Annotated in this window: 50 protein-coding genes and 1 tRNA gene (1 of these 51 running past the window's edge); 40 read left to right on the top strand and 11 right to left on the bottom strand. The window is 72.1% G+C overall.

What is annotated here, in order from left to right; all coding sequences use genetic code 11:
* The 4 genes in view from OXR63_RS05235 to OXR63_RS05220 are tightly spaced (at most 4 nt apart) and all read left to right on the top strand, a layout consistent with a single transcriptional unit that may run on beyond the window.
* A protein-coding gene (locus tag OXR63_RS05235; RefSeq protein ID WP_267420566.1) for a glycoside hydrolase family 172 protein crosses the window boundary here: on the top strand, positions 1-550 show its 3' end. Its footprint begins 551 nt before the window's first position; only the last 550 of its 1,101 coding nucleotides appear in the window; the start codon falls outside the window, past its left edge; its stop codon occupies positions 548-550.
* A complete protein-coding gene (locus tag OXR63_RS05230) occupies positions 547-2,004 on the top strand; it encodes a glycoside hydrolase family 32 protein (RefSeq protein WP_267420565.1) in 1,458 nt (485 codons plus the stop codon). The genes OXR63_RS05235 and OXR63_RS05230 overlap by 4 nt, the downstream gene beginning before the upstream one ends.
* Complete coding sequence (locus tag OXR63_RS05225) at positions 2,001-2,957, top strand: carbohydrate kinase family protein (RefSeq protein ID WP_267420564.1); 957 nt, start codon at positions 2,001-2,003, stop codon at positions 2,955-2,957. The genes OXR63_RS05230 and OXR63_RS05225 overlap by 4 nt, the downstream gene beginning before the upstream one ends.
* Before the next feature lie 4 nt (positions 2,958-2,961).
* Positions 2,962-3,531: a GrpB family protein gene (locus OXR63_RS05220; protein WP_267420562.1), complete on the top strand. Its 570-nt coding sequence runs from the start codon at positions 2,962-2,964 to the stop codon at positions 3,529-3,531.
* 2 nt (positions 3,532-3,533) lie between these two features.
* On the opposite strand, the gene OXR63_RS05215 is transcribed toward OXR63_RS05220, so the two are convergent.
* The 4 genes from OXR63_RS05215 to xylA all read right to left on the bottom strand — a co-directional run bounded on the left by OXR63_RS05215 (position 3,534) and on the right by xylA (position 8,084).
* On the bottom strand, positions 3,534-4,256 hold the full coding sequence (locus OXR63_RS05215) for a VIT1/CCC1 transporter family protein (protein ID WP_267420560.1): 723 nt from the start codon (positions 4,254-4,256) through the stop codon (positions 3,534-3,536).
* Between the two features lie 97 nt (positions 4,257-4,353).
* Complete coding sequence (locus OXR63_RS05210; protein ID WP_267420558.1) at positions 4,354-5,346, bottom strand: acetylxylan esterase; 993 nt, start codon at positions 5,344-5,346, stop codon at positions 4,354-4,356.
* Between the two features lie 85 nt (positions 5,347-5,431).
* A complete protein-coding gene (gene xylB, locus OXR63_RS05205) occupies positions 5,432-6,898 on the bottom strand; it encodes a xylulokinase (RefSeq protein WP_267420556.1) in 1,467 nt (488 codons plus the stop codon).
* Positions 6,891-8,084 (bottom strand): xylose isomerase, encoded by a 1,194-nt coding sequence (gene xylA, locus OXR63_RS05200; RefSeq protein WP_194661248.1) that lies wholly within the window; start codon positions 8,082-8,084, stop codon positions 6,891-6,893. The genes xylB and xylA overlap by 8 nt, the downstream gene beginning before the upstream one ends.
* Before the next feature lie 97 nt (positions 8,085-8,181).
* Here xylA and OXR63_RS05195 point away from each other — a divergent pair, with 97 nt between their 5' ends.
* The 10 genes from OXR63_RS05195 (at position 8,182) to OXR63_RS05150 (ending at position 19,704) form a co-directional block, all read left to right on the top strand.
* Positions 8,182-9,378: a Gfo/Idh/MocA family protein gene (locus OXR63_RS05195; protein WP_267420553.1), complete on the top strand. Its 1,197-nt coding sequence runs from the start codon at positions 8,182-8,184 to the stop codon at positions 9,376-9,378.
* Positions 9,379-9,431: 53 nt separating this feature from the next.
* Positions 9,432-10,124: a ThuA domain-containing protein gene (locus OXR63_RS05190; RefSeq protein ID WP_267420551.1), complete on the top strand. Its 693-nt coding sequence runs from the start codon at positions 9,432-9,434 to the stop codon at positions 10,122-10,124.
* Positions 10,109-11,206, top strand: coding sequence for a Gfo/Idh/MocA family protein (locus OXR63_RS05185; RefSeq protein ID WP_267420550.1), 1,098 nt, complete (start codon positions 10,109-10,111; stop codon positions 11,204-11,206). Before OXR63_RS05190 ends, OXR63_RS05185 begins: the two co-directional genes overlap by 16 nt.
* Positions 11,203-12,237 carry a sugar phosphate isomerase/epimerase family protein gene (locus OXR63_RS05180; RefSeq protein ID WP_267420549.1) on the top strand — a complete coding sequence of 345 codons (1,035 nt, stop codon included), beginning with the start codon at positions 11,203-11,205 and terminating at the stop codon, positions 12,235-12,237. Before OXR63_RS05185 ends, OXR63_RS05180 begins: the two co-directional genes overlap by 4 nt.
* 7 nt (positions 12,238-12,244) lie before the next feature.
* Complete coding sequence (locus OXR63_RS05175; protein ID WP_267420547.1) at positions 12,245-13,585, top strand: ROK family transcriptional regulator; 1,341 nt, start codon at positions 12,245-12,247, stop codon at positions 13,583-13,585.
* Complete coding sequence (locus OXR63_RS05170) at positions 13,582-14,622, top strand: NAD(P)-dependent alcohol dehydrogenase (protein WP_267420546.1); 1,041 nt, start codon at positions 13,582-13,584, stop codon at positions 14,620-14,622. The genes OXR63_RS05175 and OXR63_RS05170 overlap by 4 nt, the downstream gene beginning before the upstream one ends.
* 134 nt (positions 14,623-14,756) lie before the next feature.
* The gene (locus tag OXR63_RS05165; RefSeq protein ID WP_267420545.1) at positions 14,757-16,133 is read left to right on the top strand and encodes an MFS transporter; all 1,377 of its coding nucleotides are present in this window, start codon (positions 14,757-14,759) and stop codon (positions 16,131-16,133) included.
* 235 nt (positions 16,134-16,368) lie between these two features.
* The gene (glmU, locus tag OXR63_RS05160; RefSeq protein ID WP_267420543.1) at positions 16,369-17,796 is read left to right on the top strand and encodes a bifunctional UDP-N-acetylglucosamine diphosphorylase/glucosamine-1-phosphate N-acetyltransferase GlmU; all 1,428 of its coding nucleotides are present in this window, start codon (positions 16,369-16,371) and stop codon (positions 17,794-17,796) included.
* An 88-nt stretch (positions 17,797-17,884) separates the two neighbouring features.
* Positions 17,885-18,862 carry a ribose-phosphate diphosphokinase gene (locus OXR63_RS05155; RefSeq protein ID WP_071279358.1) on the top strand — a complete coding sequence of 326 codons (978 nt, stop codon included), beginning with the start codon at positions 17,885-17,887 and terminating at the stop codon, positions 18,860-18,862.
* Positions 18,859-19,704 carry a putative protein N(5)-glutamine methyltransferase gene (locus OXR63_RS05150; RefSeq protein WP_276584865.1) on the top strand — a complete coding sequence of 282 codons (846 nt, stop codon included), beginning with the start codon at positions 18,859-18,861 and terminating at the stop codon, positions 19,702-19,704. The genes OXR63_RS05155 and OXR63_RS05150 overlap by 4 nt, the downstream gene beginning before the upstream one ends.
* On the opposite strand, the gene OXR63_RS05145 is transcribed toward OXR63_RS05150, so the two are convergent.
* On the bottom strand, positions 19,685-21,247 hold the full coding sequence (locus OXR63_RS05145; protein ID WP_267420542.1) for a molybdopterin-dependent oxidoreductase: 1,563 nt from the start codon (positions 21,245-21,247) through the stop codon (positions 19,685-19,687). The two genes, OXR63_RS05150 and OXR63_RS05145, sit on opposite strands and share 20 nt — an antisense overlap.
* Positions 21,248-21,370: 123 nt before the next feature.
* Here OXR63_RS05145 and OXR63_RS05140 point away from each other — a divergent pair, with 123 nt between their 5' ends.
* Positions 21,371-22,054 (top strand): hypothetical protein, encoded by a 684-nt coding sequence (locus OXR63_RS05140; protein WP_267420541.1) that lies wholly within the window; start codon positions 21,371-21,373, stop codon positions 22,052-22,054.
* Between the two features lie 17 nt (positions 22,055-22,071).
* Here OXR63_RS05140 and OXR63_RS05135 read toward each other — a convergent pair whose 3' ends face one another.
* On the bottom strand, positions 22,072-22,542 hold the full coding sequence (locus tag OXR63_RS05135) for a BLUF domain-containing protein (RefSeq protein ID WP_267420540.1): 471 nt from the start codon (positions 22,540-22,542) through the stop codon (positions 22,072-22,074).
* 169 nt (positions 22,543-22,711) lie between these two features.
* A complete protein-coding gene (gene gndA / locus OXR63_RS05130; protein ID WP_267420539.1) occupies positions 22,712-24,169 on the bottom strand; it encodes an NADP-dependent phosphogluconate dehydrogenase in 1,458 nt (485 codons plus the stop codon).
* 112 nt (positions 24,170-24,281) lie between these two features.
* Between gndA and OXR63_RS05125 the strand changes: the two genes are divergently transcribed.
* Positions 24,282-24,809: a gluconokinase gene (locus tag OXR63_RS05125; RefSeq protein WP_267420537.1), complete on the top strand. Its 528-nt coding sequence runs from the start codon at positions 24,282-24,284 to the stop codon at positions 24,807-24,809.
* 142 nt (positions 24,810-24,951) lie between these two features.
* Here the strand turns inward: OXR63_RS05125 and uxaC are convergent, their stop codons facing one another.
* Positions 24,952-26,391, bottom strand: a complete 1,440-nt coding sequence (gene uxaC / locus OXR63_RS05120) for a glucuronate isomerase (RefSeq protein WP_267420536.1) — start codon at positions 26,389-26,391, stop codon at positions 24,952-24,954.
* Entirely contained in the window at positions 26,388-27,482 is a 1,095-nt protein-coding gene (locus OXR63_RS05115; protein WP_374116067.1) for a LacI family DNA-binding transcriptional regulator, read from the bottom strand. Before OXR63_RS05115 ends, uxaC begins: the two co-directional genes overlap by 4 nt.
* A gap of 235 nt (positions 27,483-27,717) precedes the next feature.
* Between OXR63_RS05115 and OXR63_RS05110 the strand changes: the two genes are divergently transcribed.
* From OXR63_RS05110 to mfd, 15 genes are all read left to right on the top strand, one after another.
* The gene (locus OXR63_RS05110; RefSeq protein ID WP_267420532.1) at positions 27,718-29,058 is read left to right on the top strand and encodes an ABC transporter substrate-binding protein; all 1,341 of its coding nucleotides are present in this window, start codon (positions 27,718-27,720) and stop codon (positions 29,056-29,058) included.
* Complete coding sequence (locus tag OXR63_RS05105; protein ID WP_267420530.1) at positions 29,058-30,080, top strand: carbohydrate ABC transporter permease; 1,023 nt, start codon at positions 29,058-29,060, stop codon at positions 30,078-30,080. Before OXR63_RS05110 ends, OXR63_RS05105 begins: the two co-directional genes overlap by 1 nt.
* Positions 30,077-31,027, top strand: coding sequence for a carbohydrate ABC transporter permease (locus OXR63_RS05100; protein WP_267420529.1), 951 nt, complete (start codon positions 30,077-30,079; stop codon positions 31,025-31,027). Before OXR63_RS05105 ends, OXR63_RS05100 begins: the two co-directional genes overlap by 4 nt.
* A gap of 89 nt (positions 31,028-31,116) precedes the next feature.
* A complete protein-coding gene (locus OXR63_RS05095; RefSeq protein ID WP_267420528.1) occupies positions 31,117-31,953 on the top strand; it encodes a sugar phosphate isomerase/epimerase family protein in 837 nt (278 codons plus the stop codon).
* The gene (locus OXR63_RS05090) at positions 31,950-33,170 is read left to right on the top strand and encodes a Gfo/Idh/MocA family protein (RefSeq protein WP_267420527.1); all 1,221 of its coding nucleotides are present in this window, start codon (positions 31,950-31,952) and stop codon (positions 33,168-33,170) included. Before OXR63_RS05095 ends, OXR63_RS05090 begins: the two co-directional genes overlap by 4 nt.
* Positions 33,167-34,054, top strand: coding sequence for a sugar phosphate isomerase/epimerase family protein (locus OXR63_RS05085; protein ID WP_267420526.1), 888 nt, complete (start codon positions 33,167-33,169; stop codon positions 34,052-34,054). The genes OXR63_RS05090 and OXR63_RS05085 overlap by 4 nt, the downstream gene beginning before the upstream one ends.
* A complete protein-coding gene (locus OXR63_RS05080; protein ID WP_267420524.1) occupies positions 34,051-35,328 on the top strand; it encodes a mannitol dehydrogenase family protein in 1,278 nt (425 codons plus the stop codon). Before OXR63_RS05085 ends, OXR63_RS05080 begins: the two co-directional genes overlap by 4 nt.
* Entirely contained in the window at positions 35,325-36,710 is a 1,386-nt protein-coding gene (gene manD / locus OXR63_RS05075) for a D-mannonate dehydratase ManD (RefSeq protein WP_267420522.1), read from the top strand. Before OXR63_RS05080 ends, manD begins: the two co-directional genes overlap by 4 nt.
* A gap of 25 nt (positions 36,711-36,735) precedes the next feature.
* Positions 36,736-37,644, top strand: coding sequence for a hypothetical protein (locus OXR63_RS05070; protein WP_267420521.1), 909 nt, complete (start codon positions 36,736-36,738; stop codon positions 37,642-37,644).
* A 78-nt stretch (positions 37,645-37,722) separates the two neighbouring features.
* Positions 37,723-38,994, top strand: coding sequence for a sensor histidine kinase (locus OXR63_RS05065; protein ID WP_267420519.1), 1,272 nt, complete (start codon positions 37,723-37,725; stop codon positions 38,992-38,994).
* Positions 38,991-39,647 carry a response regulator transcription factor gene (locus OXR63_RS05060; protein WP_267420517.1) on the top strand — a complete coding sequence of 219 codons (657 nt, stop codon included), beginning with the start codon at positions 38,991-38,993 and terminating at the stop codon, positions 39,645-39,647. Before OXR63_RS05065 ends, OXR63_RS05060 begins: the two co-directional genes overlap by 4 nt.
* Positions 39,648-39,655: 8 nt before the next feature.
* Positions 39,656-40,621 (top strand): hypothetical protein, encoded by a 966-nt coding sequence (locus OXR63_RS05055; RefSeq protein WP_267420515.1) that lies wholly within the window; start codon positions 39,656-39,658, stop codon positions 40,619-40,621.
* A gap of 381 nt (positions 40,622-41,002) precedes the next feature.
* Positions 41,003-41,635 carry a 50S ribosomal protein L25/general stress protein Ctc gene (locus OXR63_RS05050; protein WP_267420513.1) on the top strand — a complete coding sequence of 211 codons (633 nt, stop codon included), beginning with the start codon at positions 41,003-41,005 and terminating at the stop codon, positions 41,633-41,635.
* A 34-nt stretch (positions 41,636-41,669) separates the two neighbouring features.
* Complete coding sequence (gene pth / locus OXR63_RS05045; protein ID WP_267420511.1) at positions 41,670-42,254, top strand: aminoacyl-tRNA hydrolase; 585 nt, start codon at positions 41,670-41,672, stop codon at positions 42,252-42,254.
* A 126-nt stretch (positions 42,255-42,380) separates the two neighbouring features.
* On the top strand, positions 42,381-45,980 hold the full coding sequence (gene mfd, locus OXR63_RS05040) for a transcription-repair coupling factor (RefSeq protein ID WP_267420509.1): 3,600 nt from the start codon (positions 42,381-42,383) through the stop codon (positions 45,978-45,980).
* 288 nt (positions 45,981-46,268) lie between these two features.
* On the opposite strand, the gene nhaA is transcribed toward mfd, so the two are convergent.
* Positions 46,269-47,447: a Na+/H+ antiporter NhaA gene (nhaA, locus tag OXR63_RS05035; RefSeq protein WP_267420508.1), complete on the bottom strand. Its 1,179-nt coding sequence runs from the start codon at positions 47,445-47,447 to the stop codon at positions 46,269-46,271.
* 111 nt (positions 47,448-47,558) lie between these two features.
* Here nhaA and OXR63_RS05030 point away from each other — a divergent pair, with 111 nt between their 5' ends.
* The 7 genes from OXR63_RS05030 to OXR63_RS05000 all read left to right on the top strand — a co-directional run bounded on the left by OXR63_RS05030 (position 47,559) and on the right by OXR63_RS05000 (position 54,599).
* Positions 47,559-48,272, top strand: a complete 714-nt coding sequence (locus tag OXR63_RS05030) for a MazG family protein (protein ID WP_267420507.1) — start codon at positions 47,559-47,561, stop codon at positions 48,270-48,272.
* 387 nt (positions 48,273-48,659) lie between these two features.
* Positions 48,660-49,913, top strand: coding sequence for a histidine--tRNA ligase (hisS, locus tag OXR63_RS05025; RefSeq protein ID WP_267420506.1), 1,254 nt, complete (start codon positions 48,660-48,662; stop codon positions 49,911-49,913).
* Positions 49,914-50,011: 98 nt separating this feature from the next.
* Positions 50,012-51,295, top strand: coding sequence for a phosphopyruvate hydratase (gene eno, locus OXR63_RS05020; RefSeq protein ID WP_267420505.1), 1,284 nt, complete (start codon positions 50,012-50,014; stop codon positions 51,293-51,295).
* A 470-nt stretch (positions 51,296-51,765) separates the two neighbouring features.
* Complete coding sequence (locus OXR63_RS05015) at positions 51,766-52,311, top strand: FtsB family cell division protein (protein WP_267420504.1); 546 nt, start codon at positions 51,766-51,768, stop codon at positions 52,309-52,311.
* A gap of 53 nt (positions 52,312-52,364) precedes the next feature.
* Positions 52,365-52,913: a DUF501 domain-containing protein gene (locus OXR63_RS05010; protein WP_267420503.1), complete on the top strand. Its 549-nt coding sequence runs from the start codon at positions 52,365-52,367 to the stop codon at positions 52,911-52,913.
* Between the two features lie 42 nt (positions 52,914-52,955).
* Positions 52,956-54,440, top strand: coding sequence for an NAD(P)/FAD-dependent oxidoreductase (locus tag OXR63_RS05005; RefSeq protein WP_267420502.1), 1,485 nt, complete (start codon positions 52,956-52,958; stop codon positions 54,438-54,440).
* Positions 54,441-54,522: 82 nt separating this feature from the next.
* Positions 54,523-54,599: transfer RNA gene (locus OXR63_RS05000), tRNA-Leu, on the top strand.
* Between the two features lie 163 nt (positions 54,600-54,762).
* On the opposite strand, the gene OXR63_RS04995 is transcribed toward OXR63_RS05000, so the two are convergent.
* On the bottom strand, positions 54,763-55,863 hold the full coding sequence (locus OXR63_RS04995) for a fatty acid desaturase family protein (RefSeq protein WP_267420501.1): 1,101 nt from the start codon (positions 55,861-55,863) through the stop codon (positions 54,763-54,765).
* A gap of 171 nt (positions 55,864-56,034) precedes the next feature.
* Between OXR63_RS04995 and OXR63_RS04990 the strand changes: the two genes are divergently transcribed.
* Positions 56,035-56,316, top strand: coding sequence for a hypothetical protein (locus OXR63_RS04990; RefSeq protein ID WP_194661212.1), 282 nt, complete (start codon positions 56,035-56,037; stop codon positions 56,314-56,316).
* A 28-nt stretch (positions 56,317-56,344) separates the two neighbouring features.
* Positions 56,345-57,667, top strand: a complete 1,323-nt coding sequence (locus tag OXR63_RS04985; RefSeq protein WP_267420499.1) for a threonine/serine exporter family protein — start codon at positions 56,345-56,347, stop codon at positions 57,665-57,667.
* Positions 57,668-57,671 lie beyond the last annotated feature (4 nt).

Genomic DNA, 57,671 nt, shown 5'->3' with positions numbered 1-57,671 from the left:
GCGACGCAGCAACGCGACCGCCGGCCACGGCAACGACCACGTCGTCCTCGACGGCGTGACCGGCGCCGGCCGGTACCTCGGCACGTTCATCGGCCTGACGTCGCTCGAGCGGTACTGGTGGGGTGAGGGCGAGGTGAAGTTCTTCCTGGACGACGACACCACCCACCCGACCCAGTGCAGCACCGGCCTCGAGGACTACGCGGGTGGTGCGTGGGCGTTCCAGGACGCCCTCCGTGCCAGCCCGGAGCCGCAGCCGATCACGTACAGCGCCCCGTACTTCGGCTACCCGCAGCGCACCATCACCGACACCACCGCGGCGTCGCCCTTCGCGACCGCCATGGCTCCGAGTCACGGCATGTACCGCTGGCACCTGCCGGACCCGATCCTGTTCGACTCGGCCCTCCGCGTCACGCTGCAGCAGATCGGGGCATGGGACGGCGGGCTCTTCGAGCGCAACGACGACGTCTGCTCCACCGCGTACTGGTACCAGACGGGTGCGACCACTCCGTTCCCCGCGTTCCCGGACGCCCGCGCACGGCAGCCCCGATGAGCACGGTCCAGGCCACGAGCGGTGACCTGCTCCGGCCCCGGCAGCACTTCACCCCGCGGCAGGGGTGGATGAACGACCCGAACGGACTCGTCGTCCACGGGGGCCGGTGGCACCTCTTCTTCCAGCACAACCCCCACGGCACGGACTGGGGCACCATGTCCTGGGGGCACGCCTGGTCGACCGACCTGCGCACCTGGCACGAGGAGCCCGTCGCGATCCTGCACGACGCCGACGAGGACGTGTTCTCCGGCAGCGTCGTCGTCGCACGGCCGTCGGACCGGGACGACGCACCCCGGGCTGGCGACCTCGTCGCGATCTACACCAGCGTCGGCACGGCGAGTTCGGACCGCGCCGGGTCCCAGGCGCAGGCGCTCGCCACGAGTGCCGATGGCGGTCGGACGTGGTCCAAGCGTGCCGGCGGTCCGGTCCTCGACCGCGGGTCCACGGACTTCCGGGACCCGCACGTCTTCCGGTGGTCCGACGGCGTCGACGAGCGGTGGGTGATGGTCGCCGTCGAAGCCGTGGAGCGGGCGGTGCTGGTCTACGGGTCGGACGACCTGGTCGAGTGGCGCCAGCTCAGCCGGTTCGACCCGGTCATCGCGGTCGACGGGATCTGGGAGTGTCCCGACCTGTTCCCCCTGACGGACCCCGACAGCGGAGACGTCCGGTGGGTCCTGCTGCTGAGCCTCGGCGACGGACACCCCGCCGGCGGGTCGGGCATGGTCGCGTTCATCGGTGACTTCGACGGTGAGACCTACACCGCGGACACCGAGCCCGGATGGGTCGACCAGGGACGCGACTGCTACGCCGGCGTCACGTTCACCGACGCGCTCGACGGCCGACGCGTCATGGTCGCCTGGATGTCGAACTGGCAGTACGCGCACGTCCTCCCGGAGCACGGGTGGCGCGGCGCGATGACGCTGCCCCGGGAACTCTCCCTCCGGACGGTCGACGGTCGGCCACGTCTGGTGCAGCACGTGGCCGACGAGCTCGCCGTCCCCGGCACACCGGCCACGTCGCAGCCGCTCGAGGTCATGGCCGGCGCGACCGTCCGCGTCACGAGTCCCGACGGCGACCCCATCGGCCTCCGCCTGCGGCTCGAGCGCGAGCAGACCTCCGGCGACCTGCTCGTCGACGGCCCGGGGTGCACGCTGTCCTGGTCGCTCCGTGACCGCGAGCTGGTCCTCGACCGCCGAGTGGTCAACGGGTACGGCTCGGGGTCACCGTTCCCGTCCACGACGCGGGTCCCGCTCGCCGGCGACACCGACAGCGTCGAGCTCTACGTCGACAACGGGTCGGTCGAGGTCGTCACCGACGACGGCGCGACGCTGCTCACGGCGCTCCTGCCGCCGAGTGCCACCGCCCCGTCGCTGACCCTGCGCGCTGTGGGCGGCAGCGTCGTCGGACACGTCGAGACGTCAGCCCGCATCGACCAGACGCCGGTCCCCGGATGACCGCCCCTGCTGCCGACGCGAGGTCCCGGCCCGCACTGGTCATCGGCGAGACGCTCGTCGATGCCGTGCGTCGTGCGGACGGCACCACGAGTCGGCACCCGGGCGGTGCGGGAGCGAACGTCGCACTCGGCCTCGCCCGCCTGGGCCACCCGGTCGTCCTCGGCACCCACACCGGGCGCGATGACGACGGCCGGACGCTGCGCGCCCCGCTCGAGGCGGCGGGGGTCACGATCGACGAGGTCCACCGGTCCCCGTCGCGGCCGAGCCACGTCGCACACGCCGAGCTCGACGCCGACGGCGCAGCGACCTACGCCTTCGACGTGGACTGGGACGTCCGCCCGACCCTGGACCCACTCCGCCCGCCGGTGCTCGTGCACACGGGGTGTCTCGGGACCCTGCTGCTCCCCGGAGCGGAGGCCGTGCTGGAGACCGTCCGACGAGCACGGGAGACGTCCTTCGTCAGCTACGACGTCAACATGCGCCCCGCCGCGGTCGCGGACACTCCCGCCACCGTGGCCCGGGTGGAGGCGTTCGTGGCGGCGAGCCACCTCGTGAAGGCATCGGACGAGGACCTCGCCTGGTTGTACCCGTCCGTCGAACCGGCCGAGGTCGCAACGGCGTGGAGCAGGAGCGGACCAGCCGTCGTCCTCACACGTGGCTCGGAGGGCGCGACGCTCTTCACGGACGGGCACACCGAGCACGCCCCGGCACGCCGGGTACCGGTCGCGGACACCATCGGTGCCGGCGACGCCTTCTGTGCGGCGTTCCTCTCCTCTCTCTGGCACCAGGACGCCTTCGAGCGCGGGCCACGAGACGTGCCGACGTGGCGTGCGGCACTGCACCACGCCGTCGCGGCGGCGGCGTGGACGGTCTCCCGGCCGGGAGCCGACCCTCCCACGTCCGAGGACCTCGACCGCTTCCGCAGGTCCGCGCCGGAACGCCTGCGAGGATGACCACGTGCAGCACAGCGACGACGACGGCCGCCGCCCCGACGTGACGACGGTCGAGGTCATCGGCGGACCCGAAGCAGTCCACGTCGACCTGCTCCCGTACGACGAGCGCTGGCCCGCGGTGTTCGCCGAGCACCGGGACCGGATCCGGCAGGCACTCGGCGCGGGTGGGTCGACCGTCGGCATCGAGCACATCGGCTCCACGGCCGTGCCCGGGCTGGCGGCGAAGCCGATCATCGACGTCCTGGTGACGGTGGACGACATCACCGCCGAGGAGGACCACGTCGAGCTGCTGCTCGCTGCCGGGTACGTGCTGCGCGTCCGCGAGCCGGGCCATCGTCTGGTGCGAACGCCGGAGCGCACCGTCCACGTGCACCTCTACGAGCACGGTGCCCGTGCGGTCGAGGACTACCTGCTGTTCCGTGACCGTCTGCGCTCGGACGCGGAGGACCGGGCGCTCTACGAGGCCACCAAGCGCGAGCTGTTCCGCCGGCAGTGGGACGACATGAACGACTACGCGGACGCCAAGACCGACGTGATCGAGGCCATCAGGGCCCGAGCGCGCGCGGCCCGCTGACCCTAGAGGGCGTGCGCCCCGAGCAGCATCCCGGCGATCCACGTCGCAGCCAGAGCGAGTGCGCCGCCGACGACCACCCGGGTGGCCGCGCGGCCACGTCGTGCGCCGCCGAGGACAGCGCCGGTGATGCCCGTCGCGGCCAGGGCGAGCAGCACGGCGACGACGACCACGGCGATGCGGCTCGACGGCGGCGCGAGGAGGGTCGCGACGAACGGCAGGAGACCACCGACGAGGAACGTCGCTGCGGACACCCAGGCGGCACGCCACGGGCTGACGACCTCCTCGGCCGCGGCACGCTCCTCCGCTGCGACCCAGGCGTCGCGGACCTCGGGCCGTGCGAGCTCGTCGGCGACCGACGACGCGACGGCCGCTGACACCCCGAGCGACCGGTAGGCGGCGGCGACGTCGTCGTGCTGCTGGGCGGCCGCCGCACGTCGAGCGGCGGCGGCGGTCTGCCCGGTCCGCTGGGCGTCCCGGGCGCCGCTCACCGAGACGTACTCGCCGAGGGCCATCGACACGGCCCCACCGACGAGGGCGGCCCCGCCTGCCGCGAGCACGGGACCGATCGCGACCCCGGCGCCCGCGACACCCACGACGACCGCGGCCACGGACACGATGCCGTCGTTCGCGCCGAGCAGGCCGGCACGGAGCCAGTTGAGCCGCGCGGCACTCGTCGACTCCGCCGGTGACAGGTCGGGCAGTGCGGGGACGGTCGTGGTTGCCATGTGGACGAGCAAACACCCGGACGGCGCGGCTGTCCAGCCAGGCAAGGCTGTCCTGACCTGGGGTTTCCAGGTCAGGCAAGCCTCACCTACCCCAGCGTCACCGACCCCCGTCGCGGGACCGGAGGAACGCCACCTGGCGCTCCCAGTGCCGGAAGCCGCCGCCCTCGTGCCCGTTGTACGCGTAGACCTCGATCTCCCGGTCCGCGGAGCCGAGCGCGTTGTACGCCGCGAAGGTGGTGCGCGGCGGCACGACCTCGTCCATGAGCGCGACGGAGAACAGTGCGGGAGCGGTGATCCCGGCCGCGAAGTTCACCCCGTCGAGGTAGGACGTGGTCGTCCAGACCGTCTCGGCCGCGTCGCGGTGCACGGCGAGGTAGCGGACCAGCTCCTGGTATGGGTCGCTCACCGCGACGAGGGCTCCGTGCTCCCAGTCGCACAGGAACGCGACGTCGGGCATGACGGCGACGAGCGGTCCGACGTGGGCCTCGACGAGCGCCGCCGCGGCGATCGCGATCCCGCCGCCCTGGCTGCCACCCGTGAGTGCGATGCGGGCCGGGTCGACACCCGGGAGCGTCCGGACCGCATCCACCAGTCGGATGGCATCGGTGAAGACCCTCCGGTAGTAGTGGTCCTCGGGACGCTCGATGCCGCTCGTCATCCAGCCACCGATGTGCGGGCCGGCACCGTGCGGGTCGGGGGTGTCCCCGCCGCCCCACCCGCTGCCCTGCCCGCGGGTGTCCATCACGACGTGGACGTACCCGGCGAGGGCCCAGGCCACCCGTTCCCCGGGACGACCGCGTCCGCCGTTGTAGCCGAGGTACTCGACGACGACGGGCAGGTCGCCCGCGGCGTCCACCGGTCGGGTGACCCAGGCGCGCACGGGGTCACCCGCGAAGCCCGGGAAGGTCAGGTCCTCGACCAGGAGCCCGGTGACGGGGGTGTCCGCGGGCACCAGGGTCGGGGTGGTGTCGGCTCCGGCGGCTCGGGCTTCGGCGATGGTGTCAGCCCAGAACCGGTCGAAGTCGTCCGGTCGGCGGATGGTGGGTCGGTGGGTGCGGAGTTCTTCGAGGGGCAGGTCGGTCAGCGGCATGGTGGTGTCCTCCGGGGACGATCATGCCCCCGGTGCCGTCGAGACGGCACCGGGGGCACGGTGATCAGGTGAGTCGGTGCGTCGGTCAGCGCACCGCGTCGCGGTAGCGCTCGAGCACCTCGGGGCGCGGGTCCGCCGGCACCGTCGTCGTGGCGATGTCCCACGACGGCAGCGTGCCCGACAGTGCCCAGGCCGCCTGGCGTGCGGCACCGGCGGCGACGTACTCGCCGGGTTCGGGCAGCTCGACGTCACGGCCGAACACCTGCGCCGCGATGGTGCGGACGGCCTCGTTGCGCGCGGCCCCGCCGATGAGCAGGAGCCGCTCGACGGTGACGCCGGTCGCCTCGACGGCGGCCAGGCCGTCCGCGAGCGCGCAGAGCATGCCCTCGAACGCCGCCCGGGCCAGGTGCTCCCGGTCGGTGGTCGCCGGGGTCATCCCGAGCAGGGACGCGGTGGCGTCCGGACGGTTCGGCGTGCGCTCACCGACGAAGTACGGCACCAGGACGAGGCCGTCGGCCCCGGCAGGCGCCGCCAGCGCCAGGCGACCCAGCTCGCCGTGGTCGACGCCGAGGAGGCCGCCGATCACCTCGAGCACGCGGGCCGCGTTGAGCGTCGTGACGATCGGGAGGCGCGCCCCCGTCGCGTCCGCGAAGCCCGCCACGGTCCCGCTCGGGTCCGCCAGCTCGGTGTCGGTGACGCCGAAGACGGTCCCGCTGGTCCCGAGGGACACCGCGACGTCGCCCGGGCCGAGCCCGAGTCCGAGCGCGGCACCGGCGTTGTCGCCGGTGCCGGCGCCGACCAGGAGCCCCGCTCGTGCGACGGCGCCGCCCGGCAGGGTGACGTCGGCGTCGAGCGTGCCCATCGCGGCGTCGGGCGCGACGACGCGGGGCACGACGACGGCGTCCGCGGACCCGTCACCGGCGACGCGCATCGGCCGGCCGAGCGCGAGCTCGAACAGCTCGGCGTCGTACGCCTTGCGTGCCGGGTCCCAGTACGCGGTGCCGCTGGCGTCGGAGCCGTCGGTCGCGAGCGCGTCGAGGTCCGGTCCGTTCGGGCTCTCGTCCGCGGGACCGAAGCCGCGCAGCCGCCACGACAACCAGTCGTGGGGGAGTGCGACCGCAGCCACGCGGGCTGCGTTCTCCGGCTCCGCGTCGCGGAGCCAGCGCAGCTTCGTGCCGGTGAACGAGGCCACCGGGACGAGTCCGGTGCGGGTGACCCAGGCCTCCCGGCCGAGTTCCTCGACCATCTGCGCGGCCGCGTCGGCGCTGCGGACGTCGTTCCAGAGGAGGGCGTCGCGGACGACGCGACCCTCGGCGTCGAGCGCGACCATGCCGTGCTGCTGGCCGGCGACCGCGGCGGCGGCGACGTCGTCGAACCCGCCGGCGTCCGCGATCGCGGCGCCGAGGGCGTCCCACCAGTGGCGGGGGTCGACCGACGTGCCGTCCGGGTGGGACGCACGACCCTCACGGACCACGGCGCCGGTGTCGGCGTCGCGGATCGTGACCTTGCAGGACTGGGTCGAGGAGTCGACCCCCGCCACCAGGTCAGCCACGAGCGCCCATCAGGTGCTCCATCGCGAGCTGCTGGAGCCGGACGAAGCCGAAGCCCTTGCCGCCGAAGTACGCGTCGGCGTCGAAGTCCTCGTACGCGGAACGGTCGGCGAGGAACGCGTCGTAGGTCTCGCCCTCGTTGAGCGTCGGGGTGGAGAGCTCGGGGACCTTGGAGGCCTCGAGGGCTGCCTGGACCTCGGGGTCGGCGCGGAAGGCCTGCGCGCGCTCCTTGAGGAGCAGGTACATGCGCATGTTCGCGGCCGCGGAGTCCCAGACACCGGAGAAGTCCTCGGTGCGGCTCGGCTTGTAGTCGAAGTGGCGCGGGCCGTCGTACGCGACACCGCCCTGGGGCGAGCCGTGCTCGAGCAGGTCGACGAGCGAGAACGCGTTCTGCAGGTCGCCGTGCCCGAAGACGAGGTCCTGGTCGTACTTGATGCCGCGCTGGCCGTTGAGGTCGATGTGGAAGAGCTTGCCCGAGTAGAGCGCCTGGGCGATGCCGGCCGTGAAGTTCAGGCCCGCCATCTGCTCGTGGCCGACCTCGGGGTTCACGCCGAAGAGCTCGGGGCGCTCGAGCGTGTCGATGAAGGCGATCGCGTGGCCGAGGGTCGGCAGCAGGATGTCGCCGCGGGGCTCGTTCGGCTTCGGCTCGATCGCGAACCGGATGTCGTAGCCCTTGTCGGTGACGTACTGCGCGAGCAGGTCGACGGACTCCTTGTAGCGGGAGAGCGCGGCCTGCACGTCCTTGGCGCTGTCGTACTCGGCGCCCTCGCGGCCACCCCACATGACGAACGTCTTCGCGCCGAGCTCGGCGGCGAGGTCGACGTTGCGGAAGACCTTGCGGAGCGCGAACCGGCGGACCTGACGGTCGTTCGAGGTGAAGCCGCCGTCCTTGAAGACCGGGGCGGAGAAGAGGTTCGTCGTGACCATCGGCACGATGATGCCGGTGGACTCGAGCGCACCCTTGAGGCGGTCGATCTGCTTCTGCCGTTCGGCGTCGGTCGAACCGAACGCGAACAGGTCGTCGTCGTGGAAGGTGAGGCCGTAGGCCCCGAGCTCGTCGAGCTTCTCGACCCCCTCGACCACGTCGAGCGGGGGTCGTGTCGGACCGCCGAAGGGGTCCGAGCCGTTGTATCCGATGGTCCAGAGACCGAAGGAGAACTTGTCTTCGCGGGTGGGCGTCGTCGCCATGGTGTGTCACCGTTCGTCGTCGAACAAAATGTTGCCGCGCCCAACATAAGCGGTAGGGTGGATCGTGGCAAGGACGTGATCGCAAAGGAGCGAGCGGATGGCACAGGAACGACAGGCGCAGCAACGGCTGCGGGTCGCGATGGTCGGGCACGGGTTCATGGGCGCTGCCCACTCGCAGGCGTGGCGGACCGTCGCGCGGTTCTTCCCGCTCGCGGTGGAGCCCGAGATGTCCGTCATCGTCGGCCGTGACCCCGAACGCACCGAAGCCGCGCGGGCCCACTACGGCTGGGAGCGCGCGGCCACCGACTGGCGCGCCGTCGTGGCCGACCCGGACATCGACGTGGTCGACATCTGCTCGCCGGGGTCCTCCCACGTCGAGGTCGCGATCGCCGCGCTCGAAGCCGGCAAGCACGTCCTCTGCGAGAAGCCCCTCGCCAACACCGTCGCCGAGGCCGAGGCGATGGCCGCGGCCGCCACGGCAGCGGCAGCGCGGGGCGTCCGCGCGATGGTCGGGTTCAGCTACCGCCGGGTGCCCGCGATCGCCCAGGCCCGTGCCCTCGTGCAGGCCGGCCGCATCGGCACCGTGCGGCAGGTCCGTGCGCTCTACCTGCAGGACTGGCTCGCGGACGAGGACGGCCCGATGACCTGGCGCCTCGACAAGGAGCAGGCCGGCTCCGGGTCCCTCGGGGACATCGGCGCGCACGCCATCGACCTCGTCGAGCACGTCACCGGGTCCTCGCTGACGAGCGTCTCCGGTACCCTCGCCACCTTCGTCGAGGAGCGCCCGCTGCTCGCCGACGGCGTCGGGCTGTCCGGCACCGCGTCCACCGAGCGTGGCCGGGTCACGGTCGACGACGCCGCCTGGTTCCTCGGACGGCTCGCGGGTGGAGCCGCCGACGGTGCGGTCGGGTCCTTCGAGGCCACCCGCTACGCCACCGGCCGGAAGAACGGCCTGACGATCGAGCTGAGCGGCTCCACCGGCGCGATCCAGTTCGACCTCGAGTCGATGAACGAACTCCGCGTGTACGACGCCACCGCCCCCGCCGGGGAGCAGGGCTTCACCCGCGTGCTCGTCACCGAGCCCGAGCACCCGTACATGGACAAGTGGTGGCCGACCGGACACCTCATCGGGTACGAGCACACCTTCACGCACGAGGTCGCCGACCTCGTGACCGCGATCACCGAGGGCACCGACCCCGAGCCCTCGTTCGCCGAGGGCCTGCACGTGCAGCGCGTGCTCGACGCCGTCGAACGCAGCGCCGCCGACGGCAGCAGCTGGACGGCGATCCCGTGACCGATGACCCGACCGCGACCGACCGCACGACCACAGCCCACCAGGAGGGCACCATGGCACGCCACGCACTCGTCGTCCGCGGGGGATGGGACGGACACCAGCCCGTCGAGACCACGGCCGTCTTCATCCCGTTCCTCCGCGACAACGGCTTCGACGTCCGGGTCGAGGACTCCACCGCCGTGTACGCCGACGACGCCGTGATGGCCGAGACCGACCTCGTCGTGCAGGTCAACACCATGACGACCATCGCCGACGACGAGTTCGCCGGCCTGCAGCGGGCGGTCCTCGCGGGCACCGGGCTCGCCGGCTGGCACGGCGGCATCGCGGACGCCTACCGCGACAACGCGGACTACCTGCACATGATCGGCGGCCAGTTCGCCCACCACGCGGGCAAGCACCCCGACGAGCGCATCGGCGAGCAGTCGGACAACTACGTGCCGTACACCGTGCACATGACGGACCTCGGCCACGAGCACCCGATCACCCAGGGCATCGACGACTTCGACCTGGTCACCGAGCAGTACTGGGTGCTCAGCGACGAGTACAACGACGTCCTCGCGACCACGACGCAGGACGCCCGCCCGTGGGACGCCTGGAACCGCCCGGTCACCGCGCCGGCGATCTGGACCCGCCAGTGGGGCAAGGGCCGCGTGTTCGTGTCCGCACCCGGGCACCGGGTCGAGATCGTCGAGTCCCAGCCCGTCCGCACCATCATCGAGAGGGGACTCCTGTGGGCAGCACGATGAACGTCGGCATGGTCGGCGTCGGGAACATCAGCAAGCAGTACCTCGAGCACTTCCCGAGCCTGCCGAACCTCCGCCTGACCGCGGTCGCCGACCTCGACACCGAGCGTGCCGCGGCCGTCGCCGCCGAGCAGGGCGTCCTGGCGCTCGGCGTCGACGAGCTCCTCGCCCACGACGACGTCGACGTCGTCCTCAACCTCACGATCCCGGCCGCGCACGCCGACGTCGCCGCCCGGGCGCTCGCCGCGGGCAAGCACGTCTACGGCGAGAAGCCCCTCGCGCTCTCGACGGCCGAGGCCACCCCGGTGCTCGAGCAGGCACGCGTCGCCGGGCTTCGCGTCGGCAGCGCGCCCGACACCGTCCTCGGCACGGGGATCCAGACCGCCAGGGCCGCGCTCGACGACGGCCTGATCGGCACCCCGCTCGGCGCCGCGGTGTCGTGGAGCGCCCCGGGGCACGAGCTCTGGCACCCGGCACCCGGCTTCTACTACCAGCCGGGCGGCGGTCCGCTCCTCGACATGGGCCCGTACTACCTGACCAGCCTCGTCACGTTCTTCGGCCCGGTCGTCCGCGTCAGCGGCAGCACGACCCGGTCCACCCGTGAGCGCACGATCGCCACCGGTCCTGCCGCCGGCACGGTGCTGCCGGTGGACATCGACACCCACGTCGTCGCCATCCTGGAGCACGAGGGCGGCGTGGTCTCCACCGTGACGCTGTCGTTCGAGGTCTGGGCCACGCAGAGCCCGCTCTTCGAGGTCTACGGCACCGCCGGCACCCTCGGCGTCGCTGACCCGAACCGCTTCTCCGACCCCGTGCGCATCGCCACCGCGGACGACCGCGACTGGCGCGAGCTGCCCGTCGGCGCCGGGTACCAGGACGCCGGGCGCGGGTACGGGCTGTCCGACCTGGCCCGCGCCGTCGAGACCGACCGCGAGCACCGCGCCTCCGGCGACCTCGCGTTCCACGTCCTCGACGTGATGGAGGCGATCACCACCGCCGGCCGCGACCACACCGTCGTCACCGTCGGGTCGCGTGTCGACCGACCGGCACCGGTGGCCGCCGGGACCCGACCGGAGTCCTGGTGAGCGCCGTGGCGGACGCGGGGCGAGCCTCCCGTCCGGTCACGCTGTTCACCGGACAGTGGGCCGACCTGCCGTTCGAGGAGGTCGCACGCCTGGCCGGGGAGTGGGGCTACGACGGCCTGGAGATCGCCTGCTGGGGCGACCACCTCGACGTCCGGCGCGCCGCGACGGACCCGGAGTACGTCGCCGACCGGCAGCGGATCCTGCGGGAGAACGGCCTCGGCGTCTGGACGATCGCGAACCACCTGGTCGGACAGGCCGTGTGCGACGACCCGATCGACGCCAGGCACGAGGACATCCTGCCGCCGCACGTGTGGGGCGACGGCGACCCCGAGGGCGTCCGACAGCGCGCCGCCGAGGAGCTGCAGTGGACCGCCCGCGCGGCCGCCGCGCTCGGTGTCGACACCGTCACCGGATTCTCCGGGTCCTCGATCTGGAAGACCGTCGCCGGGTTCCCGCCCGTGCCGCCCGCGATGATCGACGCCGGGTACCAGGACTTCCACGACCGCTGGTCGCCGATCCTCGACGTCTTCGAGGAGGTCGGGGTGCGGTACGCGCTCGAGGTGCACCCGTCCGAGATCGCCTACGACTACTGGACCGCGAAGCGCACGCTGGAGGTCTTCGCCGACCGCCCCGCGTTCGGCTTCAACTTCGACCCGTCGCACTTCGTCTGGCAGGACCTCGACCCCGCCGCCTTCCTGCTCGACTTCGCCGACCGGGTGTACCACGTGCACTGCAAGGAGTCGGTGAAGCAGCTCGACGGCCGCAACGGACGCCTCGGCAGCCACCTGCCGTGGGGCGACCCCCGGCGCGGGTGGGACTTCGTCACCGCCGGCCACGGGGACGTGCCCTGGGAGCGGGTCTTCCGCGTGCTGAACCACATCGGGTACACCGGCCCGACCAGCGTCGAGTGGGAGGACGCCGGCATGGACCGGCTCGTCGGCGGGCCGGAGGCGCTGGCGTTCGTGCGGCGGCTCGGCACCATCGCGCCGCCCGACGCCTCGTTCGACGCCGCGTTCTCGCGGTCACGCTGAGGTCCGCGTGCCGACCGACGTCCCCCGGCGGAACACCGCCCGCGTGCTCCGCATCGTCCACGAGGGCGGCCCGCTCACCCGGGCCGACCTCACCCGACTGACCGGGCTGAACCGCTCGACCACCCTGGCGCTGGTCGGGGAGCTCGTCGACCTCGGGCTGGTGGGGGAGGACCTGGACGGCGGGATGGCCGCGGGTGCAGCCGCCGGAGTGGCCGCGGGCGGGGCCGGAGGTGCGGGGGCGCCTGCGCCCGGCACCGGCAACGCCCCCGGCACCGGCCGCGGTCGCCCGAGCCCGACCGTCCGCGCGTCCGCCGACGTCGTCGCGGCCGCGGTCACCGTGGAGATCGACGCCGTCACCGTGGCGCTCGTCGGGCTCGACGGCTCCATCCGCGTGCGCGTCACCGAGCACACCGCCGAGCGGCCCACCGCCGCCGAGGCCGTCCGCCTCGTCGCCGCCCTGCTCGACGGCCTGCACGAGGAGCTCGTCGGTCTCCGCCTGGTCGGCATCGGTGTCGCCATCCCCGGCACGGTCCGCGTCGAGGACGGCCTGGTCCGGTACGCGCCGCACCTCGGCTGGCGCGACGAGCCCTTCGCGGAACCCCTCGCCGCCGCCACCGGGCAGCGGGTCCGGGTCGCGAACGACGCCAACCTCGGCGCCCGGGCCGAGCACCTCTATGGCAGCGGCCGAGGCGTCCGCGACCTCATCTACCTCAACGGTGGCGCGAGCGGCATCGGTGGCGGCGTCATCAGCGCCGGTCGGCCCCTCAACGGCGCCGACGGGTACGCGGGCGAGATGGGCCACACCTTCGTCGCCGCGAACGGCATCCGCTGCCACTGCGGCGCGATCGGGTGCCTGGAGACCGAGGCCTCCCGGGCAGCGCTCGTCGCCGTCACCGGGGTCCCGGCCGACGACCTGCAGGCGCTCGCGGCGGCGCTGGCCGACTCCGTGGCGCAGGCCGGCGCCGGCGCGCCCGCGGACGGTCCCTCCGCAGTCGCGCGGGTCGTCGACCGGCAGGTGGCTGCGCTGGCCACCGCGCTCCGCAACGCCATCCACACCGTGAACCCCGCGGTCGTCGTCCTCGGTGGGTTCCTCGGCGTGCTGCTCGGGCACGTGGGGGACCGCATCGTCACCGCTGTGCGGGAGCAGTCGATGGCCGCCATGGCCGACCGCGTCCGCATCGTCCCCGCCGCCCTCGGCCGGGACGTCCTGCTCCGCGGAGCCGCCGAGATCGGCTTCCGCGACCTCCTCGACGACCCCACCCGGGTCGCCACCACCGACCCCGGCCGGGTCGCCGACACCGACCCCACCCGGGTCGCCACCACGCACCAGAGAGCGAGCACCGCATGAGCACCACCGACACCCAGCGCGTCAGCGTCCTGCAGGGCCAGGACGCCCTCACGATCGAGGACCGCCCCGTCCCCGCCGTCGACCCCGGCGACGTGCTCGTCCAGGTCGCCGCCGTGGGCGTCTGCGGCTCCGACGTGCACTACTTCCGCCACGGCCGCATCGGTGACTTCGTCGTCGAGGAGCCCCTCGTCCTCGGCCACGAGCTCTCCGGCACGATCACCGCCGTCGGCGAGGGCGTCGACACCGCCCGCATCGGGGAGCGCGTCGCCGTCGAGCCGCAGCGCCCGTGCCACCGCTGCGCCCAGTGCCTGGCCGGCCGCTACAACCTGTGCCCGCACATGCGCTTCTACGCGACGCCGCCGGTCGACGGTGCCTTCGCCGAGTACGTCACCATCGAGGCCGAGTTCGCGCACCCGCTGCCCGACTCCGTGTCGTTCGAGGCCGGTGCCCTCCTCGAACCCCTCTCCGTCGCGATCGCCGCGGTCCGCAAGGCCCGCATCGTCCCCGGCTCGTCGGTCCTCATCGCCGGCGCCGGTCCGATCGGCATCATCTGCGCCCAGACCGCCAAGGCGTTCGGCGCCAGCCGCATCGTCGTCAGCGACCTCGTCGCCGAGCGCCGTGAGCGGGCCCTGTCCTACGGCGCCACCGAGGTCGTCGACCCCACCGTCGTGTCCGTCGCGTCCGACATCGTCCCCGTCGACGCCTTCATCGACGCCAGCGGCGCACCCCGCGCGGTCTCGGACGGCATCAAGGCCGTGGGACCCGCCGGTGCCGCCGTGCTGGTCGGCCTCGGCAACTCGGAGATGACCCTGCCCGTCGAGCACATCCAGAACCTCGAGGTCACGGTCACCGGCATCTTCCGCTACACCGGCACGTGGCCGGTCGCGATCGAGCTGGTCGCCTCCGGCCAGATCGACCTCGACTCGCTCGTCACCGGGCGCTTCGGCCTCGACGACGTGCGCGAGGCCCTCGAGAGCGACACCGACCCCGAGTCCCTGAAGTCCGTGGTCTACCCCGGCGGCGTGCCCGCAGCCTGACGCGCGGCCACCACCCACCGGACTGGAGGCTCGGTGCCAGCTGGCACCGAGCCTCCCGTCCGCACGTGCCCGGCCCGCCACGCGCCCCGGACCGGGGCCACCTCCGCGCCACCGGGACGCGCTACGGTTCGCGCATGACCGTCGCTCCACCGCCGCAGCGCACCGATCGTCGCGCCCTCGTCTCCTGGGCGCTCTGGGACTGGGGATCGGCGGCGTTCAACGCCGTCGTGACGACCTTCGTGTTCAGCACCTACCTGGCGAGCCGTGCGTTCGTCGACCCGGCGCTCGTCGCGGCCGAGGACACCTCCGCCACCGCGAAGCAGGCCGTCCAGGACCAGCTCGCCCACAACGCCACCGTCGTCTCCACGGCGTTGACGATCGCCGGCATCGTCGTCGCCCTGGTCGCTCCCGCGGTCGGCCGGCTCGCGGACTCCTCTGGGCACCGTCGTCGCTCGGTGCTCGTCGCCACGATCGGCGTGGCCCTGTCGATCGGCGCGATGGTCTTCGTCGCCCCGAGCCAGCCGTTCCTGGTGCTCGGCGCCGCGCTCATCGGCATCGGGACCGTGGCGTACGAGATCGCCTGCGTCGGCTACAACGCGATGCTCGGGCAGGTCGCCCCCGGGCGCTCGACCGGCCGCGTGTCGGCGATCGGCTGGGCTGCCGGGTACTTCGGCGGCATCGTGCTGCTCGTCGTGCTCCTGGTCCTCTGCATCCAGGACTTCGGTGCCGGCGACACCGCGGGCCTGTTGGACCTGCCCGCGACCGTCGCCTCGGGGCAGTGGGACGTCCGCGTGGCCATCGGCATCGCCGCCGTCTGGCTGGCCGTGAGCTCCATCCCGCTGTTCCTCGTCGTGCCCGAGGCCGCGCGCGACGACGCCCGCGCCGGCACGCTGCTGTCCGCCTACCGGGACCTCGGCCGGGACATCGCCCGGCTCTGGCGCGAACGGCGCAACGTCCTGGCGTTCCTCGTCGCCAGCGCGGTGTTCCGTGACGGCGTCGGTGCGGTCTTCATCTTCGGCGGGATCATCGCCGCCCAGGTCTTCGGGTTCAGCGCGTCGCAGGTGATCCTGTTCGCCATCGTCGCGAACGTCGTCGCCGGCATCGCCACCTTCGCCTCCGGCAGGCTGGACGACCGCTTCGGTTCCCGCGCGCTCATCATGGTGTCGCTCGTCGGACTTGCCGTGTGCGGGACGGCGGTGCTCTTCGTCGGCAGCGCGCCCGCCGGGTTCTGGGTGCTCGGGCTCGCGCTGTGCGTTTTCGTCGGGCCGGTGCAGGCGTCCTCGCGCTCGTACCTCACGCGGCTCGCGACGCCCGGCCGCGAGGGTGAGCTCTTCGGCCTCTACGCCACCACCGGTCGTGCGGCGTCGTTCATCGCCCCCGCCATGTTCGGCCTCGCCGTGACTGTGGGGGGCTCGACGCGCTTCGGGATCATCGGCGTGGTGGTGGTCCTGGTCGCGGGCCTGGTGCTGATGGCTTTCGTCAAGCCCGAGCCCCGGGTCCCCGCCGCCTGACCCACCCTTCCCGACTCGGAACGACAAGGTCGCTGTCGTACGACCTCGGCGTTGTCGCGCGCGTCTGGGGAGCGGGCGCGGCGCGACAACCTCGCTGTCGTGCGACCTCGACGGTGTCGCTGCCGGGGAGCGGGAGGGCGCCGGACGGGAGGCTCGGTGGCGGACGCGGGGCGAGCCTCCCGTCCGGTGGGTGGTGGCGTTGGTGCGCGCTGGCCCGGTGGGCCAGGATGGGGGCATGACCGACCAGCGGATCGCCGTCGTCGTCCTCGCCGCCGGGCAGGGCACACGCATGAAGTCCTCCACCCCCAAGGTGCTGCACCGACTCGCCGGGCTGCCGCTCGTCGCGCACGTCCTGCGCACGGCCGAGTCGCTCTCGCCGGAGCACGTCGTGGTCGTCGTGCGGCACGAGCGCGAGCGTGTCGCCGCCGAGGTCACCGAGCGGATGCCGGACGCGATCGTGGTGGACCAGGACGACGTCCCGGGCACCGGCCGTGCGGTCGAGGTCGCGGTGGCAGCACTGCCGGCCGAGTTCGACGGGGCGGTCATCGTGCTGTCGGGCGACGTCCCGCTGTTGGACCGGCCGAGCCTCCGGGCACTGGTCGACGCCCACGCCGTGGCCGGCAACGCCGTCACGTTCGTCAGCGCCATCGCGCCGGACCCGACCGGCCTCGGACGCATCCTGCGCGACGCGGACGGGGCCTTCGTCGGTGTCGTCGAACACAAGGACGCAACCGAGGACCAGCGCGCGATCTCCGAGGCGAACGCGGGCATCTACGCGTTCGACGTGACGCACCTGCGTGCCGTGCTGCCCGCGATCACGACCGAGAACGCCCAGGGCGAGATGTACATCACCGACGCCCCCGCCCTGATCCAGGCACGCGGAGGGCGCATCGACGTCGTCACGCTGCCGGACCCGTGGGTCGTCGCCGGCATCAACGACCGGGCGCAGCTCGCCGACGCGGCCCGGGTGCTCAACGACCGCATCGTCCGACGTCACCAGCTCGCCGGCGTGGCGATCCAGGACCCGACGTCGACGTGGATCGACCTCGACGTGACGATCGAGGCGGACGCCGAGATCCTCCCCGACACGCAGCTCATCGGGGCGACGGCCATCGCGGCCGGCGCCGTCGTGGGCCCGGGAACGACCCTCCGCGACACCGAGGTCGGTGCCGGGGCGACGGTCAACCGCGTCGACGCCACGCTCGCCGTGATCGGGGACGGCGCCTCGGTGGGGCCGTTCGCGTACCTGCGACCGGGCACGGTCCTCGGCGACCAGGGCAAGATCGGCACCTTCGTCGAGACCAAGAACGCGCGGATCGGCCGGGGCAGCAAGGTCCCGCACCTGTCCTACATCGGTGACGCCGAGGTGGGCGAGGACTCCAACATCGGAGCCAACACGATCACGGCGAACTACGACGGTGTGCACAAGCACCGCACCGAGGTCGGGTCGAACGTCCGCACCGGCTCGCACAACGTGTTCGTCGCCCCGGTTAGGATTGGTGACGGGGCGTACACGGGTGCAGGGACGACAGTCCGCAAGGACGTCCCTGCCGGGTCGCTCGCGATCAGCTACGCCCCACAGCGCAACACCGACGACTGGGTCCAGGAACACCGACCCGGCACGCCGGCGGCCGAGGCGGCTCGGCGCGCGCGAGGCGAATGACACCTTCGACGGCCACCCGCCGTCACACGAGGGCCCGGCAACGGGTCCGGACACACGGCCCCACGGGGCCAGGGAGTGAGTACGGCACTTGTCCGGAATCAAAACGACCGGTCAGAAACGACTCGTCCTCGTCTCGGGTCGGGCCCACCCGGAACTCTCGGCGCAGATCGCAGACGAACTCGACGTCGAGCTCGTCCCCACCGACGCCCGCACGTTCGCGAACGGTGAGCTCTACGTCCGGTTCGACGAGTCGGTCCGCGGGTGTGACGCCTTCGTCATCCAGTCGCACACGGCCCCGATCAACGAGTGGCTCATGGAGCAGCTCATCATCGTCGACGCGCTGAAGCGGGCCTCCGCCAAGCGCATCACCGTCGTCGCGCCGTTCTACCCGTACGCGCGGCAGGACAAGAAGGGCCGTGGGCGCGAGCCGATCTCGGCCCGCCTGGTCGCCGACCTGTTCAAGGCCGCCGGCGCGCACCGCATCATGAGCGTCGACCTGCACGCCGCGCAGATCCAGGGCTTCTTCGACGGCCCCGTCGACCACCTCTTCGCGATGCCGGTCCTGCTCGAGCACTTCAAGGCGATCCTCGACCCGTCGATGCTGACGGTCGTCTCCCCGGACATGGGCCGCGTCCGCGTGGCCGACATCTGGTCGGAGAAGCTCGGCGCACCGCTCGCCATCATCCACAAGCGCCGCGACCCGCTCGTGCCGAACCAGGTCACCGTGCACGAGATCGTCGGTGACGTCTCCGGTCGTTGGTGCCTGCTCGTCGACGACCTCATCGACACCGGGCGCACCATCGCCAAGGCCGCAGAGGCCCTGAAGGCCGCCGGGGCCATCGGCGTCGTGGTCGCCGCGACGCACGCCGTGTTCTCCGACCCGGCCACCGAACTGCTGCAGAGCGAGTTCATCGACCGCGTCGTCGTGACCGACACCCTGCCGGTGCCGGTCGAGAAGCGCTGGGACCGTCTCGAGATCCTGCCGATCGCCCCGCTGCTGGCGCGCGCGATCCACGAGGTCTTCGATGACGGCTCGGTGACGTCCATGTTCGATGGTGCAGCCTGATCCACCCCGCGCGTGACGCCCTCGCCGCCCGACTCCGGGCGGCGGGGAGCGTCTTCGCCGAGGACGAGGCCGACCTGCTGCTGGCAGCCGGCGACGGCGACCCGGCACGACTCCGGTCCGTCGTCCAGCGTCGCCTGGCCGGTGAGCCGCTCGAGTACGTGCTCGGGTGGGCTGCCTTCGACGGCCATCGCATCCGCGTCACACCGGGCGTCTTCGTCCCGCGCACCCGCACCACGATCGTGGTCGAGCAGGCCGCGCAGCTGCTGCACCGCTACGACCGCGTGGTCGACCTGTGCTGCGGCGCCGGAGCGATCTCCGTCGCCCTGCTCGGACGCGTCGGTGCGCTCGACCTCGTCGCGTCCGACATCGACCCCGACGCGGTCGACATCGCGGCCGAGAACATCGGCGACCGCGGCATCGTCGTCGCCGGAGACCTGTTCGCGCCGCTGCCGACCCGGTTCCGCGGGGTGGTGGACGTCATCGCGGTGAACGCGCCGTACGTGCCGACCGAGGCGATCGCCACGATGCCGGCCGAGGCCCGCGACCACGAGCACCGTGTCGCGCTCGACGGCGGCGGGGACGGCCTCGACCTGCACCGCCGGATCGCCGCCGGGGCGGGGGAGTGGCTCCGGCCGGGTGGGGCCGTGGTGATCGAGGTGTCGTCGGCGCAGGCGGCGGAGTCCGTCGCGGTGTTCGCGTCCGCGGGGTTCGCGGCGCGGGTCGAGCACGACGACGAGGTCGACGGCACGTGCGTGGTCGCCGTGGCCGCAGCCGCAGCCGCAGCCGCAGCCGCAGCCGGAGCTGCTGCTGCAGCGCTCGGGGTCAGCGCGCCGTCAGCGTGATCGCGTCCCACCCGGTGGCGCCGTTCGGTGCCGGGGGGCGCTGCACGCTCGTCTGCACCTGACCGTCGGCACCGACGGCCCGGACCTGCACGTCGTGCGTGCCGGCCGTCGCCGTCCACCGCAGGACCCACTGCCGCCAGGTGTCCGAGGACACGGAGTCGGCGAGCTCGGCGTCCTGCCAGTCCGCCGAACCGACCTTCACCTGCACGGCCTTGACGCCCGTGTGCGGATGCCAGGCGACCCCGGCGATCGCGACCCGGTCGCCGACGGAGACGGTGCTGCCGTTCGCCGGGGTGTCGATGCGCGACTCCAGCTTCACCGGGCCGCGGGCTGACCAGCCCCGCGGGGTCCAGTACCCCTGGGCGTCGGCGAAGCGGGTGACCTCGAGGTCGACGACCCACTTCGTCGCGGATACGTAGCCGAACAGCCCGGGGACGACCATCCGGACAGGGAAGCCGTGCTCCGCGGGCAGCGGGTGGCCGTTCATCCCGACGGCCAGCAGCGCGTTCGTCCCCTCGTCCTGCAGGACGTCGAGCGGCGTGCCCGCGGTGAAGCCGTCCTCGCTCGTCGAGAGGACCATGTCCGCGTTCCCGGTGGGTCGGGCACGGGCGAGGAGCGTGCGGATCGGGTGGCCGAGCCAGAGCGCGTTGCCGATGAGGTCGCCACCGACCTCGTTCGACACGCAGCTCAACGTCGCCATGTGCTCCTCGAGGGGGAGGGCGAGGAGGTCGTCCCAGCTCAGGGTGATCTCGTGCTCGACCGCGCCGTGGATCCGGAGGGACCAGTCCGCGGGGTCGATCGACGGCACCCGGAGCGCGGTGTCGATCCGGTAGAAGTCGGCGTTCGGGGTGACGTACGGCGTGATGCCCTCGACGTCGAGCGATGCCCCGGCCGGCACCGCGGGGGCGGCGTTGACCGGTGCCGGCAGGCGGATGGAGCGTCGCACTGCCGCGGCGCGCTGCATGCCGGCCGTGCCGAGCCGCGCGCCGGTTCCGGCCACGATCGAGACCACCCCGAGGGCCGCCGTCCAGACGAGGAACGAGCGGCGCTCCGGCTGGGCCTCGGTCCTGGTCGGTGTCGCGGCGGCGAACCGCCAGGTCCGCAGCCGCTCGACGAGCACGCGGAGGACGATCACGGCCGCGCCGACCCCGAGGACCGACGGGCCGCCGTCCCAGGTGCCCGAGCCGGACCGAGTGGTCACGGCGAGCAGCGAGAGGGCGCCGCCGATGGCGAAGACGAGCGCGCCGAACGGCGGTCGGCGGAGTTCCAGGACCCCGGCACCGGCCGAGACCAGGAGCATGAGCACCGCCATGAGCACGAAGAGCGCGACCTTGTCACCCGTGCCGAACAGCGCGACCATGAGGTCCTTCGCCCCGCCCGGGGCGAGGTCGATGACGGCGGAGCCGACCGCGACGAGGGGGCTGCCCGCACCGCCGAGGACGAGGGCGCACAGCTCGGCGACGGCGAGGAAGGCGAGCGCGGCGACGACGCCGGCCGCAGCCGCAGCCAGGCGCGGACGCAGGGTCGTTCGACTGGTGGGCACCGGCCGATGCTACGGCTGCACGCTGAGTGCACCGCCTGTGGAGGCTCGTCCCACCTGAGCGGGTCGCCGGGAGTTCACGGATGGTCGGTGGGGTTCTCCGGCGGACCGTGCGAGGATCGGGACGTGCTGAGGCGACCCGACCGTGTCCCGCGGGACGGTCGCGCCCGGCAGCGGATGTCGCCGCTCCGCCGCCTCGCGATGATCCGCTGGGTCATCGTCGGTGTGTGGGCAGCGCTCCTGGTCGCCAGGATCGTCGTCGTGTCGCGGACGCCCGACGCCGACCTCACCGTGTTCGGCGTCGCCGAGGTGGTCGTCATCGCCCTCGGCGTCGGGGTCGTCCTGGCCGGGATCCTCCGGATGCAGGGCCTCCGCCGGCGTCGCGAGGACGAGTCACTCGCCCTCGCCATCCGCCGGATCGACCCCACGGTGTGGCTGGTGCCCGCCGCGCCCACCGCCGAACTCCGGCTGACGGTCGAGGAGACCCGACCCGAGGTCCCGCTCGGCGCCCGCGTGACGTGGGCGTTCGGCGCGACGGAGGCCTCGCTCTGGGAACTCGACGAGCGTCGGGCCACCCGGCTGCTCGTCATCCGGTGGAGCCGGGTCATGCACGTCGGACTCGAGGACGCGACCGGTCAGGGCGGCCGCACGGGCTGTGCGGTCGCGGTGCACTACGTCCGGCCCGACGAGACGACGGCCGTCGCGACGTTCTTCGTCCGGACGGCACCCGGTTCGCGTCGGGTGCTCGGCCGTGGGCCGAAGCTCGACCGCCTGATCGCCGAGCTGGCGCGGGAGCGCATCGTCGCCTGACGCGCCGGGACTGCTGCTCAGGCAGCGGTCCGTGCGAGCGTCACCTGCTCGTCGGACACGTCGCGCAGGTCGCGGCTGCGGAACCACCGCAGCAGCCAGTCCGCAGGAGATCCCGCGAGCTCCTTGGGAAGGCCGGACCGCCGCTCGAGGAACGTGCTGAACCCCGGGTCGTCGCGGACCTCGGCGTCGGTGGGGTTGCCGAACGCCATCGACCAGCCGTCGAACCGGCGGGCGCCGATGCGCTCCATCGACAGCGACCTGACGTCCTGGTGCCGAGGGTCGGCCTTGATCGCAGAGAACCGGTCCTCGACGCTCCACTCCGGGCCTTCGAGCACCTGCATGAAGCGGCCGCCCTTGGCCACGAGGAGTCCGGAGACGCCGAGCGCGTCGTTCGTGAGGCGGGCGTCCCGGAGGAGACTGACGAGTTCCGCATCGGTGAGTTCGTCGACGGCGACGGACATGTACACGAGGGACACGAGGGTGGTCATGGCTGCAGTCTGGGCCGCGCGCTCGGACCGGGTCAACGCGGACATCCGCCGAACGAACCCAGCTGCCGATCGACATCCGATAGTCGCGGGACGCGACGGTCGACACGACCGAGGACGCACCGAGGGCACCGCGTCCGGCGAGGCCCTCGGTGTGTCGATCGCGCGGGGGTCAGTGCGTCGAGGGCTCCTGCTCGACCTCGCGGCGGTCGTCCTCCGACCACAGGGTGTGGAAGGTGCCGTCCTTGTCGATGCGCTGGTAGGTGTGCGCACCGAAGAAGTCGCGCTGGCCCTGGATCAGGGACGCGGGCAGGCGGTCGGACGCGAGCGCATCGAAGTAGGACAGCGCGGACGAGAAGCCCGGCGCCGGGACGCCCGACGCAGCCGCGATGCCGACGATGCGACGCCAGGCGGCTTCGCCCTCGGCCACGGCGTCGGCGAAGTACGGGTCGACGAGCAGGGACTCGAGCTCCGGGTCCTTGTCGTAGGCCTCGACGATGCGGTTGAGGAACTGCGCGCGGATGATGCAGCCGCCGCGCCAGATCTTCGCCATGTCACCGAGGTTGATGTCCCAGTCGTACTCCTTGGCCCCGGCGATGATGAGGTCGAAGCCCTGGGCGTACGCGACCACCTTCGACGCGTACAGCGCCGCACGGACGTCGTCGGCGAACGTGTCGGGGACCTCGGCGATGGACGGCCGGTTCTTGACGGACTTCTGGACCGCGGCACGCTGCGACGCCTTCGACGACACGGCGCGGGCGAAGACCGCTTCGCCGATGCCCGACACCGGGATGCCGAGCCCGACCGCGTTCTGCACGGTCCAGACGCCGGTGCCCTTCGACCCGGCGGCGTCGCGGATGACGTCCACGAGCGGCTTGCCGGTGTCGGCGTCCTGCTGCTTGAGGACCTCGCCGGTGATCTCGATCAGGTAGGACTCGAGGTCGCCCTTGTTCCACTCGTCGAAGACCTTGACGAGGTCCTCGACGGAGAGGCCCCCGACGCGGCGGAGCAGGTCGTAGGACTCCGCGATGAGCTGCATGTCGGCGTACTCGATGCCGTTGTGCACCATCTTCACGAAGTGTCCGGCACCGTCGGTGCCGACGTGGGTCACGCACGGCTCGCCCTCGGCCACCGCAGCGATCGACTTCAGGATCGGCCCCAGGGTCTCCCAGGCCTCGTCCGAGCCGCCCGGCATGATCGACGGCCCGTGCAGGGCGCCTTCTTCACCACCGGAGATGCCGGTGCCGACGAAGTTGAGGCCCTTCTCCTTGAGGTCGTGCTCGCGGCGGATGGTGTCCTGGAAGTTCGCGTTGCCGCCGTCGACGATGATGTCGCCGGCTTCGAACCGCTCGGCGAGCTGCCCGATGACCGCGTCGGTGCCTTTGCCGGCCTGCACCATGATGATGGCCGTGCGCGGCTTCGAGAGCGACGCCACGAAGCCGTCGATGTCCTCGGACGCGATGAAGCCGGCGTCACCGTGCTCCTGCATCAGCTCCTCGGTGCGGGCGTAGGTGCGGTTGTAGACCGCCACCGTGTTGCCCTCCCGCGAAGCGAGGTTGCGGGCGAGGTTCGACCCCATCACCGCGAGCCCCACCACACCGATGTTCGCCTGACCGTTGCTGTCTGCCACGAGGATCTCCTTCGTCGTCACGTTTCGCCCACGCTACGTCCGCCGCGCTGGGACCGCCCGACAGTTGCCACAACCTGGGGAGAACAGTCGGTGATGCCCATACGGTGGAGGCATGAGCGACCGAACGACCCGACCGCCCGTCCTCGTCATGGGGGTCTCCGGCTCCGGCAAGTCCACGATCGGCGAGGCCCTCGCGAAGGCGTTGCACGACCGTGGGGAGCCCGCGGAGTTCGTCGACGCCGACGACCTGCACCCGGCGTCGAACAAGGAGAAGATGCGGCAGGGCACGCCCCTGACGGACGAGGACCGCTGGCCGTGGCTCGACGCCTGTGCCGCCCGCATCGCCGAGGTCGAGGCCGCGGGGAAGCGCTGCGTGATGGCGAACTCCGCCCTCAAGCGCATCTACCGGGACCGGCTCCGGGCGAGTGCGCCCGGGCTGTTCATCGCCTACCTCGACGGGTCGCGGGAGCTCATCGCGGACCGGCAGTCGCACCGGCACCACGAGTACATGCCGAACTCCCTGCTCGACTCGCAGTTCGGCACGCTCGAGCGGCCCGCGGACGACGAGGCCGGCGCTGCCGTCCCGATCCAGGGCACGGTCGAGGAGACCGTCGCGCGCATCCTCGCCCTCCTGCCCTGACGAGGCAGGCCCTGCCCGGGCGACGCAGGCGCCGCCCGACTCGGCCCGGTGCGAGGCAGCCCCGTGCGAGCTCGACCACCCCGTGCACCGCCACGACCTCGCACCGAGTGCGCAACCTCGCACGACGGCCAGCCCCACGCCCCTACAACTTGAACGTCGCCCGCGGGATGTCGGACACGATCCGCTGCGCCGTGCGGACGGCGTCCTCCTCGGACACCTGGTGCGTGACCACGAGCGACGCCAGGTACGCCGCGTCCGCCCGCCGCGCCATGTCGTGCCGCGCGGGGATGGAGCAGTACGCCCGGGTGTCGTCGATGAACCCGGACGTCTTCGTGAAGGACGCCGAGTCGGTGACCGCCGCCCGGTACCGGCCGATCGCCGCCGGGGTGTCGATGAACCACCACGGGGCCCCGGCGTACACGGCGGGGTAGAAGCCGGCGAGCGGGCCGATCTCCCGGGAGAACACGGTCTCGTCGACGGTGAACAGCACCAGGTGGAACCCGGGCGCGGTGCCGAAGGCCTCGAGCAGCGGCCGCAGCGGCTCAGTGAAGGCGCCGACCGCAGGCAGGTCGTGCCCGGTGTCCGGCCCGAAGCGCTCGGACGTCGGCGTGTGGTGGTTCCGGATGATCCCCGGGTGCAGCTGCATGACCAGACCGTCATCGACGCTCATCTCGGCCCACCGGAAGAGCATGTCGTGCCGGTACGCCACGGCCTCGGCCGCGGTCACCCCGGATGGTCCCTGCATCGCCGCCGCGTGGATCCGCGAGCGCTCGGACGGTGACAGCGGCGTCGACCCGGCGTCCAGCACCCCGGTGTCCGTCGCGGTGGCGCCGTGCTCGATGAAGTACTGCCGACGCGCACGGAGTGCCGCGAGCAGCCCGTCGTGGGTGCCCGTGTCGATGCCCGCGGCCTGACCGACGGACGCGACCACGAGCCTCCAGTCCGGACGGGAGGGGTCGAAGACGGCGTCCGCGCGGAAGGTGGGGAGCACACGACCGCGGAAGGTGGGGTCGGCGGCGAGCCGTGCGTGCGCGGCGAGGTCGGCGTCCGGGGCGTCGGTGGTGGCGAGGACCTCGATGCCGAAGGCGTCGAACAGGGCGCGTGGCCGCATCTGCGGCTGCTGCAGCAGGCCGGCGAGGTGGTCGTACTGCGCGTCCGCGTTCGCGGCCGACGGCTGCTCCGTCAGCCCGAAGACGTCGTGCAGCTCCGTCTCGAACCAGTGGCGGACGGGGGTGCCGAGGAAGTCGTCCCAGTGCTCCGCCAGGGTCCGCCAGACGGCACGGCCGGGAGGCATGGTGCCGGTTCCCGACAGGTCGGCGCGACCCAGCGCCTCCAGTCCGACACCGTTCGCGTGCAGGAGGCGCAGGACGTAGTGGTCCGGCGTGATCAGCAGCGCGGCGGGGTCGGCGAACGGCTGGTCGTCCGCGATCAGGGCCGCGTCGACGTGCCCGTGCGGGGAGATGATCGGCGCGTGCGCGACGGCTTCGTACAGGGTCCGGGCGATCGTCCTGGTGGCGGGGTCGGCGGGGAACAGCCGGTCCGGGTGCGGAGCGAGGGTGGTCGGGGGAGTGGTGGTCATCATCGGTTCCTTCGCGAGGACGGCACGGACGGCACGGACCGCACGGACGGCGCGGACGTCTTGGGCTGCTGGGACGGCGCGGGTCCGGTCGACTCGCGCACCGTCAGGTGGGTCGGCAGGGCGACGGCACCGCTGAGGTGCTCACCGGGCAGCTCGTCCGCCGGGACGGCACCGAGCCGACCGAGCAGCATCCGGATGGCGACCCGACCCGCCCGCTCGATCGGCGAGGTCATCGTGGTGAGCGGCGGGTTGCAGAAGTCGGCGCCGAAGATGTCGTCGCAGCCGACGATGCTCATGTCCTGGGGCACGCGGACACCGCGCTCCCGGAGCCGGCCGAGCATGCCGATCGCGATGAGGTCGTTGAAGGCGATGCACGCCGTCGCGCCCGCGTTGAGGGCGGCGTCGGCCGCGGCGGCCCCGGAGTCGACGAACGGAGCGTGCGGGCCGATCCGGGCGACACGGACGTCCAGCCGCCCGGCGACCCGGACCAGGGCGCGCCAGCGGCGTTCGTTCGACCACGAGCTGTCCGGCCCCGCGACGTAGAGGACGTCACGGTGCCCGAGCGACGCGAGGTGCTGCACCGCCTGTTCGACACCGCCCGGGGTGTCGATGAGCACGGACGGCACCCCGGCCGGACGGCGGTTCACGACCACGAGCGGGGTGCGCTCGGCGAACTTCGCGATCTGCGCGTCGGACAGGCGTGACGCGGTGAGCACGACGCCGTCGGCCTTCGTGGACACCGCGCTGAGGGCGGCCATCTCGGCGTCCGCGGACTCCTCGGTGTCGACGAGCAGCTGCGTCCACCCGGCGGCGGCGAGCTGGTGCTGCGTGCCCCGGATGACGTCGAAGTAGAAGGGGTTGGTGATGTCGGACACCAGGACCGCGACCGCCCGGGTCCTGCCGGACGTCAGCGCCCGGGCCTGGGAGTTCGCGACGTAGCCGAGCTCGCGGGCCGCCTGCTGGATGCGCTGCTGCGTCGCGGGGTTCACGCGGTCGGGGAGCGACAGGGCGCGGGACACCGTCGACGGTGCGACCCCGGTCGCGGTGGCGACGTCGCGGATCGTGACGCGGCGGGACGAGTCGGTCTCGGTCACGGGCACCTCCCTGTCCGGCGTGCTGTCGACGGTCGGGCGGCGCTGAGTCGTCCCGAACGAGACGCTGCCGGTCCCGGGCGGGACGGCTGCGTCTCCCGAACGCTAGGCCGCTCTGGCAACAAGTGGCAACCGGTTGCCGCATGTTGCCACCCGCGCGACAGTGGTCGTCAGCCGGGCCGTCCCGGCGGACCCCCGAGCAGCGCCGCTCGGGTGGATGCTCCAAGGAGGAACCCCCATGAAGGCACGGACCCTGATCGGTTCCGTGGTCGTGGTCGCCCTCGCGACGCTGTCCCTGCAGGGATGCGCGATCGTCAACGGCAGTGGCGACGACCCCAACACGCTCCGCGTCATGATGGGCGCGGACACGACCTACCCCGAGGAACGCAAGCAGTGGCAGCAGGACACCGCCGCCGAGTTCAAGCGCACCACCGGCGCTGACGTCCAGTGGGAGACGTACTCCTCTGCGCAGGAGGAACTGACCGCCATCCAGACGAGCGTCATCTCGGGCCAGGGCCCCGACGTCTACGCGATCGGCACCACCTTCACCCCGACCGCCTACGCCACCGGCGCCTTCGTGCAGATGGGGAAGCAGCAGTGGGACGCCATCGGCGGGAAGGACCAGTTCGACCCGGCGTCGTTCGGCATCTCCGGACCGAGCGCCTCGAAGCAGATCGGGATCCCGTTCGCCAGTCGTCCGTTCGTGATGGCGGTCAACACCGACCTGCTCGCCCAGGCCGGCATCACCGCGATGCCGACCACGTGGGACCAGCTCACCGCGGACGCGAAGGCCACCACGACCGGTGACCACCACGGCCTGGCGATCGCCTACGCCGACGGCTTCGACCCGTGGAAGTTCATCTGGGGGATGTCGCAGAACGCCGGCAACACGATCGTCGACGGCACGAAGGCCGAGCTCGACGCGGACGCCGTGCAGAACGCCTACCGGACGTACTTCGACTGGGTCACGAAGGACGGCGTCGTGGACACGGCCGCGGTCGGATGGAACAACGCGCAGGCCCTCGCGCAGTTCACCGACGGCAAGGCCGCGTTCTTCCCGATGACGACGACCACCGCCATCAACTCCTTCACGGACACGGCGGTGGACGGCAAGTACGAGTTCGCCCTGCTGCCGACCGTGCCGCCCGGCGCCACCGAACGCCCGGCCGACGGCATCGAGGCCGCCAGCATCCTGTCCGGCGACAACTTCGTCGTCGCCGACTACGGCACCAAGCAGGACCTGTCGTTCGCCTTCATCAAGCAGCTCAGCACGAAGAAGGCCCAGCTCGAGTACTACGACCTGTTCGGCAACCTGCCCACCAACGTGGACGCCGCCGCGGAGCTCGCCGCGGAGAACCCCCAGCTCAAGCCCATCATCGACGCCGGACGCCTGTCCAAGCCCACCGCCTTCACCGGCGCCTGGTCGGACATCCAGCTCGCGCTCGTCGACGTCGTCGTGCAGTCGATCCCGTCGCTCAAGCGCGGCGAGGTCACCGACGACCAACTCCGCAGGCGCCTGCAGGACGCGCAACGGGACGCCCAGGCCACGCTCGACCGGCAGAAGAACGGAGGTCTGTGATGACCACCACGCAGACCAAGCCCACCACGCGGCGGTCCGACGGGCGCCACCCCGTCCGCCCGCACGGCACGACCCCGCTGTACAAGCGGGAGCGTCCGCTCTGGATGCTGCTCCCCGGCGGCCTCCTCATGCTCGCGATCATCGTGGTCCCGCTCCTCGTCGGGCTCTTCATCGCGATGCTCGACCTCGACCAGTACACGCTCCGCCAGTGGTTCAGTGCCCCGTTCGTCGGCTTCGCGAACTTCGCCGAGGCCTTCACGAACTCGCCGCTGTTGCACTCCATCTGGATCTCGGTGTCGCTCGCGGTGCTCGTCACCGCCGTCACCGTCCCGATCGGGGTCGCCGCGGCGATCTCGACGCAGAACCGGTTCCGCGGCCGTGGGCTCGTCCGGTCGGTCTACCTGATCCCGTACGTGCTCCCGGCGTTCGTCGTCGGCACGTTCTTCCGCACGATGCTCCAGCCGCAGGGGGTCGTGAACTCGGTCCTGCACACCGACGTGCTCTGGCTGAACGGCTCCGCGTCCTACTGGGCCCTGGCCGGCGTCATGGTCTGGACGAGCTGGCCGTTCGTCTACCTGCTGTCCCTCGCCGGGCTGCAGGCGGTCGACCTCGAGGTGCACGAGGCCGCCTCCCTCGACGGCGCCACGTGGTGGATCAAGCTCCGCGACGTCGTGTTCCCGTACCTGCGCGGTCCGCTGAGCCTGGCGGTGATCATCTCGATCCTGCACGACATCAACAACTTCACGCTGCCGTTCGTCCTGTTCGGCATCCCACTGCCCTCGAGCGTCGAGGTCATGCCCGTCCTGACATACATCGCGAGCTTCCAGTCGTTCCGCTTCGGGCTCTCCGCCGCGATGGCGATCTGCTCGCTCGTGATCGTCGCCATCCCGCTCTTCGTCTACCTGCGGGCCGTCCAGCTCGACACCGGCGACGACGCGGGCCCGAACCGGAAGCAGCGCCGCGCCGACCGCGCCGTGCTGGCCGCCCCGTCCGCCGCCGACGTCGAGGGAGCACGCGCATGAGCGGGTACAGCACCACCAGGACCCGTCCGACCGCCACGCTCACCGAGAGCATCACGGCCCCGCGCGGTGGCCGCCGACCGAAGCGTCCGTACGACACCGACGTCACCCGACTGCTGCCGCGCTGGCTGCTCGTCACCGTGATCGCCGTCATCGTCGCGTTCATCGCCGTCCCGGTGCTCTACATCGTCTTCGGGTCGGTCAACTCAGACGTCGCCGTCGCCCGCGGCGAGTACTTCCCGTCCGAGTTCACGCTCGCCAACTACGCCGACATCTGGTCGACGGTCGCCCTCGGGCAGGGGCTCGTGAACAGCATCCTGACCGCCGGCGCGGTCGCCGTCTGCAGCGCTGCGCTCGCCGTGTCGACGGCCTACGTGCTCGTCCGTTTCCGGTTCCTCGGCCGTCTGACCTTCCTCCGCGGTCTGCTCGCGCTGCAGTCGATCCCCGGCACCCTGCTGCTCCTGCCGGTGTTCGTCGTGTTCGCCAACATCGCGAGCGCCACGGGCGTGCAGGTCATCGGCACCCGGTGGGGCCTGTTCGTCACGTACCTGACGTTCGCCCTGCCGTTCTCCACCTGGGTGATGGTGACGTACCTCCGTGGGCTGCCGAAGGAACTCGAGGAAGCGGCCCGCGTCGACGGCGCGTCCTCGACCAGGATCCTCACGAAGATCGTCCTGCCGCTGTCCTGGCCGGGGATCGTCGTGTCCGCCATCTTCGCCTTCCTGCTCGGCTGGAACGACGTGCTGTTCTCCACCATCATGACGACCCCGAACACACGGACGGTCGCCGTGGTGCTGCAGGTCCTCGGCACGACGCAGGAGGGCGGCGCGGTCCCGATCTACGGCCAGATGATGGCCGCCTCGATCGTCTGCGCGGTGCCGGTCGTCGCCCTCTACCTGGTCTTCCAGCGCTACCTGGTGGGCGGTCTCACGGCCGGCTCGGTGAAGTAGCGCGAGTTCTCCACAGACTGCCTGGAGGCCCGGCGCGGGTCCGCCCCGCCGGTCCAGGCTGGTCATCAGGTCACCAAGAAGGGAAAGTCATGACCCAGCTCAGTTGGGAACTCTCGGGGTTCGGTGACGAGATCGACGCCGACCCCGTCGTCCAGGTCGCCGTCCTCCAGGCGCTCGGGGCCAGTGCGATCGAGGTCCGCAGCGCATGGGGCGTCAACGTCGTCGACCTCGACGACGACCAGCTCGCGGGGCTGCACCGGGTCTTCGAGGAACGGGGACAGACCGTCTCCGCCATCGCCTCGCCGATCGGCAAGGTGTCCGTCGACGAACCCGTCGAGCACGAGGTCACGCGGCTCGGCCGGGCGATCGCCGCCGCGCACGCCCTCGGCACGACGAACATCCGCATCTTCTCCTTCTACTTCGCGGGCCGCACTGCCGAGTCCGTCCGCGACGACGTGCTCGTGCGGATGCGGGCCCTCGCCGACCTGGCTGCACGAGAAGGCGTCACGCTCCTGCACGAGAACGAGAAGGACATCTACGGCGACGTGCCCTCCCGGGTGCTCGACGTCGTCGAGAGTGTCGGGTCCTCGTCACTCCGGTTGGCGTGGGACAACGCCAACTACGTCCAGTGCGGCGTGCGGCCCTTCACCGACGGCTGGGCGCAGCTCGCCCCCTACGTCGACTACCTCCAGGTCAAGGACGCCCTCGCCGCCGACTCGTCCGTGGTCCCCGCGGGGCAGGGCGACGGCGAGCTCCTGCGCACGCTCACGGCGCTCCGCGATGCCGGGTACTCCGGGTACGCCTCCCTCGAACCACACCTGACGGACGTCAACGCCCTCGGCGGGTTCTCCGGCCCCGCGGCGTTCGGCCGCGCCGGCCGCGCCTTCCGCACCCTCACCAACCAGATCGGAGTGACCCTGCGATGACCGCAGACACCACCAGCACCAACGCACCCCTGCGCCTGGCCGTCGTCGGCGCCGGAGTCATCGGCCGCCACCACGCCCGCGTCGCCCTCGCCAACCCCGGACTCGACGTCGTCGCCCTCGTCGACGCCGTGCCGGCAGCGGCCACCGGGGCCGCCGACGAGATCGAGGCCACGGGGGCACCGCGCCCGCTCACCACCGCGACCATCGAAGACGCCATCGCGCAGACCGACATCGACGTCGTCGCGATCTGCTCGCCGTCCGGCATGCACGTCCAGCTGGCCGAGGCCGCCCTCGCCGCCGGCAAGCACGTCGTGATCGAGAAGCCGCTCGACACCACGATGCCCCGCGCCCGGCAGATCGCCGCGCTCGCCACGGCCGCCCGTGCGCGCGGGCTGGTCGTCAGCGTCATCAGCCAGCACCGCTTCGACCCGGCGTCCGTCGCGGTCGCGCGCGCCGCCCACGGGGGCGGGTTCGGCCGGGTGACCTCCGGCGTCGCGAGCGTGGCGTGGTTCCGCTCGCAGGGGTACTACGACTCCGGGGACTGGCGTGGCACCTGGGACCTCGACGGTGGCGGCGCGGTGATGAACCAGGGCGTGCACACCGTCGACCTGCTCGTGTGGACCCTCGGCCGTCCGGTGGAGATCTCCGCGCAGATCGGGCTGCTCGCCCACGACCGCATCGAGGTCGAGGACACCGCCGTCGCGACCGTCCGCTTCGACACCGGAGCACTCGGCGTCATTCACTGCACGACGGCCGCGTACCCGGGCCTCTCCGCCCGGTACGCCGTCTACGGCACGCAGGGCTCGGCTGTGGTCGACGACGACCGGCTCGCCTACTTCCACGTCGCACCCGACGCCGCCACCCTGGCATCGGCTGCCGCGAGCGCCAACACCACCGCCGTGGCCGACCCGGTCGACCAGAAGTCCGACGTCGTCCCCGCCGAGCACCTCGTCGGTGGGCCGCCGGAGCCCGAGCACTTCCTGGCCGGGCACGGTCGGCAGTACGACGACATCGTGGACGCGATCCGCACCGGTCGTGACCCGGGCGTCACCGTCGACGACGCCCTCGTGTCCCTCGCCACCGTCCGCGGCCTCTACGTCAGTGCCACGCTGGGGCAGCCCGTGCTGATCGACGACGTGATCGACGGCCGGTACGACGACGTCGTCCCGGTCGTGCACGCCTCGCCCGTCGCAGCCGCAGAAGGAGCCACCCGATGAAGTTCTCCGTGTTCACCGCGTCCACCCCCGACTGGACCCCGTCGCAGGCAGCGGAGACCCTCGCCGCGCAGGGCTGGGACGGCATCGAGTGGCGGATCGTCGACGACCGTCCGGCCGACGGCACCACCGTCCCCGCCGAACGGGCCTTCTGGGCCGGCAACCGGTCGACCTGGCAGTACACGGGCATCGCCGACCAGATGGGGGAGATCGCCCGGATCACCGACGGCGCCGGGCTCGCGTACTCCGGCATCGGCGGCTACCAGCAGGCCGCCGACCACGACGGCGTCGAGACGATGCTCCGCGTGACCGCCGAACTCGGCGCCGGACAGGTGCGCGTCAGCATGCCCGTCTACCGACAGGAGAAGGAGCGCACCGGCGAGACCTACCCCCAGGTGTTCGACCGCACCCGCGCCGACCTCGAGTGGGCGGCGTCCCGCGCGGCGGACCTCGGCGTCAAGGCCCTCGTCGAGCTGCACCACATGACCATCACCCCGTCGGCCTCGGCGGCCCTGCGGCTCGTCGACGGCCTCGACCCGGAGCACGTCGGCGTCATCCACGACCTCGGCAACCTCGTCATCGAGGGCCAGGAGGACCACCTCGCCGCGTTCGAGCTCCTCGGTCCGTACCTGGCGCACGTGCACGTGAAGAACGCCCGCTGGGTCGACACCGGCGACACCCGGGCTGACGGCAGCAGCATCTGGCAGCACGAGTGGGCCCCGCTGCGCACCGGACAGGCCTCGGTGTCGGCGTACGTCGACGACCTGCGGGCCTTCGGGTACGACGGCTGGGTCACGGTCGAGGACTTCTCCACCGACCTGCCCCTCGACGCCCGCACGGCCGACAACCTGGCATACCTGCGCTCCCTGGTGCCGGTGACCGCGTGAGCCGTCGACCCGGCATCGTCCACCTGGGCATCGGCGCCTTCGCCCGCGCCCACCTCGCCTGGTACACGCAGCACGCGTCCGCGGAACCGTGGGGGATCACGGCCTTCACCGGCCGCTCGCCCGCCGTGGCCCAGGCGCTCGCCGCGCAGGACGGCCGCTACACGCTCGTCACCCGCGCGGCGGACGGTGACACCGCCGCGGTGGTCGACGTCGTCGTCGCCGCACACCCGGGCAGCGACGACGCCGCGTGGACGGCGGCGCTCGCGTCACCGGACACGACCGTGGTCACGCTGACCGTCACCGAGCAGGGGTACCGCGCCGGCTCCGACGTCCCCGCACGGCTGGTGGCCGGACTCGACGCCCGTCGGCGCGCGGACGCCGGCCCGGTGACCCTGATGAGCCTCGACAACCTCACCCACAACGGCGAGGTCCTGCGCCAGGCCGTGCGCGACGCCGTGACCGACCCGGCCCTCCTCGACTGGATCGACGCCACCGTGACGTTCCCGAGCTCGATGGTCGACCGGATCACCCCGGCGACGACCGAGGACGACGTGGCGGCGCTCGCCGAGTTGCCCGGCGCCCTCGACGACGACCGGGTGCCCGTCGTCACCGAGCCCTTCACCGAGTGGGTGGTGGAGGACGCCTTCGCGGGGGAGCGCCCCGCGTGGGAGACCGCCGGCGCGCGCGTGGTGGACGACGTCACCCCGTACGAGCAGCGGAAGCTCTGGCTCCTCAACGGGTCGCACTCCCTGCTCGCCTACCTCGGACTGCTCCTCGGCCACGAGACCGTCGAGCGGGCGATGGCCGACCCCGTGTGCCGCTCCGCGGTCGAGGCCCTGTGGGACGAGGCCGCGCAGGAACTCTCGCTGCCCACTGAGCAGGTCGAGGACGCCCGCGCGGCCCTCGTCGAGCGCTTCGCCAACCCCCGCATCCGGCACACCCTGGTGCAGATCGCGTCCGGCGGCTCGCAGAAGCTGCCCGTGCGCGTGGTCGACGTCGTCCGGCACCGCCTCGAGCGGGACCCGGCGGCCGGCATCGGTCCCGGGGCGGCGACCCTCCTCGCGGCGTGGTGGCTGCACGTGACCACGCAGGAGGACCTGGTGAACGACCCGGGCGCACCCGGTGCAGGCTCGGACGTGCACGACGTCCTGGCCGTCGTCGCACCCGACCTCGACACCACCCCCGTGGTCGCGGCCGTCACCGCCGCGGCCGACCGCATCCGCACCGCCGCGGCAGCAGCCCGCCAGCCCTCCGACGAAGGAGTCCCCGCATGACCGACGCCATCCCCGCCCCGACCGAACCGGCTGGCACGACCGGCACGACGAACCCCGCGGCCCCCGTGCCCGGCGCGACGGACGACCGCAGCGGGGAGCCCACCGCCGGCCGACCCGACACGTGGGCCAGCGCCGACCGCCGCCAGCTGATCGACCGCGCCGAGGTCATCGTGACGAGCCCGGACCGGAACTTCGTCACGCTGAAGATCACGACCGCCGACGGCGTGACCGGGCTCGGCGACGCCACACTGAACGGGCGGGAGCTCGCCGCCGCCGCGTACCTCTCCGAGCACGTCGTCCCGCTGCTGATCGGGCGCGACGCCAGCCGCATCGAGGACGCCTGGCAGTTCCTGTACCGCTCGTCGTACTGGCGCCGCGGCCCGGTGACGATGGCCGCGATCGCCGCCGTCGACATGGCGCTCTGGGACATCAAGGCCAAGGTCGCCGGCATGCCGCTCTACCAGCTGCTCGGCGGCGCGTCCCGCACCGGGCTGATGGCGTACGGGCACGCCTCGGGCAAGGAGCTGCCCGAGCTGTTCGACTCCATCCGTGCGCACCAGGAGGAGGGCTACCGCTCCATCCGCGTGCAGACGGGCGTCCCCGGGCTCGAGTCGATCTACGGCATCGCGTCGAACCGGACGACCGAGGGCAACGCCGGCGTCCGGTACGACTTCGAGCCGGCGCAGCGCGGGGCCTTCCCGGCGATGGAGGACTGGGACACCCGTGCCTACCTGCGCCACCTGCCCACGGTGTTCGAGGCGGTCCGCAACGAGTTCGGCCCCGAACTGCCGCTCCTGCACGACGGCCACCACCGGATGACGCCGCTGCAGGCCGCCAGGCTCGGCAAGTCCCTCGAGCCGTACGACCTCTTCTGGCTCGAGGACTGCACCCCCGCCGAGAACCAGGAGGCCCTGAAGCTCGTCCGGCAGCACACCACGACACCGCTCGCGATCGGCGAGGTCTTCAACACGATCTGGGACTTCAAGGACATCATCCGCGACCAGCTCATCGACTACGTCCGCGGTGCCGTGACGCACATGGGCGGGATCACGCCCCTGCGGAAGACGATGGACTACGCCGCGCTGTACCAGGTCAAGTCCGGGTTCCACGGGCCGACCGACATCTCGCCGGTCGGGCTCGCGGCCCAGATGCACCTCGGGCTCGCGATCCACAACTTCGGCATCCAGGAGTACATGCAGCACGGACCCCGGACGAACCAGGTGTTCCGCCAGACGTTCACGTTCACCGACGGCTTCCTGCACCCGGGCGACGAACCCGGCCTCGGGGTGTCGCTCGACGTCGACGAGGCCGGCAAGTACCCCTACGAACAGGCCTACCTGCCGTTCAACCGCCTGGCCGACGGCACCGTCCACGACTGGTGAGCCGCCGCGGGTAGCCTCTGCGAACGTGGACATCGACACGCTCGCAGAGGTCGCCCGCGAGCTCCTGCTCGTCGCGCCGGCGGACTTCGTCACCGAGCGGACCGCACGGCAGCGCGCGATGCGCGCCGACAACCGCGACACGGCCGCGGCCATCGGGAAGCTCCGGAAGCCGGCTCCGGCCGCCTGGGTGATCGACCTGTTGGCGAACGAGCAGGCCCTCGACGAGGCGGTCGACCTCGGTCCGTCGTTGCGTGAGGCCCAGGCGAACGCGGACCCGCAGGAGATCAGCGCGCTCCGTCGCCAGCGCACGAGCGTGGTGACCGCACTGGCGCAGGCCGGGGCGGACCTGGCCTCCGATGCCGGCCACCCCGCCACGACGGCGGTCCTGGAGCAGGTCCGCGCCACGATCGAGGCCGCGATGGCCGACCCCCACGCCGGAGCGGCCGTCCGCTCGGGCCTCCTCGTGCAGCCCCTGGAGAGCGTCGGCTTCGAGGACGTCGACCTCGACGGCGCCCTCGCGGTCCCGGACGCCGTCCCCGATGCCTGGTCCGGCAGCGGGGCACCACCCATCGACATCGCAGAGGGGCGGCGCGCGCGGAAGTCGCCCCGAGCCTCCCGGCCGAGCGAACCGGACCGCACCCCGGAACCGGAGCCGGCGCCGGAAGCCGACCCAGCTGCCGAGCGCCGCGCCGCCCGCCAGGCCGAGACCGTGGCGCGGACGGAGTCGCGCGAGGCGGATGCGGCACTCGACACCGCCGAGCGGGACCTCGAGGCCGCGGAGGACCGCCGGGCCGAACTCGCACGCGAGCTCGAGCGTGCCACCGCCGAGGTCGAGCGGCTCGAACGCTCCCGCGACGACGCCGAGACGACCAGCGACCGCGCGCGCGACCTCCTCGCCGCCGCCCAGGAGCACCGCCGCTCGCTCGGCCACTGACCAGCGCGTTCATCACCTCGGATGAAAACCGCGCGCACGGCTCGCTGACCGCCGGAGCGTCCCCATACGCTCGGCCTCATGACCACCTTCCTCCGACGGTTCCGACACCTGCTGGCACCCGCCACCGGCGTCGTCTACCTCGTGCTCTGGATCGTCGCCGAGGCCGGTCGTTCCGGGCTCGCAGACCACGTCGTCGTCGTCTCGGCCTTCGCCGTCGCGATCGGTCTGGCGGCCTGGATGCCGGCGACGTCCCTCGGGCTGATCGCCGTCGTCCCGTTGCTGCAGGCGCTCCGGCTGCTGCACCGCCCCACCGACACGACCTGGCCGGAGTACCTCGCCGTCGTGATCGTCGTCGGCATCGTCGGTGCCGGACGGTCGGACCTGCTCCGGTGGCTCGCGGTCCCGGTCCTCGCGGTCGCCAGCGCCGCCGCGGCCTGGGCGATGGTCGTGCCGACGGTCGCCGACCAGGACGTGTGGGCGAACTGGGTCACCTCGATGGCAGGGACCCGGACCAACCTCGTGCTCATCGCGCTGTCGCTGGCGGGAGCGAGCGGCATCGGGTGGGCGATCGGGGTCGCGATCGGTGCCACGTGGCGCATCGGTCTTGCCAGGGTCCGGGTCGTCGAGGCCGAGCGGGAGACCGAGGTCACGACCGTCGAGCTGCACGCCGAGCAGGAGCGCGCCCGGATCGCCCGCGACGTGCACGACTCGTTGGCGCACTCGCTCGCGGTCGTGGTCTCCCAGGCGCAGGGTGCCGCAGCCATCGCGGTGCGGGACGAGCACGCCGCGACCGCGCTGCGCGACATCGCCGAGGTCAGCCGGTCGGCGCTCGGGGACGTCCGCGCCCTCGTCGAGCGCATCCAGGGCTCGGGCGACGAGGCCCGGTACGGGTTGGCGGACGTCCCGCCACTCGTCGCCGACATGCGGGAGCTCGGCATGGAGGCGACGTTCGAACAGCACGGGGACCCGGCCGAGGTGGCACCGGGTGTCGCCGCCGCCGTGCACCGGATCGTGCAGGAGAGCCTGACGAACGTCCTCAAGCACCAGGGCCGGACCGCGGACGCCCGGGTGGTCCTCGACTGGCGGGGTCCGGGTCTCGGGGTGGTCGTGTCCTCGCGGGGCGACACACCGCTCGTCGAGCTCGACGGCGTCGGGACCGGCATCGGCGGCATGCAGGAGCGGGCGCGGCTCGCGGGCGGGTGGCTGCGCGCCGGCACCGGGGACGAGGAGCACGACTTCGTCGTGACGGCGTGGCTCCCGACGCACCGACCGGCGACGTCGACGGAACCGGCCGCGTCGACGGAACCCGCCGCGTCGACGGAACCGGCCGCGCTCGAGGCCGCCCGATGAGCGTCATCCGCGTCGCGGTCGTCGACGACCAGCGGCTGTTCGCCTCCGGCATGCAGATGCTCGTCGACGCCCAGGACGACATGTCCTGCGTGGGGACAGCAGGGGACGGGGCCGCCGCCCTCGAGCTCTGCGACGCCGAGCACCCGGACGTCCTGTTGCTCGACCTCCGGATGCCGGTGCTCAACGGCGTCGAGACGCTCGCGCGGCTGGGGGAGCGTGGCGACGACCGTCCTCGGGTGGTCGCCCTGACCACCATTCGTCGGGACGACGCCGTCCTCGCGGCACTGCGTGCGGGTGCCGCCGCGTTCCTGACGAAGGACGCGCTGCCCGAGGTCGTCACGGCCACCATCCGCGACGTGCACGAGGGCCGACCGGCACCGACCGAGGCCGAGGCGCTCGACCTGCTCCGCGCGCAGGGCACCCCCGTCGAGACCCACCGCAGCGACGAGGTGCTCGACGCCCTCACCGCCCGGGAACGCGAGGTCTTCCTGCTGGTCGCCAAGGGCCTCACGAACGCCGAGATCGCCGCGTCGGTGTTCCTCAGCGAGGCCACCGTGAAGAGCCACGTCCGCTCGGTGCTCATGAAGCTCGGGCTCCGGAACCGCATCCAGGTCGTCATCACCGCACACGAACGCGGCCTCGTCCGCGCCTAGGGGGAACCTTGCAGATCACCACACGGGTCGCGAAGACCGGGACCCTCGCCCTGGTCGTCCTCGGCCTCGGCGCCGGGGTCGTCCACGGCCTGCCCGAGCCCGCCGACGTCGCCATCCGGCCGTCGGTCGAGCGGGACCAGGCTGCGTGGACGATGCCGCTCGACGGGTGGGCCCAGCCGGCCGGCGGCAAGCAGGACTACGCGGAGGACCTCGTCATCCAGCCGTGCCTCCGCCACGCGGGCATCGACTTCCCGGTGCCGTGGGCCACGACCGCGGGGCTCGAAGCGGCCTCCGATGCCGACGAGACGCCCGAGCGCGGCAACACCTCGCCAGCGCTCTCGTGGACGAGGCCGCTCGACGCCCACCGCGCACGGACGCGGGGCTACCACGGCCCCTCGACCGCCGGCGCGGACGAGGACGGCATCCGGGAGTGGGGCCAGGACCCGGAGCGCAACGCCGCGTTCGCGGACGCATCGCAGACGGCAGTGAGCCGGTGCTTCCACGAGGGCTACCGGACCCTCGGCCTGGACGACGAGGACGGCACCGAGCAGACCGCGTCGATGACCGCGAAGCGCCTGACGTACGTCGCCGCGACGGCCGCCCGCGAGGACGACGCCGTCGTGGCCGCCGCAGCCGGGTGGCGGAGCTGCATGGCGCCGTCGGGCGTGCGGGATCTGCCCGCGTCCCCGGCCGACATGCCGTCGGAGTCCGTGCGGCGCCAGTTCGGCACCGAGATCGGCTCGACACCCGTGCAGGACGCCGAGGTCGCCGTCGCCGAGCGCGACGTCGCCTGTCAGGCGTCCTCGGGCTACCGGCGGGCGCTGTACGACGCCGAGTGGCACCGCCTCCTGCACGTCACGAAGACCGACGCCGCGATGCTCCGCTCGGCGGAGCCCGTCCAGCTGGCCGTCGACCGACGGCTCGACCGGACCATCCAGCGCCTCGCACCGGCGGCGCCGACCGACGTCGACTGAACCCGCTGACGGACGGGAGGCTCGTGGCGACGCCGCCACGAGCCTCCCGTCCGCACGTTCGCACCCATGACGCGTGCGCTGGCAAGCGGGATCGCGCGTGGGAGGTCGGTTCTTCTGACCTCCTCCGCGCGATCCGACCTGCCACGCGCGGAACCGCCGCGCACGCACGTTCGGCCCCTCGTGGTGCGACACGCCCGGGCCGGGGCTGGTACGCTGGTGGTCGACTTCGGCGAGGGCCGCGCACGCGCGGCCGTGATCGACGCAGTGGGAGATCCGGCCAGACTCTGGGACCGTTCCTCACGCGTGCACGCGTTCGAGTTGCAACACCACAGACCCCACGATGCCGGCACCCCGGTGTCGTCCCCGAGACCAGGAGGCACCATGGCCGACTACACCAAGCTCGCAGCGGAAGTCCGCACCAAGTTCGGCAAGGGCGCTGCGCGCAAGCTCCGCGCTGCCGACAAGATCCCCGCGGTCATCTACGGCCACGGCACCGAGCCGCAGCACGTGAGCCTCCCGGGCCACGAGACCATGCTGCTCGTCCGTACCGCCAACGCGGTCGTGGACCTCGACATCGACGGCGCTGCCCAGCTCGCCCTCGTCAAGGACGTCCAGCGTGACCCGGTGCGTCAGATCATCGAGCACATCGACCTGGTCGTCCTCCGCCGCGGCGAGAAGGTCACCGTTGACGTCCCCGTCGTGATCGAGGGCGAGTCCTTCGCCGGCACGATCCACGTCCAGGACCTCAACACCGTCTCGCTGCTCGTCCTCGCGACGGACATCCCCGAGCACGTCGTCGTCGACGTCGAGGGCCTCGAGGACGGCAAGCAGATCCACGCCTCCGAGCTCCAGCTCCCCGAGGGCGCCGAGCTCGAGACCGACCCCGAGGCGCTGGTCGTCGCGATCGTCACCCCGCGTGGCACCGCTGACGACGAGGCCGCGGACGAGGCCTCCGCTGAGGCGGGCGCCGAAGCCGGTACCGAGGGCGGCTCCGCTCCGGTCGACTCCGAGTAAGCAGCACCCAAGGAGAGACATCTGGTCGACGCTGATGGCAGATCGTTCGTTCGTCGTGGTCGGGCTCGGGAACCCCGGGCCCGACTACGCGGGCAACCGCCACAACGTCGGCCAGATGGTCCTCGACGAACTCGCGGCCCGGATGGGTGCGACGTTCAGGAAGCACAAGACCCCGAACCAGGTCGCCGAGGGGCGGCTGGTGCCGGGTGGCCCCCGCCTCGTGCTCGCGAAGCCGGGGTCGTTCATGAACACCTCCGGCGGACCGGTCTCCGCGGTCCTCGGGTTCTACAGCGTGACGCCGGCCGACCTCATCGTCGTGCACGACGAGCTCGACCTGCCGTTCGACACCGTCCGCCTCAAGGGCTCCGGCGGTCACGGCGGGCACAACGGCCTGCGGGACATCATCAAGGCGACGAACACCAACGAGTTCGCCCGCGTGCGGGTCGGCATCGGCCGTCCCCCCGGGCGCCAGGACCCCGCCGACCACGTCCTGCGTGACTTCTCCCCGACCGAGAAGAAGACGCTGCCGAACCTTCTGGCCGACGCCGCCGACGCGGTCGAGGCCGTCGTCGACCTCGGGCTGGTCGCCGCGCAGCAGCGGGTGCACGCCCCGTCCTGACGAGCAGCGGCGCGGCCCGTCCGGGCCCCGTCCTGACGAGCAGCGGCGCGCCCCGTCCTGACCCGCCGCGTTCGCTGGTCGCGCACGGAGCGGCCGCTGTCGGACCTGGCCGGTACCATGTCCTGAGTGACGATCTCGGGCATCATCCCTGCGCTCTCCCGCGCCTCCGCGTTCGATCGCGTCCTCCGCGCCGCTCCTCGTGACGCCGACTTCTCGGTGGTCGACGGCCTCCGTGTGCCACTGCTCGGCGCACTCATGGCCGAACGCAAGGGCCCCCAGTGCGTCCTCGTGATCACGGCCACGGGTCGTGAAGCCGAGGCGGTGCGGGGCTCGCTCGCGAGCTACCTCCCCGACGCCGAGGTCCTCGAGTTCCCCGCGTGGGAGACCCTGCCGCACGAGCGCCTCAGCCCGAGCGCGCAGACCGTCGGCACCCGCATCGCGACGCTCCGCGCCCTGCAGCGCTGGCAGGACGCCGCCGCCTCGGGAGCCGACCGGCCGACGACCGTCGTCGTGGCCAGCGTCCGCGCCGCCCTGCAGCCCATCGCGGACAACCTCACCGAGCTCAGCCCCGTGGTGCTCCGTACTGCTTCGCGCGGCAACGACCTCGCCGCCATCGCCGGGCAGCTCGTCGACCTCGCCTACGCCCGCGTCGACCTCGTCACGCGCCGTGGTGAGTTCGCCGTCCGTGGCGGCATCCTCGACGTCTTCCCGCCGACCGCCGACCACCCCGTGCGCGTCGACTTCTTCGGCGACGAGATCGACGGCATCAAGGCCTTCTCCGTCGCCGACCAGCGCTCGACCGAGGACGACCTCGACGCCGTCGAGCTGACCGCCTCGCGCGAGCTCCTGCTGAGCGACGACGTCCGGCAGCGGGCGCGCGAGATGCTGCACGAGTTCCCGAGCCTGTCGCAGATGCTGGCCAAGGTCGCCGAGGGGATCCCGGTCGAGGGCATGGAGTCCCTGGCCCCGGCACTCGTCCGCGAACTCGTCCCGATGACGACCTACCTGCCCGAGAGCGCCACCATCGCGGTGTTCTCCCCGGAACGGGTCAGCGGTCGTGCCCACAGCCTCGCCGAGACCAACCAGGAGTTCCTGCAGGCGGCGTGGAGCGCTGCGGTCGCCGGGGCTCAGGCCCCGATCGACCTCGACGCCGGCAACTTCCTCACCGTCCCGCAGCTGAAGCGCACGCGGGGGCAGCGCACCTGGTGGACGATCTCCCCGTTCGACAGCGGGCAGGACGAACCCCTCACCGACGCGGACGCCGTCGCCGAGGCCGGCGAGTACGTCCGGGTGCGCGCCGACGCCGTCCCGAGCTTCGCCGGCAGCGCCGACGGTGCCGTCGCGCACGTCAAGGCCCTCACGGACGACGGCTGGGCGGTCGTCGTCACCGCGCAGGGGCAGGGCCTCGTCGAGCGCGCCGTGCAGGTGCTCGCCGACGCCGGTGTCGCCGCACGGGTCGGGCTCGTCACCGGGCCGCCGGAGCCCGGCGTCGCCATCGTCACCACCGCCGTGGTCGAGCAGGGGTTCTCCATCCCCGACCCCCGCATCGCGGTGCTGTCCGAGGCCGAGTTCTACGGCCGCAGTGCCCAGCAGGGTGCCCGCACCGTCAAGAAGCTCGCGAGCCGCCGCAAGAACGTCGTCGACCCGCTGCAGCTCAAGCCGGGCGACGTCGTCGTGCACGCCACCCACGGCATCGGCAAGTTCGTCGAGCTCGTCTCCCGAGAGGTCTCGAGCGGCGGTCGCAACGCCGTGAAGACGCAGCGCGAGTACCTCGTGCTCGAGTACGCGCCGTCCAAGCGCGGGTACCCGGGCGACAAGCTCTTCGTCCCCACCGACCAGCTCGACCAGCTCTCCCGGTACGTCGGCGGCGAGTCCCCGACCCTGTCGAAGATGGGCGGCAGCGACTGGTCCGCGGCCAAGAGCAAGGCGCGGAAGGCCGTCCGCGACATCGCCGTCGACCTCGTCAAGCTCTACTCGGCACGCATGGCGTCGAAGGGCCACGCGTTCGGCCCGGACACCCCCTGGCAGCGCGAGCTGGAAGAGGCCTTCCCCTTCGCCGAGACCGCCGACCAGCTCACCACCATCGACGAGATCAAGCGCGACATGGAGCGCCCGATCCCGATGGACCGCCTGCTGTCCGGCGACGTCGGCTACGGCAAGACCGAGGTCGCGATCCGCGCCGCGTTCAAGGCCGTGCAGGACGGCAAGCAGGTCGCCATGCTCGTCCCGACGACCCTGCTGGTCCGCCAGCACATGGAGACGTTCGCCGAGCGCTTCGCCGGGTTCCCCGTGCACCTCCGTGCGCTCAGCCGGTTCCAGACGGAGAAGGAGTCCAAGGAGACCCTCGCGGGCCTCGCCGACGGCACCGTCGACATCGTCATCGGCACGCACCGGATCCTCTCGCAGAGCGTGCAGTTCAAGGACGTCGGCCTGGTCATCATCGACGAGGAGCAGCGCTTCGGCGTCGAGCACAAGGACCAGCTCAAGAAGTTCAAGACCAACGTGGACGTCCTGGCGATGTCCGCGACGCCGATCCCGCGCTCGCTCGAGATGGCCGTGACGGGCATCCGCGAGATGTCGACCCTCGCCACCCCGCCCGAGGACCGCCACCCCATCCTGACCTTCGTCGGTCCGCAGTCCGACCTGCAGGTGGCCGCGGCGATCCGGCGCGAGATGCTCCGCGAGGGCCAGGTCTTCTACGTGCACAACCGCGTGAAGGACATCCAGTCGGTCGCCTCGCACCTCGCCGAGATCGTCCCCGACGCCCGCATCGCCGTCGCCCACGGGCAGATGTCCGAGCAGGCCCTCGAGCAGGTCATGGTCGACTTCTGGGAGCGTCGCTTCGACGTGCTCGTCTCCACCACGATCATCGAGACCGGCCTCGACATCGCGAACGCGAACACGCTGATCATCGACCGCGCCGACAAGTACGGCCTGTCGCAGCTGCACCAGCTCCGCGGCCGTGTCGGTCGTGGTCGCGAGCGGGGCTACGCGTACTTCCTCTACGACGCCGACAAGCCGCTCTCCGAGACCGCGCAGGACCGCCTCGAGACCATCGCGGCGAACAACGAGCTCGGCGCCGGCATGCAGGTCGCCATGAAGGACCTCGAGATCCGCGGCGCGGGCAACCTGCTCGGCGGTGAGCAGTCCGGCCACATCGCGGGTGTCGGGTTCGACCTCTACCTCCGCATGATCGGGGAGGCCGTCTCCCAGTTCCGCGGGGACGTCGCCGAGGGGCAGACCGAGCTCCGCCTCGAGATCCCCGTCGACGCCCACATCCCCGAGGACTACGTCGAGTCCGAGCGCCTGCGACTGGAGGCCTACCAGAAGCTCTCCGCCGCCTCGGCCCCCACGGCCCAGACGGACGCGATCGACATGGTGCTCGACGAGCTCACCGACCGCTACGGCACGCCCCCGCAGCCCGTCCAGACGCTGGTCGAGGTCTCTCGTCTCCGCCGCATGGCACAGCAGGTCGGTCTGTCCGACGTCGTCGTCATGGGCTCCAACCTGCGTGTCGCGGGCAAGGAGCTCGCCGACTCGTCCCAGGTCCGGCTCAAGCGGATGTTCCCCGGCGCGAAGTGGTTCCCGCAGCAGAACGCGTCGAGCATCCCGGTGCCGCGCCCGCACGACCTGGCCCTGCCCGACGACGCCCTGATCCGGTGGGTGGAGAGCATCCTCACCGCCGTCTACGGCGCAGCCGCCCCCGCAGAGGCCCCGGCGGCGTAGCCGCCTGCGGTCCGGCACCGCTGTCGGACGGGAGGCTCGGTGCCAGCGCGCACCGAGCCTCCCGTCCGGTGGGCGGTGCGGTCCGCCGCGCCCGCCCGCGCGCCCACGAGCCCGCCCGCCGAGCCAGTCTCGACTCCGAACGACAGCACCGCTGTCGTACGACTTCGAGTCTGTCGTTCCGAGTCGGCGCGAACCGGGGACCACCGAGCGCGCGACACCATCGCTGTCGTACGACCTCGACCTCGTCGTTCCGAGTCGAGAGCGCCCGCCGCGCCGGACCCGCTGGCGCTACTCCGTCGCCTCGGCCTCGGAGAGCTCCCGGCGTGCGCGGTGGTGCCGCGCCTTGAGGCTGACGACCACGGCCGAGGCGACCATCGCGATCCCGGACCCGACCAGGACGGCGAGGACGCCTTCGTCGACGATCTCGTCGTTGCTCGCGAACGCCAGCTCGTTCATGAGCAGCGACACCGTGAAGCCGATGCCGCCGAGCACGCTCACCGTGACGATCGACGAGAACGACAGCGACGGACGACCCGGGCCGCGGAACAACCGCGTCGCGACGGCGCCGAACAGCGTGATGCCGATGACCTTGCCGACGGGCAGTGCGAGCACGACGGCCCAGAACGTGGGGGAGAGCTCGCCGATGCCGACCGCCGGGATCATCACCGCAGCAGAGGCGAACGCGAACACCGGCAGCACGATGGCGTTCGACCACGGCTCCACCCGCTCGTGCAGGGTGTGCCCGGGACGCCGCGGCAGGACGAGCCCGAGCGCGACCCCGGCGATCGTCGCGTGCACGCCCGAGTGGTACACGAGCCACCAGGTGAGCAGGCCGAGGACGACCATGCCCGCGATGAGCCAGCCCTGGCCGGAGCGACCCGGCCGCAGCATCCGTCCGAGCAGCCAGAACAGCACGAGGAGGACGACCGCGCCGCCGAGTGCCAGGAAGTCCGTGTCGTGGGCGAACACCACCGCGATGATGACGATCGCGATGAGGTCGTCGAGCACCGCCAGCGCGAGGAGGAACACGCGGATCGTGGACGGGAGCCCGCGGCCGAACATCGCGAGGACCCCGAGCGCGAACGCGATGTCCGTCGCCGTCGGGATCGGCCACCCGTGCGTGTACTGGGTCCCCGCGGTCACCGCGAGGTAGACGCCGGCGGGCACGATGACCCCGCCGACCGCGGCGATGGCCGGCACGATCGCGGTCTTCGGGTTGGCGAGCTCCCCGGCGACGAGCTCGTGCTTCAGCTCGATCGCGACGAGCAGGAAGAACACGGCGAGCAGCCCGTCGCTTATCCAGTGCGCGACCGAGAGGTCGAGCCCGACGGCACCCCACGGAGCGTGCACGTGGAGGACGTGTTCGAGCCCGGGGCCGACCGGGGTGTTCGCGAGCACGAGGCCGAGGACGGCGGCCGTGAGGAGGGCGATGGCACTGAAGCGAGGAGAGCGGACGAGCGCGAGCAATGGGACTCCGGGAGGGTTCGGGAAACGGTCCGTCGACCAGACTTCCCGACACGCCACGACCAGTCTACCGGAGGCCCCTGGCGGCGGTGCAGGCCGTGCGAGCATGGCCGGATGACCGCCATGGAGGACCTCGTCGCCGTCGTCGACCGCCTGCTCGCCCCAGACGGCGGCTGCGTGTGGAACCGGGAGCAGACGCATGCCTCCCTCGCCCGGTACGCGGTCGAGGAGGCCTACGAACTCGTCGACGCGATCGAGGACGGCGACCCGGCGGACCTCCGCGAAGAACTCGGGGACGTGCTCTACCAGGTCGTGCTCCATGCCGGGATCGCCGAGCACGATGGCCTGTTCGGGCTCGACGACGTCGCTGCGACCGCCCGCGACAAGATGACCCGACGGCACCCCCACGTGTTCGGGGACGAGCGGGCCGACACCGTGGAGGACGTCGTCCGCGTGTGGCGCGCGGCGAAGGCCGCCGAGAAGGCGACGCGGACGAGCGCCTTCGACGGGGTGCCGCGGGCGATGCCGCCGCTGGAACGTGCGGTGAAGCTCCTCGAACGCCTGGAGGAACGTGGGGACGCCGACACGGTCGTCGCCGCCGTCGTGGGGTCCGTTGCGTCGGCCCGGTCGGCTGGGCCGGCTGGGCCGGCTGGGTCGGCCGGGGCTGGCGCTGCCGTGGGGAGCGTCGAGAGTGCCGACGTGGCGTGGGGCGTCGGGATGCTCGCGTCGGTGGCCGAGGCGCGGCGTTCCGGCGTCGACCCGATCGCGAGCCTCCGTGCTGCTGCGGCGATGCTCGAGGCCGAGGGCCGGGCAGCGGACGTCCTCTGACGGGTTGTCTTGGCGCGTCGCGACGGGTGCGTCGCGGTCCGTGCGACGTGGGTGTCGTGGGTCGTGCGTCGGGATCGTGGCGCGAACCGCGACGACGAGACCGAGACCGAGCGAGACCGAGACCGAGACCGAGACCGAGACCGAGCGAGAAGTGCGGGCGCCCTCCTAACCCGAAAAAGGAGGACGCCCGCGAGCGGGCGCTCGGCGTCGCCAGGGAGCGACGCCGGCAGGGATGCCCGCTCGAACCGCGGGGCACATTGCAGCACAGTGCCCTCGCGACCGGTTCAACGAGTGGATCAGGCACCCGTCGAACCGAGGTTCTGGATCTAGCATATGAGTAGATCAGCAGCACCGCAAGTCCGACTCCTGATCTGACAGGATTGAGCCATGGCGACGACCGTGACGGCACCCCGTGGCATGCGCGACTTCCTCCCCGCGGACAAGGCGCGGCGCGAGCACGTCCTCGGCGTGATCCGCGGCGTGTACGCGCGACACGGGTTCGACGAGATCGAGACCCCCGTGGTGGAGGACTCGGCTCGCCTGCACTCGGGCCTCGGCGGCGACAACGAGAAGCTCGCGTTCGGGGTCCTCCGCCGTGGGCTCACGACCGAGGACCTGCACGCCGCCGAGGCGCCGCTCGACCTCGTCGACCTCGGGCTGCGCTTCGACCTGACCGTGCCGCTCGCCCGGTTCTACGCCTCGCACCGCGCCGAGCTGCCGACGGTGTTCCGCGCGGTGCAGATCGCGCCGGTCTGGCGTGCCGAGCGTCCGCAGAAGGGGCGCTACCGCCAGTTCGTGCAGTGCGACATCGACGTCCTCGGTGAACCCGGCCAGCTCGCCGAGATCGAGCTGATCCGCGCGACGACGGCCGCCCTCGACGAACTCGGCGTCACCGGGACGTCGATCCGCATCAACGACCGCCGGGTGCTCACAGCGATGCTCGCGTCCTGGGGCATCACCGACCCGGGTGCCGCCGAGCGCGCACTCATCACGATCGACAAGCTCGACAAGATCGGCGCGAACGGAGTGGCCGTCGAGCTGAGCGAGATGCTCGGGCAGGGCCTGTTCGACACGGTCGAGCTCGCGTCGACGATCGAGGAACTCGCGCACGCCGACTGGGAGACCGCCGCCGGCGCGGACTGGCTCGACACCGAGGCCTTCGACGACCTGCTCCGCCTCCGTGCGGCGCTCCCGGGTGTCGACCTGCGCTTCGACCCGACGCTCGTGCGTGGGATGGGCTACTACACCGGCACGATCTTCGAGGTGGCGCACCCCGACTTCGGCTACAGCCTCGGTGGTGGCGGTCGGTACGACGGCATGATCGGGCGCTTCCTCGGCCAGGACGTCCCTGCAGTGGGCTTCTCGCTCGGGTTCGAACGCCTCGTCGACCTCGTCGACCTGCCCGAGTCCGCCACGAGTGACGCCGTCGTCCTGCTGTACGACAAGGACGCCGATCCCGTCCGGCTGGCCGCGCTGAAGAGCGAGGCGCTTGGTTCCCACCAGCGCGTCCGCCTCGAGCGCCGTACCAAGAACACGAAGAACCAGCTCGCCGGCCTGGCGGCCCAGGGCTTCGGTGCCTTCGCCAGCGTGGGTGCCGACACCACCTCGCTGCAGGGTGTGGAGTTCCGCCCGCTCGCCTGACTTCTCCACAGTGGTCACCCGGAGCGGCGGAACCGTTCACCGGTCCTCGCTAGGATCGATCCGCAAGCACCACAACCGCAACGTGTAGGGAGTACCCCGTGGCCGTGATCGATGCCGTAGGAGCACGCGAAGTCCTCGATTCCCGAGGGAACCCGACCGTCGAGGTCGAGGTCCTCCTCGACGACGGCGTCGTGTCGCGCGCGCTCGTCCCGTCCGGTGCCTCCACCGGCGCCTTCGAAGCGTACGAACTGCGCGACGGCGACAAGTCCCGCTACGGCGGCAAGGGTGTCCTCAAGGCGGTGGAAGCCGTCCTCGACGAGATCGGCCCCGCGCTCGAGGGCTTCGACGCCACCGACCAGCGCCTCGTCGACGCCGCGCTCATCGAGCTCGACGGGACCGAGAACAAGTCGCGCATCGGTGCGAACGCGATCCTCGGTGCCTCGCTCGCCGTCGCCCGCGCCGCCGCCGACTCGGCCGACCTGCCGCTGTTCCGCTACCTCGGCGGCCCGAACGCGCACACGCTGCCCGTCCCGCTGATGAACGTCGTCAACGGTGGCGCGCACGCCGACACGAACGTCGACATCCAGGAGTTCTTCCTGGTGCCCTACGGTGCCGAGAGCTTCTCCGAGGCCCTCCGCTGGGGCGTCGAGACCTACCACGCCCTCAAGGGCGAGCTGAAGAAGCAGGGCCTCGCGACCGGCCTCGGCGACGAGGGCGGCTTCGCGCCGGAGCTCGCGTCGAACCGTGCCGCGCTGGACTTCCTCCTCGCCGCCATCGAGAAGGCCGGCTTCACGCCGGGCAAGGACATCGCACTCGGCCTCGACGTCGCGTCGACCGAGTTCTTCTCCGACGGCAAGTACGCGTTCGAGGGCAAGCAGCTCTCGAGCCAGGAGTTCACCCAGTACTTCGTCGACCTGGCCCGTGACTACCCGCTCGCCACGATCGAGGACCCCCTCGCCGAGGACGACTGGGAAGGCTGGACCCACCTGACGGCCGAGCTGGGCGACAAGCTCCAGATCGTCGGCGACGACCTCTACGTCACGAACCCGAAGCGTCTGCAGCGGGGCATCGACGAGAAGGCCGGCAACTCGATCCTGGTCAAGGTGAACCAGATCGGGACCCTGACCGAGACCCTCGACGCCGTCTCCCTCGCGCAGCGCCACGGCATGACCGCGATCCTGTCCCACCGCTCCGGTGAGACCGAGGACACCACCATCGCCGACATCGCGGTGGCGGTCGACGGTGGCCAGATCAAGACCGGCGCCCCGGCTCGTTCGGACCGTGTCGCGAAGTACAACCAGCTCCTCCGCATCGAGGAAGAGCTCGGCGACGCCGCGGTCTACGCCGGTCGCACCGCCTTCCCGCGGTCCGCATCGCTCTGACCCGCTCAACCGCTGATGCGCTGATGCGCTGACGTCCCACCGAGACGCCGTCCTCCATCACGGAGGGCGGCGTCTCGTCGTGCGGTCGAGGTGCCCCACACGCCGAGGCTGGCACGGCACGCGGTCTGCGCGAGACACCCCCGCGAGGGCGAGACGCCGCGAACCGCTCGAGACGCCGCCGATTTCGACGGCGTCTCGAGGCGACCGAGGCGTCTCGCGCAGACGGGTGTCTCGCGCTGCAGTCGGGCGGCACGAGGATTCGACACGGGCCCGTCTCGCGCCGACGGGGGTGTCTCAGGGCAGACAGGGGTGTCTCGCGCTGCAGCCGGGCGGTGCAGAGCGTCGACACGGGCCCGTCTCGCGCAGACGGGGGTGTCTCGAGGTCACAGGGCCGGCGCCCGACGCTGAGAGGCTGCGGGACACGCGCGCGCCGAGGTGCCGAGCCTCGGCACCCGGGTTATCGTCGGACCGTGTCCAGCCAGAAGCCCCGCGTCCGTCGCGTCCCCGTCGCGATGCCCGAGGGCTCCACGGCCGAGCAGCCCTGGTACCGCTCCATCCGGTTCTCCGGCTTCAGCCTGCTCATGCTCGGGATCATCGTGCTGTTCGTGGTCGTCCTCGCGCCCTCGCTCCGGACGCTCATCCAGCAGCAGGAGCAGATCGCGCAGCAGCAGCACGAGGTCGCAGCGCAGAAGTCCGACGTCGCGCAGAAGAAGAAGGACGTCGCCCGCTGGGACGACCCCGCCTACATCGAGGCCCAGGCCCGTGACCGTCTGCTCTACGTGTACCCGGGGGAGCAGAGCTTCCTCGTGATGGGGGAGGGCACCGGCAGCCGCCGCGACGACGCCCCCACGACGGACTCCGGCACGCCCGTGAGCTCGACGGTGCAGACGCCGAAGGTCGACTGGGTGCAGGCGATGCTGTCCTCCGTGCTCGAGTCCGGCCTGACGACGGACACGAAGCAGGACCTCGTCGCCCCGGACGTCTCCGGGACCGGCGACACCGCGACGAAGGGCTGACCGGCGTCACACCGGTGCGGAGCGCCCCGGAACTCCGGTAGCCTCTTGTACCCGTGACGACCCCTCCGTTCGACCCGCCGACCGAGCACGACGTGCAGGTGGTCTCGGCCCAGCTCGGCCGCCCCGCGCGTGACGTCGTCGGCATCGCCGCTCGCTGTGTCTGCGGCAACCCCACGGTCGTCGCGACGAAGCCCCGGCTCGCGAACGGCACCCCGTTCCCGACGCTCTACTACCTGTGCCACCCGGCTGCCACCGCCGCCGTCAGCACACTCGAGGCGACCGGCGTCATGCCCGAACTCGCCTCGCTGCTCGACGACCCCGAGACGGCGGCACAGTACCGCGCCGCCCACGAGGCCTACCTCGCCGACCGCGAGTCCATCGAGCACGTCGACGAGATCGACGGCATCAGCGCGGGCGGCATGCCCGTCCGCGTGAAGTGCCTGCACGCCCTCGTCGGCCACACACTCGCAGCCGGACCCGGCGTGAACCCCATCGGTGACCTGGCGCTCGAGCGCGCCTCGTGGTCACCCGACCGGTGTGGATGCCGGGCGTATGATGAGGGTGCAGACGCCGGAGTCGGGGCGGGTGGCGGCGAAGTCTGACCAGACTCCCGGCCAACCCTCATCACTAGGAGATCATCCCCCGTGCCCAAGATCCTCGTCGTCGGCGGCGGTTACGCCGGTTTCTACACCGCCTGGAAGCTCGAGAAGCACCTTCGCCAGGGCGAAGCCGAAGTCGTCATGGTGGACCCGCTGCCGTACATGACGTACCAGCCGTTCCTGCCCGAGGTCGCTGCCGGTTCCATCGAGCCGCGCCACGCGATCGTCTCGCACCGTCGCCACCTCAAGAAGACCCGCGTCGTCACGGCGAAGGTCACGAAGGTCGACCACGCGACGCGCACCGCCACGATCACGCCGGAGCTCGGTGAGCCGTGGGAAGAGACCTACGACCAGATCGTCATGACCGCCGGTGCCGTCTCGCGCACGTTCCCGATCGCGGGCGTCGCGGACGAGGCGATCGGCCTCAAGACCATCGAAGAGGCCGCCGCGATCCGCGACAAGGTCCTCACCAACTTCGCCAAGGCCGTCAACCTGCCGGCCGGCCCCGAGCGTGACCGCCTGCTGACGGTCGTCGTAGTCGGCGGTGGCTTCGCGGGCATCGAGGTCTTCGCCGAGCTGCGCTCGTTCGTCACCGACCTGCTGAAGAGCTACCCGCAGATCGCTTTCGAGGACACTCACTTCCACCTGGTGGAGGCCATGGGCCGCATCATGCCCGAGGTCTCCCTCGAGACCTCGCACTGGGTCCTCGAGAACCTCGCCCAGCGCGGTGCGACCGTGCACCTCGAGACGCAGCTCGCGTCGGCCGTCGGTGGCGTCTGCCAGCTCAAGGCCAAGGACGAGTCGATCGAGACCATCGAGTCCGACCTGATCATCTGGACCGCCGGCGTGATGGCGAACCCGATGGTGAAGGGCACCGACTTCCCGCTCGAGCCCCGTGGCCGCATCACCGTGCAGCCCGACCTCCGCATCGTCGACGAGGGCACCGTCGTCCCCGACGCGTGGGCCTGTGGTGACGTCGCGGCGGTCCCCGACCTCACGGGCGGTGGCGTCGGCGGCATGTGCGTCCCGAACGCCCAGCACGCGGTGCGTCAGGCCAAGCAGCTCGCCAAGAACCTCGTCGCGGTGCTCCGCAACGAGGCCACGGTCGAGTACAAGCACGAGAACCTCGGTGCGGTCGCCGGCCTCGGCGTGGGCATCGGCGTGTTCCAGTCCGGCAAGTTCGCGATGAAGGGCTTCCTCGCCTGGGGTGCGCACCGCGGCTACCACGGTCTGGCCATGCCGTCGTGGGAGCGCAAGATCCGCGTCGTGAGCGACTGGGTCGGTGGCTTCTTCCTCGGCCGCGACATCGCGTCGCTCGACGACCGCGAGACCCCGCGTGCCGCGTTCGAGGCCTGGGCGTCGCGCCCGAAGCCCGCCACCGCCGACGAGCCCAAGGCCGTCGACGCCGCAGCACCGGCCGAGGGCACCCCCGCCGGTGCCGCTGGCCCGGCCTACGCCACCCCGGCGGAGGACGTCTCCAAGGAGGCCGCCCCCGTGGACGGCGAGAAGGTCGCCGCCAAGAGCGAGTAGTCCGAGCGCACGACAACGGGCGGTCACCCTCCGGGGTGGCCGCCCGTCGTCGTGCTGCCCGTCGGTAGGCTGGTCGCGCCCCGCCCCCGTGGCCCAATCGGTAGAGGCACGCGACTTAAAATCGCTGAGCTGAGGGTTCGAGTCCCTCCGGGGGTACCAGCGTTGGTCGATCCGGACAGGAGGCTCTCCTCGCGACGTGCGCGGAGCCTCCTGTCCGGCCGTCGTCGTGACCAGAGCCGGGGGTGAGTCGCTCAGACCGCCAGGCGGGAACGACGAAGCGGCGCGACCCCGAGGGGCCGCGCCGCTTCGTCGTGCCGGTGGCTCAGTACAGCCGGTAGCCGGTCACCATCGGGCAGGTGAAGGGGTCGCGTGCTGCGAGGCCGACGCGGTTGAGGTAGGCCACGACGATCGCGTACGACTTGCCGAGGCTGGCCTCGGTGTACGGGATGTTGTGCTTGGCGCAGTGGGCCTTGACCATCGGCTTGGCCTTGCGCAGGTTCGGGCGCGCCATGTTCGGGAACAGGTGGTGCTCCGCCTGGTGGTTCAGGCCACCGAAGAGGTGGTCGGCCCAGATGCCGCCGGTGATGTTGCGCGAGGTGCGCACCTGGCGGGAGAGGAAGTCGATGCGGGCGCCCTCGGCGATGACGGGCATGCCCTTGTGGTTCGGCGCGAACGAGCCGCCCATCATGACGCCGAACACGGCCAGCTGCACGCCGAGGAAGGCGGCGGCGACGGGGAACGGCATGAGCGTGAAGATCGCCCAGAAGTACAGGCCGAAGCGGGCGACGAGCAGGATGCCCTCGATGATGCGGTCACGGCCGGAGCCCTTGATGTGCTGACCGGTGACGAGTGCGCGGACACCGAGGAAGTGCAGGTTGGCGCCTTCCATCGTGAGGAGCGGGAAGAACGCCCAGCCCTGCACGCGGGTGAGTGCGCGGAGCAGACCGCGGCGCTGGGCGGCGTCCTCCTCGATGAAGGAGACCGTGTCCTGCGCGATGTCCGGGTCCTTGCCGATGGTGTTCGGGTTGCCGTGGTGGCGGTTGTGCTTGTTCATCCACCACGTGTACGACAGGCCGACGATGAAGGTGCCGAGGATGCGGCCGGCGTTGTCGTTCCACTTGCGGGAGGCGAAGACCTGCCGGTGCGCGGCTTCGTGGGAGAGGAACGCGAACTGGGTGAAGAGCGCTCCGAGCACGGCGGCCGGGATGAGCTGGAACCAGGAGCCACCGAGCATCGCGACGGCGACGAAGCACGCGGCGACGAGGGCGACCAGCACGCCGAAGACGGTCCAGTAGAAGCCGACACGGCGTTCCAGGAGCCCGGCGGCGCGGACCTCTTCGAGGAGGTCCTTGTACGTGGACGTGCCTGAGGCGGCGCCCGGCGTACGGGGAGTGGTGGGTCGGTACAGGGTCGATGAAGACATGAGCTGCTTCCATCAGGAACAGCCCTTCGGCCGTACTCTCGAGTTCCCGCGTTTGCGGTTGCTAGGGAACCTAGGGGTCGAACCTGGGCAGAGACCGTGGAACGCGCGTACCGTCCGGGGAGGTCGCCGGTCCGTTCGGCGGCCACCCACCGGGCTCGGAGGTCCCTGCCCGTGAAGCACATCATCTACGGTCTCGCATCGGTCCTCACCACCGACGACGCGGCCTACGCCGTCCTCGACTACGCCGCCGCGCTGGCCCAGGCCGGGCTCGCTGACACCGTGCACGTGCCCACCGTCGACCGGTGGGGGATGAACACCACGTCGAGTCTCCTGCTGGCACCGGCGATCGGGGTCCTGGTGCAGGGTGCCCCGGACGACGAGCTCCAGCCCGACACCGCCGGCTTCATCACCGAGCTCCGGTGGCGGACCCGCGCGGTGCAGACAGCCGGGTAGCGGCCGGGTCCTCGCTAGCATGCACGGTGTGGTCGGACTGGGCAGCGCACTCGCGAACCTCCGTGGCGTCCTCCGGCAACCCGAGGCACACGTCGAGACCGTCGACGGCGAGTCCGTCCCCGTCGGCATGCTCCTCGGCACACTCGGGGCGCTGCTGCTCGACGCCGGGAGCTCCGTCACCGACGTCCGGTCGGCTCTCGAGAAGACGCGCGAGGCCGCGGGCATCGGCCCCGGGCTCGCCGTCGGGGTGCTGCCGGCACTCGTGATCGTCAGCGAGACCGCGACCGGCTCGGCGACGATCGTCAACGCCGAGGGCATCGAGCTCTCGTTCCGGCAGGCGGCGCGGGCGAACCGGCTGGTGCTCGGGCTCGAGAGCGGGTCGATCGCCCTCGCCGAGATCCCCGCCCGCGTCCGGGCGATCCGCGCGAACACCCGTCCGCCCGCACCGCTGCCGTGGATCGCCGGCAACGCCCTGACCGCCGCGGGACTCGCCGTCGTGTTCCGCTGCCCGTGGTGGGCGGTCCTCGTCGTGCTCGGGGTCGGCGCGGTCGTCGGGGTCATCGGCCTGCTGCTCCGCCGGTTCCGCGAGGCCGTCGCCGTCGTTCCGTTCCTCGCCGCGTTCGTGTCCACCGCGGTCGTCGGCCTCGTCGCCGCGAGCACCGGGTTCGACCACGTCCCACTCTTCGCCGTCTGTGCGCCCGTCGCGGTGTTCGTGCCGGGTGCGCTCATCACCAACGCGCTCCTCGAGCTCACCGCCGCGGACATCGTGACCGGGTCCGCGCGGCTGATGCAGGGGCTCATCATGCTCGGCTTCATGGCCGCCGGGATCGCCGCGGGCAGCGCCGTCACCGGACTGCGGGTCGACCCGAGGTCCGCCGCGCTCGTCGGGGAGGTCGCCGGCGTCGGGACCGACCGGGCCGGCTGGGAGTCGGTGCCGGAGTACTGGTTGTCGTGGGTGGCCGTCGCGGTGCTCGCCGTCGGGATCGGCCTGGTGTTCGGCGCCGGGTGGAAGCTCACGGCGGCGTCGATCGTCGTGATGATCGGGGCCTACGCGCTGGTGTCCGGCCTGGCGCCGCTCGTGGGGAGCGTCGTCGCGACGGGCACCGCGGCGGCCGTGCTGTTCGTCGCCACCCGCGGGCTCGAGCGGCTGGTGCCGGTGATCCCGGCGACGGTGTCGTTCCTGCCGGCGTTCCTGCTGCTCGTGCCGGGCACCGTCGGGCTCGTCGCCGTGGCCACCGCCGACCCGCAGTCCCTGGCGACGCCGCTCGCCACCTTCGTCAGCCTGTGCGTCGGCACGAAGATCGGCGGCCTGCTGCCGGGCCTGTTCGCCCGCACGGCACCGACGCACTGACGGC

This window comes from Curtobacterium sp. GC_Cur_3 (genome assembly GCF_026544205.1).
GTDB lineage: Bacteria > Actinomycetota > Actinomycetes > Actinomycetales > Microbacteriaceae > Curtobacterium.
This window is presented reverse-complemented; position numbering and strand designations above follow the sequence as displayed.

What these genes read in the sequence shown, in the direction of transcription:
- hisS (WP_267420506.1), top strand. Translation starts at nt 48,660, where the DNA reads ATGGCGACGACCGTGACGGCACCCCGTGGCATGCGCGACTTCCTCCCC.
- OXR63_RS05225 (WP_267420564.1), top strand. Translation starts at nt 2,001, where the DNA reads ATGACCGCCCCTGCTGCCGACGCGAGGTCCCGGCCCGCACTGGTCATC.
- OXR63_RS05090 (WP_267420527.1), top strand. Translation starts at nt 31,950, where the DNA reads ATGACCGCAGACACCACCAGCACCAACGCACCCCTGCGCCTGGCCGTC.
- OXR63_RS05215 (WP_267420560.1), bottom strand. Translation starts at nt 4,256, where the DNA reads ATGGCAACCACGACCGTCCCCGCACTGCCCGACCTGTCACCGGCGGAG.
- OXR63_RS05060 (WP_267420517.1), top strand. Translation starts at nt 38,991, where the DNA reads ATGAGCGTCATCCGCGTCGCGGTCGTCGACGACCAGCGGCTGTTCGCC.
- OXR63_RS05050 (WP_267420513.1), top strand. Translation starts at nt 41,003, where the DNA reads ATGGCCGACTACACCAAGCTCGCAGCGGAAGTCCGCACCAAGTTCGGC.
- OXR63_RS04995 (WP_267420501.1), bottom strand. Translation starts at nt 55,863, where the DNA reads ATGTCTTCATCGACCCTGTACCGACCCACCACTCCCCGTACGCCGGGC.
- xylA (WP_194661248.1), bottom strand. Translation starts at nt 8,084, where the DNA reads ATGGCGACGACGCCCACCCGCGAAGACAAGTTCTCCTTCGGTCTCTGG.
- uxaC (WP_267420536.1), bottom strand. Translation starts at nt 26,391, where the DNA reads ATGATGACCACCACTCCCCCGACCACCCTCGCTCCGCACCCGGACCGG.
- OXR63_RS05065 (WP_267420519.1), top strand. Translation starts at nt 37,723, where the DNA reads ATGACCACCTTCCTCCGACGGTTCCGACACCTGCTGGCACCCGCCACC.
- pth (WP_267420511.1), top strand. Translation starts at nt 41,670, where the DNA reads ATGGCAGATCGTTCGTTCGTCGTGGTCGGGCTCGGGAACCCCGGGCCC.
- manD (WP_267420522.1), top strand. Translation starts at nt 35,325, where the DNA reads ATGACCGACGCCATCCCCGCCCCGACCGAACCGGCTGGCACGACCGGC.
- OXR63_RS05095 (WP_267420528.1), top strand. Translation starts at nt 31,117, where the DNA reads ATGACCCAGCTCAGTTGGGAACTCTCGGGGTTCGGTGACGAGATCGAC.
- OXR63_RS05135 (WP_267420540.1), bottom strand. Translation starts at nt 22,542, where the DNA reads ATGACCACCCTCGTGTCCCTCGTGTACATGTCCGTCGCCGTCGACGAA.
- OXR63_RS05100 (WP_267420529.1), top strand. Translation starts at nt 30,077, where the DNA reads ATGAGCGGGTACAGCACCACCAGGACCCGTCCGACCGCCACGCTCACC.
- OXR63_RS05125 (WP_267420537.1), top strand. Translation starts at nt 24,282, where the DNA reads ATGAGCGACCGAACGACCCGACCGCCCGTCCTCGTCATGGGGGTCTCC.
- glmU (WP_267420543.1), top strand. Translation starts at nt 16,369, where the DNA reads ATGACCGACCAGCGGATCGCCGTCGTCGTCCTCGCCGCCGGGCAGGGC.
- OXR63_RS05170 (WP_267420546.1), top strand. Translation starts at nt 13,582, where the DNA reads ATGAGCACCACCGACACCCAGCGCGTCAGCGTCCTGCAGGGCCAGGAC.
- OXR63_RS05165 (WP_267420545.1), top strand. Translation starts at nt 14,757, where the DNA reads ATGACCGTCGCTCCACCGCCGCAGCGCACCGATCGTCGCGCCCTCGTC.
- OXR63_RS05210 (WP_267420558.1), bottom strand. Translation starts at nt 5,346, where the DNA reads ATGCCGCTGACCGACCTGCCCCTCGAAGAACTCCGCACCCACCGACCC.
- OXR63_RS05085 (WP_267420526.1), top strand. Translation starts at nt 33,167, where the DNA reads ATGAAGTTCTCCGTGTTCACCGCGTCCACCCCCGACTGGACCCCGTCG.
- OXR63_RS05030 (WP_267420507.1), top strand. Translation starts at nt 47,559, where the DNA reads ATGACCGCCATGGAGGACCTCGTCGCCGTCGTCGACCGCCTGCTCGCC.
- OXR63_RS05190 (WP_267420551.1), top strand. Translation starts at nt 9,432, where the DNA reads ATGGCACGCCACGCACTCGTCGTCCGCGGGGGATGGGACGGACACCAG.
- OXR63_RS05230 (WP_267420565.1), top strand. Translation starts at nt 547, where the DNA reads ATGAGCACGGTCCAGGCCACGAGCGGTGACCTGCTCCGGCCCCGGCAG.
- OXR63_RS05110 (WP_267420532.1), top strand. Translation starts at nt 27,718, where the DNA reads ATGAAGGCACGGACCCTGATCGGTTCCGTGGTCGTGGTCGCCCTCGCG.
- OXR63_RS05105 (WP_267420530.1), top strand. Translation starts at nt 29,058, where the DNA reads ATGACCACCACGCAGACCAAGCCCACCACGCGGCGGTCCGACGGGCGC.
- OXR63_RS05195 (WP_267420553.1), top strand. Translation starts at nt 8,182, where the DNA reads ATGGCACAGGAACGACAGGCGCAGCAACGGCTGCGGGTCGCGATGGTC.